Origin of the sequence: Acinetobacter geminorum, assembly GCF_013009345.1 — a bacterium.
GTDB lineage: Bacteria > Pseudomonadota > Gammaproteobacteria > Pseudomonadales > Moraxellaceae > Acinetobacter > Acinetobacter geminorum.
On the sequence record NZ_JABELE010000019.1, the window covers coordinates 1 to 55,585 of the forward strand.

Here is a 55,585-nt window from a genome sequence, read left to right on the forward strand (position 1 = left end):
ATGTGAAGTACCTTTTGTAATTATCCTCTGAAGGATAAATGAAAATTAAGTACTTACACAAAATTTAGAACAGTCCCTCAAGAATCACACTTTAAATCAATAAAACTTTTTACATTAGTATTTTTAGGGATTGGTATTCTTTGGTGCGGAATAGTGCACTCATTAGTTCAGCTAAAACCAACTTATATTTATTCTGAATATATATTTAAATACTGCTTACAGTTTATAGGCTATTTAATAGGAATATTATTTTCTATTTATGCAGCTTGTATAGTGAAGTTGAACTATGATAATGAAACGCATAAAAAAGTTGATGATAAATCTTTCCACAGTGCTACTGATCAATCAGTAAAAAAAATGGATCAAAAAAGTAAAACCATTACGAAAGATAGAAAAGGAAGAACATTATGAAAATCAATTTTTTTGAAGTCCAACAGCCAATTGGTACTTTCTATCTATCAGTAGTTAATGCAAAGAAATTAATAAAAGTTACAGAAACTAGGGCTAGAGAAATTGATTCGAAAGATGTACAAAGAGAATTCTCACCTGCTAGAGTTAACGAGATAGCTGATTATTGTAGAGACCCTGATGCTACTTTTCCTACATCTATTATTATTTCAATAAAACCAGAGGCTTTTAAAGGGATATTTGGTAACTCTTTAGAGTTTTTAGACGATACTGTGATTGGTGAAATTCTAGATGGTCAACATAGACTATTAGGACTGGAAAAGTCAGGGATTTCTGAAAGATTTGATTTACCAGTCGTTTTTATGTTTGATTTAGATAACTATCAAAAAGGTTATGTATTCTCAATCATTAATAGTAAGCAAACTAGAGTAAATCCATCCTTAATTTATGATCTATTTGCTCTTAGTCATCATAGAAGCCCATATAAAACTTGTCATGAAATTGTCAGAAATCTAAATAGAGATAAAGAATCGCCTTTTTTTGATAGGATAAAAATGCTAGGAAGGAAAGAGGAACATCAAGAGAAAGCTTCTCTTTCACAATCAGCATTTATTAATTATTTGGTACCGCTAATTAGTAAAAAACCTGAACAAGATGCGATTGATATAAAGAATGAGCAGCAAATTTTTGGTGATTCTAAATTAATATTTAGAGACTATTTTATACATAATGAAGATCATATTATCTTAAAGATCTTATTGAACTATTTTAATGCTATATCTAAAGTATTTCATTGTGAATGGAATGATCCTGATAAATATATATTATCTAAACCAATTGGATATGGAGCTTTATTAAAAGTATTACCTTTTATTTTCAACAAAGGTGATATGGAAGGTGATTTATCTGAAAGATATTTCACTAATATATATAATCAAGTTAAATATTATTTTTATGAAAATAATATTGAAATTACTTCTAACCAATTTGGTTCTAATGAACAAGCTAGAACTAAATTAGCAAAACTCATTCTAGAAGCATTAAGTTAAAATATAAAGGGCTGAATAATCAGCCCTTTATACATAAATTAGATTAAATTAACAACACCTTAAAGCGCAGCAATTTGCTCCATATTCGCTTTAACTTTCTCTAACTGAGCAGCAAACTCAGCAAGCTTCGCTTTTTCACCTTCAACAACTGCTGCTGGTGCTTTAGATACAAAGCCTTCATTTGCAAGTTTGCCTGCAATTTGGTCGTGTTGCTTTTGGATTTTATCCAAGTCTTTTTGCAAACGAGCAAGCTCAGCTTTAGGGTCAATTAAGCCTTTCATTGGTACAAATACCGATGCATGACTAACAACGCTAGAGCAAGACAATGGTGGTTCTTGGTCTTTATTTAAGAACTCAATGCTTTCAACTTTAGCCAATGCTTTGAACAATGCTTCAATGCGAATGATTTGTTCACGTTCAGCGTCAGATGTGTTTTGAAGTAATACTGGCAACAAGCGCGCATTACCTAAGCCCAACTCACCACGAATGTTACGTACCGCACCAATCAAACCTTGAAGCCATTGCATATCTGCTTCAGCTTGTTCGTTGATTTTTGCCTGCTCTGGAATAGGGTATTGAGCAGTCATAATCGTTGGACCACCTTGACCAAGCATTGGTGCAAGAGTCTGCCAGATTTCTTCTGTCAAATACGGCATGAGCGGATGAGCCAAGCGTAAAGAAGCTTCCATCACTGCAAGCAATACACGGCGTACTTCAGCTTTACGCTCTTCAGACACTTCTGCATCATTCAGAACTGGTTTAGTTAACTCAACGTACCAGTCACAGTATTCATTCCAGATAAAGTCATAAATCGCTTGAGCAGCAAGGTCTAAACGATACGTTGCAAATGCTTGGTGTACAGCAGCTTCAGCTTTTTGTAGACGGCTGATGATCCATTGTTCTGGAAGTTCCCAAAGATCAGGACGAGCTTGTTGACCAACAGTTTGACCTTCAACATTCATCAGAACGAAACGAGTTGCGTTCCAGATTTTGTTACAGAAATTACGGTAGCCTTCAACACGTTTTAAGTCGAACTTGATGTCACGACCAGTATTTGCAAGCGCACAGAATGTGAAACGAACTGCGTCAGTACCGTAAGCATTAATGCCTTCTGGGAACTCTTTGCGCGTTGATTTTTCAATCTTCGCTGCATCTTTCGGATTCATTAGGCCAGTCGTACGTTTTGCAACTAAGCTTTCTAAATCAATACCGTCAATCAAGTCTAATGGGTCAAGTACGTTACCTTTAGACTTCGACATTTTTTGACCTTCACCATCACGCACCAAGCCGTGAACGTAAACAGTCTTAAATGGAACTTGAGATGAACCATCTTCATTTTTCATGAAGTGTAGGGTCATCATGATCATGCGGGCAACCCAGAAGAAAATGATGTCAAAACCAGTCACCAACACATCTGTTGGGTGGAAGGTTTTTAAGAAATCATTTGCTGCATCTTTTTGTGCGTCGCCAGTCCAACCTAAAGTTGAGAATGTCCAAAGTGCAGATGAGAACCATGTATCAAGTACGTCTTCGTCTTGTTTAAGTTCAACGTCAGCAGCGATGTTGTTTTTCGCACGTACTTCTTCTTCGTTACGACCTACATAGATATTGCCATTTGCATCGTACCAAGCTGGAATACGATGACCCCACCAAAGCTGACGTGAAATACACCAGTCTTGAATGTCACGCATCCACGCCATGTACATGTTGCTGTACTGCTCTGGAACAAACTTAATACGGCCATCTTGAACTGCTTCAATTGCAGGCTCAGCAAGCGGAGCAATTTTTACGTACCATTGGTCAGTAAGTAACGGCTCAATGATCACGCCTGAACGGTCACCGCGTGGAGCTTTTAAGTCATACGGTTGGATTTGATCTAACCAGCCTTCAGCTTCAGCTTGGGCAACTAGTTTTTTACGTGCTTCAAAACGCTCTAAACCAGCATATTCCGCAGGTGCAGTAATGGTTTTAGAAATCTGTTCGCCAGCTTTTGCAATATATTCAAACTCACCTAAAACTTCGGCGTTTTTGTTGAAGATATTAATGATTGGCAAGCTATTGCGTTTACCTAGGTCATAGTCATTGAAGTCGTGAGCAGGCGTGATTTTTACACAGCCAGTACCGAAGTCTTTTTCAACGTAGTCGTCGGCAACGATTGGAATTAAACGACCCGTAATTGGCAATACGATGTTTTTACCAACAAGGTGTGCATAACGCTCGTCTTCAGGGTGAACAGCAACAGCAGTATCGCCCAGTAAAGTTTCAGGACGAGTTGTTGCAACAACTAAATAGTCTTTGCCGTCTTGAGTTTTAACTGATTTGTCTTCAAAGAAATATTTAAAGTGCCAAAGTGAGCCTTTTTCTTCTTTGCTTTCTACTTCAAGATCAGAAAGTGCTGTTTGCAGTTTAGGGTCCCAGTTTACAAGGCGCTTACCGCGGTAAATTAAACCGTCTTCGTGCAAACGAACGAATACTTCTTTAACTGCGTTTGATAAACCTTCGTCCATCGTGAAGCGTTCACGTGACCAGTCTACCGAAGAACCTAAGCGACGAATTTGTTTAGTGATCGTGCCGCCAGATTGTTCTTTCCATTCCCAAACTTTTTCAATGAACTTTTCACGGCCTAAGTCATGACGAGTTACGCCTTGTAAGCCAAGTTGACGCTCAACAACCATTTGAGTTGCGATACCAGCATGGTCTGTACCCGGTTGCCACAAAGTGTTTTTACCCATCATACGGTTATAACGGGTGAGGGCATCCATAATGGCATTGTTAAAACCATGGCCCATGTGCAAACTACCAGTGACGTTTGGTGGCGGAATCATGATACAGAATGATTCACCGTGACCAGAAGGTTTAAAGTAACCTTGTTCTTCCCACGTTTTGTACCACTTCTTTTCGATCTCGGTTGGATCGTATGTGGTTGCAATATTTTGAGCGGTTTGAGCGTCAGTCATAGTAGCTTAGATCGAATATGCATAAAAAATTGCATCTATTGTAGCAAAAAAATGCCTCGAAATTAATGTGCTGAAAACAGATAAACGGTTTTGTATTTTTTTCAAAAAACGGTAGATTTATGAAAGATGGATCACAATTTAATCGTGTGGCGACACGGCACAAAAATTACAAAAGAATTGAAAAAGGATGCTGCTGATGAGTTATGAAGTTTTTTTGAAAATTTCCGATTCGACTTATACCCAATTCGAGGCTATTCGGCAAAAACTACATGATGGAGTAAGTCAAAGTCAGGCAAAAGTTTTGGGGGGTGTTTTGTCTGACCTTTCCTGTGAAATTATTGAGCAGGTTTTTTCTGTGCTTTTACAGTCAGGAAATGCAAGCATGTCTCCAAAACAACAAGCTGAGTCTGAAAAAGTCATTCAGCAAGTTTTAGAGACTTTTCGAAAATACATGCCTTGGTCAGTTTCATTCTTTGGAAATGAACGTCTTTTACCCTTGGTTGACTACATGACATCACTCATGAAAGAGCAAGGGCAGCAAGTTTATATTACCTATCCAGTTACACTTCAACTGGTGCAACAAGCTGAAACCCTTACCCAGCAAATTCGTGACGGTAATATGCAAAGTATTACGGCTGCATTTGAAACGCTCATACAAATTGTGGATTTAGGCGTAACAAGCCTAGTACGTGAGCCTAAAAAGCGTTTAAAATTTAATTTGGTTGTCGATAAAACTCTTAACGGAGTCATCAACATGACGACGCATTTGGGCTATAAACGTTTGGAAAAGTTAGGGACACAGGTCGATCAGACCACAGCAACTCATTATATCAATCACTTTTTGGCCTTCATGCATCAAGCAGCATAATTTAAAAAGATAATAGGAACATCACATGGCCAAACTTGATACTTTGCAAAATAAAGTGGTATGGATTACGGGCGCATCTTCTGGTTTAGGTAAGGCCTTAGCAGGAGAGTTGGCTTTACAAGGCGCAAAGTTGATTTTAACCTCACGTCGTTTTGAAGAATTAGAAGAAGTTCGGGTTGGTTTATTAAATCCCGATCATCATTTGTCTGTCGTTGCAGATATTACTGATGAAAAGCAGGTTCAAGAGGCTTACAAGCAGATTTTAAAGGCGAAAGGCCGTATTGACTGGCTCATCAATAATGCAGGTTTAAGTCAACGTGCTTTAATTAAAGACACGACAATGGCAACTGAACGCGCCATTATGGAAGTCGATTATTTTTCACAAGTCGCGTTAACTAAAACCGTATTACCGACCATGCTAAAACAAAAGTCTGGCCGAGTTGTATTTGTGTCGAGTGTAGCGGGTTTATTAGGCACACAGTACCGTGCAAGCTACTCGGCTGCTAAAGCGGCAATTCACATGTGGGCAAATAGTTTACGTGCTGAGGTCTCAGATCAAGGTGTCGAAGTTTCAGTTATTTTCCCTGGTTTTGTAAAAACTAATGTTTCTTTTAATGCACTCAATGGTGCAGGGGAACCCCAAGGCCATCAAGACGAAGCAATTGAAAATGGTTTAGAGGCAGATGTTTTTGCAGAGCAGGCTGTCAAAGCGTTAGTACAGGGTCAAGAATATATTGTTGTGGGTGGGGCTAAAGAAAAACTAGGTGTAATGGTTTCTCGGATGTCACCAAAACTTCTTTATAAAATGATTCGGAAAACAAAAGTAAAATAAAAAAGTGATTTTGCCGTGCTAAATTGGTGAAAAACCCGTATAGAAGGTTCACCATGGATCAGGATTATCACCGTATTTTAGAAGTCGTCACGCGTTTTCAATTGGTCTTTGACCAGAAAAATTGGGACGCTTTTGATGAGTTGTTGGCAGATCAACTTGAGGTGGACTATTTCCAATTTAGAGGAGAGCCTTTATGTGTGGTGTCTTGTCATGAATATAAAGGTTCTCGGCAGCAAGCCTTGTCCCATTTGCGACTACAGCACAATTTGAGCAATCCTCTAATTCGGATTGAACAAGATCAAGCATGGCTAGAATGTAATTATCAAATTTATCGCTTTTCAGAAAATGATTATTTTCATTCTTTTGGTCGTTATTATTTTACTTTGGCGAAACAACAAGACCGTTGGAAAATTACCCGAATTTGCCAACATTTAACTAAAAATATTGGCAATCCACGTATTCATTTTTCTGAGGTTGGGCAGTATTAATCTTTAACTGCTGTTCCATAAGCAAAAACTTCGACCATTCCGCCTTGCATTCCGAGTTCGGTTGTACTCAGCCGAACTCCCATAATATGAGTAGCACCGACACTTTGAGCTTGTTGTTTTAAACGAACAATGGCTTCACGGCGAGCGCGTTCAACAATACTTTCATAACTGGTCAGTCTTCCGCCCAAAACGTTTTTTATAGTTGCCAATATATATTTAAAGTAATCATGAGAAATCACAACATTACTGCTAATAAAGTGGCCTAGTTGATCACTCGTTGCAAAACGATTGGTATCAATTCTGATATGGGCAAATTGTTGCTCTTTTTCTAGAAGTTCATTCAAATGTTTTCGTTCAATATGGCGGCCAAAAGCCCAACCAATGCTGAAAAGAATGAGAAAAATAACAAGCTGAAAAATAAGATTATCCATTTTCTACCTATGCATTAAATGGATCGGGTAGATGGGGTGCTTGAGGCTGCACAACCACAGCTGTGCCATATACGAATAATTCAGAAGCACCTTGGGCAATATTTGAAGTTGAAAAACGAATACCCACAATTGCATTCGCACCAAGTTGCTGAGCTTTGGCAATCATACGCTGCATGGCTTCTTGGCGAGATTCCTCTAATAATTCGGTATAACCCGTAAGTTCACCACCCACGATATTTTTTAAACTTGCCATCAAGTCACGGCCAACATGTTTACTACGAACGGTACTTCCGTAAACAACATCCAGCTGCTTTAAAATTTGGTGGCCTGGAACACTTTCTAAATTACTCAATAACATTGTTTTTTATCAATCTAAATTCTTAAGGTTTCAAGATAAAAAATATTCAGATGAGTTGCAATAAAAAAGCCCACCGAAGTGAGCTTTTGTGAATAAGTTATTTAAAACTTATTGCTTTTTAAGTTCAGCACTAGATGGTTGATTAACCACTGTATCTGAAGTATTTGCTTTTAAACCACCACCTAGAGTTTTGTATAACTCGATTTGGTTGTTTAAATTTGCTTGTTGAAGCAATAACAAACCTTGTTCTGCTGAATAAGATGAACGCTGTGCATCAAGAACCGTCAAGTAACTATCAATACCAGCACGGAAGCGGGCATTTGAAAGTGTGTAGTTGCGGTTAGTTGCTTCTACTAGACGTTGTTGAGCTGTTAAACGCTCACCAATGTTGGCACGAGTTGCAAGCGCGTCATTAACTTCGCGGAACGCAGACTGAACTGATTTTTCATAATCAGACAATGCAATTTTCTGATCAGTTTCAGAAATTTTTACATTGGCACGACGAGTGCCCCAGTCAAAGATTGGTAAGTCTAAGCTTGGTCCAATTGACCATACAAAACCACCTGACTTAAATAGATCACTTAAGTCAGTTGATGCATAACCTGCAGAACCCGTTAAGCTAATGGTTGGGAATAAACGTGCTTTTGCAGCACCGATATTCGCACCAGCAGCGCTTAAGTTATATTCAGCAGCTTTTACATCTGGACGGTTGTTAAGCAAGTCGCTTGGTAAACCCGCTGTAAATACATTTTGTTGCGTAATGCGTTTTACAGGTTGGGTTGGCAACAAGTTTTGTGGAACTGGTTGACCTACTAACAAGTTCAACAAGTTTTGTGCTTGAGCAATCTGTGTTTTGTAGTTCGCTACATCATTACGCGCAGTTTCTACAGAAATCTGTGCCTGACGTAGTGGAACTTCACTGTCGATGCCCACATCAAAACGTTTTTTGTTGAGATTGTAAGAGTCTTGCTGTGCTTTAAGTGTTTGCTCTGCAAGTCTTAAGTTGGCAGTTGCGAAAGAATAGTTCAACCAAGCTTGAGCCACTTGACTGATTAGACTGATTTGAGTCGAATCACGTGCGCTTTGCGTTGAAAGATAACTATCTAACGCAGCATCTTTTAAGCTACGTACGCGGCCCCAAAAATCAAGCTCATAGGCAGTTACACCCAGACCTACTTGATAAGTAGAGTAGGGGTTATTCGGATCACGGCTTTGAGAAACCTGACGAATTGCACTGCCACTTGCTCCGATTGTTGGAAGCTGATTGTTCTGTGTAATTCGATATTGCTGTTGAGCACGTTCGATATTGAGCGTTGCTGTACGTAAGTCGCGGTTGTTGGCAAGTGCCAAATCAATCACTCCGAGCAAACGAGGGTCAGCAAAGAACTGTTTGTAACCCTGTTCAGCAATAGACGTACCAGAAGCGCTATATGCATAGCTTTGTGGAATATCGGTTTTCACGACTGGTTCTGGGCCGCGCATGCTTTGACAAGCTGACAAAGCAAGCGCAAGTGCAGATACCGCAATGCTACGACCTGAAATAGACCATACGTTTTGCATCACGATTTATGCTCCTGAGTGTTTATGGTTTTTGGTTTGTACTTAAAGATACTACGAATCCACACATAGAATACAGGGATAAAGAAGATACCTAAGAACGTTGCACTGAGTACGCCACCGAGTACACCGTAACCAACAGAGTGCTGACTTCCAGCACCTGCACCTGTTGAAAGGGCAAGCGGAAGTACACCGAAACCGAAGGCAAGGGTAGTCATGATAATTGGGCGTAAACGCATTTTTGCAGCATGTAAAGTTGCATCAATGAGGTCTTCACCTTTTTCCTGCAACTCTTTTGCGAACTCAACAATCAAGATCGCATTTTTTGCAGAAAGACCGATGACCGCGATCATCGCTACCTGGAAGTAAATGTTATTTGAGAGATTTGGATCTCCTTTAATAATCATACCCAAGTAAGTTAATACGATTGCACCAATAATACCGAGTGGTACCACAAGTAAAACCGAGAACGGAATAGACCAGCTTTCATACAATGCAGCCAAGCAAAGGAAAACGATTAACAATGAAAGTGCATATAAGAATGGAGCTTGAGCACCAGACTCACGTTCTTCAAGTGATAAACCTGTCCATTCATAGTCGAAACCTTGTAAGCCCATAGATGGTAACTTAGCAATAATTTCTTCCATCGCTTTCATTGAGTCACCAGAGCTCACGCCAGGTGCAGGTGTACCTTGAATGTTAACCGATGACACGCCGTTATAACGTTCAAGACGTGGAGAACCATACGTCCATTCGCCAGTAGCAAATGCAGAGAACGGTACCATTTCGCCTTTGTTATTACGTACATACCACTTGTTTAAGTCTTCAGGCATCATACGGCTACCCGCATCACCTTGAACATAAACTTTTTTCACACGTCCACGGTCAACGAAATCGTTAATGTATGAGCCACCCCATGCAATACGCATCGTATTGTTAATGTCGGCAATGCTAACGCCCATGGCACCAGCTTGAGCCTGATCTACATTAATTTGATACTGAGGTGTATCTTCTTGTCCATTAGGACGTACCCCTACAAGACGTTTATCTTGTGAAGCCAAACCTAAAATTGCATTACGTGCGGCAATAAGTTTCTCATGACCTTGACCACTTGAATCTTTAAGTTGCAAGTTGAATCCGGCTGTTACACCGAGTTCAGGCATAGCTGGAAGCTGTAATGGCATGATGTAAGATGCGTCTTTAACGATCATGTTCAATGCCATACCACGCTGAATCAACGCGCCAATTTGAGTTTCTGGTGAAGTACGTTCACTCCAGTCTTTCAATTTAACGAAGCCAATACCAGCATTTTGACCAACACCTGTGAATGAGAAACCTGAAACTGTAAAAATAGATTCCACAGTATCTTTTTCATTCATGAAGAAGTTTGTCATGGTGTCAATCACTTTACCTGTACGGTCAAGCGTTGCATTTGGCGGTAATTGAACAAGGGTCATTACCACACCCTGATCTTCTTCTGGTAAGAATGAAGATGGGAGTTTCTGGAACAAGAACACTAATAAAGCAATAACTACAGCGTAAAGTACGCCAGAGAAGATTTTGCCCTTAAGCATGCGGCTAACACCATTTTGGTAGCTATGCGACATACGGTCAAAACCATTGTTAAAGCCTCTAAAGAAACGAGCAAAAATATTATTGCTTGGTGCTTTGTTAGGATCATGCTGTTTTAAAATGGTCGCACAAAGTGCCGGTGTAAATGTTAATGCAACAATTAACGATAGAACCATTGCTGTTACAAGGGTAATCGAGAATTGACGGTAAATTACACCAGTGGTACCACCAAAGAATGCCATTGGTACGAATACAGCTGTTAATACGCTCGTGATACCAATTAACGCGCCAGAAATCTGTTGCATTGATCGTGACGTCGCCGTGACCGGATCGGTATGCTCTTCACTCATAACACGTTCGACGTTTTCCACTACAACGATGGCGTCATCGACCAAAAGACCAATTGCCAATACCATGGCGAACATGGTTAAGGTGTTAATTGAAAAGCCAAAGATATTAATAACAGCGAATGTACCCAATACAACAACAGGTACAGCAAGTGTTGGAATAATCGTTGCACGCCAGTTCTGCAAGAACAAGAACATGACAATGAATACCAAAATTACTGCTTCAATTAATGTGTGTACGACACTTTCAATTGAAAGACGAATAAATGGGGTCGTGTCATAAGCCAGTTTGTCTTCAAGACCCGCTGGATAGTTCTTGCGTAGTTCAGATAAACGTTGCTCAACAGCTTCTGCTGTGTCAAGTGCGTTGGCACCAGTTGCAATTTTAATTGCAAGACCACCAGCAGGTTTACCATTAAACTTCGAATCGAACTGGTAGTTATCAGAACCTAACTCTACACGTGCAACATCTTTTAAACGAACCTCAGCACCAGATGCTGTGTTCTTTAAGAAGATATTTTTAAACTGTTCAGGTGTTTGCAACAAACTTTGAGCATTCACTGTTGCGTTAAGCACTTGACCTTGTACCGCTGGTGCACCACCTAACTGGCCTACAGCAACTTGTGAGTTTTGCGCTTGTAAAGCTGTCGCAATATCACTAGGAGTAAGCTGATAACTGGTTAACTTAGCTGGATCAAGCCAAATACGCATCGCGTATGAACCACCAAAGACTGTTACCTCACCCACACCAGCAACACGGCTCAGTGGTTCTTTAATTGATGAGTTTACATAGTCTTTAATGTCTGAGTCAGAAAGGCTGTTATCTGGAGAGTAAAATGCAATAACTTGCAAGAAGCTTGCACCAGATTTAGTTACTGTTACACCTTGACGTTGTACATCTTCAGGTAAAAGTGCAGTTGCAGATTGCAGTTTGTTTTGAACCTGAACCTGTGCAATATCTGGATCAATACCTTGTTGAAAGTTTAATTCAATAGAGGCCTGACCGTTACCAGCACTGTTAGAAGAGATATAACGTAAACCATCTAGACCATTCATTTGTTGTTCAATGATCTGGGTTACGGTATTTTCAACAGTTTCAGCCGATGCACCAGGGTAAGTTGCAGCAATAGTAACTGTCGGTGGTGCAATCGTCGGATACTGTGCAATAGGCATTTTTGTTAGCGTGAGAATACCCGCCAACATAATGACTAATGCAATCACCCACGCAAAAATGGGGCGATGAATAAAAAATTGTGCCATTCAATCTACCCCTTATGCATTAGATGCTTTCTGTTCTGCTTGAGGTTTACCTGATTGAGCCGGTTTTGTCGCATTTGGAGCTGCACCTTGTGGATTCGCTGGTTGAGCTTGGTAAGGTTTTGCTGAAACTTCTTGCCCTTCTTTCACTTTGGCAACACCATCAACAATCACTTTATCACCAGCTTTAAGACCGTTAGTCACAATCCAGTTTTGTCCTTGAACACCAGAGGTTTCAACAGGACGACTCTCAACAGCACCTTTGGCATTAACAAGCATTGCTACAGCTTGACCTGTAGGTAAACGCGTAATTGCAGCTTGAGGAATCAGGTAAGCATTAGGAACTACACCTTGAACAATCTGTGCAGTGGTATACATGCCTGGAAGTAACAGATGATTCGGGTTCGAGAATACGGCACGTAGAGTAATCGTTCCTGTATCCTGGTTCACAGAAGCATCAGAGAAAGCAAGTTGTCCTTCGATTGGGTAAGTTGAACCATCTTCGAGCTTCAATTTTACTTTCGTGTTGTTACTATTGTTTAAACTACCTTTGCTAAGTTGTTGACGTAAACGTAATAACTCGGCACTAGACTGGTTAATGTCAACATAGATTGGATCTAACTGTTGAATCGTCACTAACGGATCAGTTTGGTTTGCAGTGACTAAAGCACCGGCTGTTACAGAAGAACGTCCAGACTGACCAGAAATTGGTGAGCGAATTGTAGAGTAGCCAAGATCAACATTTGCATTCGTTACTTGAGCTTTTGCTGCAGAAACTTGTGCTTCGGCAACATTAACCTGACCAAGTAAGTCGTCATATTCTTGTTTAGACACAGCATTACTCGAAACAAGCTGTTTATAACGGTTTAACTTAGTACGTAGTGAAGCTAGATTTGCCTGTTGTTGTAAAAGGGTAGCCTTTGCATTTTCAAGCGTTGCACGGTTAGTTCGAGAATCGAGCTCATAAAGAGCTTGTCCTTCACGAACATAACTTCCTTCAGCAAACAAGCGCTTTAAAATCACACCACTTGTTTGAGGACGAACTTCAGAAATTTGATATGCTGAAGTACGGCCGGAAAGTTCAACGCTTTGTTCAACACTTTGTGGTTGAGCAACAATAACACCTACTTCTGCAGGCGGCATTTTCTGAGCAGCAGCAGCTTGCTGTTTCTCATCGGAGCCTTTGCTACAACCAACAAGTGCGATACTTGTTGCTAATGCGCAAGCAGTAAGGGCAGGAGCCCAAAGCTTAGCCGACATCATTGTTCCACCTCGTTTAGATAAAATCTAAAAATATATTTGTTTTCTACTTAACCTACTTTGTGTTTGTAATAACCAGAGCCAAAGCAGTGCAATCCAAATAAAACCTATGCCCCAACCGGCGAGTACATCTGTTGGAAAATGAACTCCAGCATATATTCTTGAAAGCCCCATACAGATAAACCAAAGACAGGAAATCAAAATGATATAAGGAGAGTTATTGTTGGGCTTATGGCATAACATTATCATTGCCATACAAGCCAGTGTTGATGCATAAACACTATGTGCACTTGGGAACGATGCACCATAACTTTCGACAATATGATACGCCAGTGGAGGTCTTGGACGGTCAACACACCACTTGAGTAGCCAACCCGTGATGATACTGCCAAGAACACCCACGCTAATGAAAATAACAGTAATGTATTTTTTATACCATGCTTGATATATACACACCAATAAGGATAAAAAACATACAAAAGGCATACCACCTACACGTGCTAGAAAGGTCGTAATAGAGTTAAGATAATCTGATCGATTTTCACTCAATATTTGAACGGTGAGAAGATCCAAAGATTGAAGTCTTGGTACAAAAAGACCAAGAACACCTAATCCTAAAAAAATACAACCAATAAAAAGCAATAAATAGGGCATGTATATACCTTTGCTTGTTCAAGCAGTGTCTACTACTGAAAGCCGTTAAAAGTGTACTTGCCAGTACACTTTTTTTCAAGCCTGATAGATCATCGTAAATTCATTTTGAAAAATTTTTAACATTTGGAAAAACAATCACAACAAAATTGACGAAAATCACATTTTGTGTACAAAGCAAAATTCTTAGTGGTCTGCTTTTTTTCCGTTATTTGTTGAAGTGTTTTCTTCAAGTTCTAATGGTTGTTTTGGTGGCCAGAAAAAATCGCTTGGGCGAGTTAGAAAATGAGTCATGACCAATTTGGCTAAAGGTTTCCATTGTTCAAAGCGAACTCGACGGGCCCGTAGTGCTACAATAATCGTTAAGGTAAAACTCACAAATAAGTTGGTGAGACCAATACATAGCACACCGAGAAACGACACGATAATCAGACCAATATCTGGACTGCCATTAATAGTCATTAAACCTTGTATAAAGTTAGCTGATGCAAAGGCAATATGGCGAATATCTAGAGGTAGGCCTAAAATAAAGCCAATAGTTCCCATACTTCCTAGCATTACACCAAACAGGAAATTACCTGCGAGAGCTCCTAAATTACGTTCAATATATTCTGCAAAACGGTTCAGACGCTCTTGTCCAAATAAATTCCGTAAACGTTGGTGTGCTTTTAGACGCGGGCCGACTTTTCGGTAAACAGCCATGTTGTCAAAGTATCCTGCAATGAGACCTGACAAAAACAGACATACTCCAGCAATTGCTGCATGTGGAACTGCTAGTGAAGTAAAGGGGTTTAGACTGTGTAGAAGATAAGTTGCTTTAGTATGGGTTAATAACGGTTCATCAAGGTAAAATTGCCAAGCAAAAGTAATGAGTGCAGCAGTAGGAATCGCAATTGAAATATTACCCAAAATAGCAATAAATTGCGTTCGGATGATATTAATAATAAGCGCCGCTAACTCCGCAATTTGAGCTGTTTTAGAGCCTTTACGTTGCTGTACTGTTGCAGCAAGAGCCGCCGCTGTCATAGCTGGTTGCTTAGTCGCAACTGTAAAATGCAGAACATGAATCAGAATGAAACCTAGCGAATAGTTCATACTGAACGTAAAGGCTTGCATGAGCGGTGCCATTGTCATTCTTGCAGCAAGAATTTTTAAAGATGCCATAAAGGCAATAATGACACCTGCACCAGCAGCAGCTTTATACATTCCCCAAAAGCCTTTGGTATCTGTACTTACGTAATGTTCACCTGTTCGGCTAGCATTTTCAGTCACTTGAAAGGCAATGAGTTCACTAGTCGTACTGAGTAATGAGCGAACACTTTTTTCGCTGTAATGTGCCTTGGTTAAATCGGAAATAAGATGTCCTAAAGAAACATATTTTCCTTTAGTGTTATCTACGACTAGATAAAGTAATAATTCAATTCGATCAAGACATTGTTCAAGTAATGACAATAAATAAGTCAAACTTAAACTAACACCAATTCTTTTGGTCGCACGACGAATCTTTAAAACGACATCCCGACATTGTTCCAACATAACAAATGCTTGTGATGCATCAGGAGGAGCAATAACTGCAATCTCATGATCAGAATGTTCTTGTTTCTTATATTTTTCTATGAACTCAATAATTTCACGGTTCTGAACTAAAAATGGCGACTCATATTCTGTTAATTCTGGCTGAGCGTTAATAAATTCGGGATAAAGACCAATTCCACTAATTCGATAAGATAAAACTGTAATGGCTTTAATCATTTCACTTTGAATGACTAACTTATCTTCGACATTACTCTGGCTTTGCCCAATAAGACTAAATAAATTTGCCCAATCTTCATCATCAATATTATTGAGCCAGATTTTGTCACTCTCTAGATAGAAAATTTTTCCAATTAATATTTTGAGTTGGCTAGAGTCTTCGATTAACGGTAAAAAATGTGCTCCGAGTCTTTGCCCAAGCTGGTTCCAGAAACCATCTAAAGACAAGATTCCGCTATCGGCATATAAACTAACTTGTTTATAGCGATTAATTAAACGTAATAAAAAAGTTTGTAGTAAAAAGGGCGCTGTAGGTGTGCGTAAAAGGCTTTCAATTAAAGCCTGTATTTTTTTCTTAATTTCATCCGTATCTTGTGGGTTGGATGGTCGGATGGCATTGACGAGTTCAATCAGTAGATTTTCATCAATGACAGCTTGAGGATCCTCAAGCTGCTTCTCTATTTTTAAAAAATGATCTGAAAAATTTATATGCATAGGCAAAATAATATCTATTGTATTCGATGTAACGCAAGCTGAGTTAAGTTAATCAAAGCCTGACGATACGGTGTATCGGGTAGGTTTGATAAAGCTTGCAGTGCTGCTTCTGTTTCTTCTTGGGCACGTTGGTTGCAATAATCTAAAGCACCAGACTTCTGTACAATTTCGATGACCTGAGATAGTTGGTCTACTCCACCAGTTGCGATACTGCGACGAATTATCACATGCTCTTCACCTGTTGAGCGTGCTAATGCAGAAATTAACGGTAAAGTTGGCTTACCTTCCATTAAATCATCCCCAATATTTTTACCTAATGTTTCAGCATCAGATGTGTAGTCTAAAATATCATCAATAATTTGGAATGCATTACCAAAATGACCGGCAAACAATCTTAATGGTTCACGGTACGCTTCTTGCCCCGCCAAAATAGCAGCACCTTCTGTAGCCAGCTCAAACAGGCGAGACGTTTTACCATGAATAATTTTTAAATAAGTTTCTTCAGTTGTATCTGGTTGATGCTGCGATTGAAGTTGTAATACTTCACCTTCAGCAATTTCACATGTACCTGTTGAAAAGTCTTTTAATAAAGTCATGTTGTTTAAATCGACCAGTAAATCAAATGCACGAGCAATCAGGAAGTCACCGACTAAAACGGCTGTCTGATTGTTCCATGTTGCATTTGCTGTAGGACGACCACGACGAAGCCCAGATTCATCTACCACATCATCATGGACTAGTGTCGCGGTATGCAGCATTTCAATGATTGCAGCTAAACGCTGTGCATTTGCCATGTTATCTAAACCACAAGCACGTGCTGCAAGTAAACACATGATTGGGCGCATACGTTTTCCGCCAGCTTCAACTACATGTTTGCTGACAGACATGACTAAACCGACTTTTGAGCTAATTCCTTCATTAATCAAGTGATCCATCGCAGCAAAGTCTGAGGCAACAGGCGCAAGAATGTCTTGCTTGAAATCGATGACCATATGAAGAAAAACCCCGTATTGGTAGATAAGTGGCGTTAGTGTATCAATTAAAGATGTGTTGCATAGGTTAACAAGTGGCTGATATTAATCATTTCTATTGTCTTTTAGCGTTCTTTGTTCTTTATTTAAGCAAAATACGATATTTCCGGCAAAACAATAAATTTAATGACATCAGCATTAATACAACTTGTTCTTGACGCAATTTGTGTCTGGAACTGTATTTTAATTTTCATTCAGAATCAATGAAAACTGCTAAATTCGAGTCCAAGCTGTTTGATTTTGTAAGAATAGGGGAGCATGCTTTGCTGATATATAGAAAATACTTGTCGTTTGATCAAATTTCACTTAAAATCTGTCGCCTTGTATAACCCCAGTGGCGTTCGTTTTAAGATCGATATATCCCTTTATCGACACGACGACACGGGCTGATTGGAGTACATTATGTACGCAGTAATCCAAAGCGGTGGTAAACAGCACCGTGTAGTTGAGGGTGAAACCCTTAAAGTTGAATTATTGAAAGCTGAATCTGGTGCGACTATTACATTTGATGATGTATTAATGGTTGTAAACGGTGACAACATTCAAATCGGTGCTCCAGTTGTAGCTGGCGCTAAAGTAACTGCAGAAGTGATTGGTCATGGTCGTCACGACAAAATCCGCATTATCAAAATGCGTCGTCGTAAACACTACCGTAAACAACAAGGTCACCGTCAATGGTTCACTGAGTTGAAAATTACTGGTATTTCAGGCTAATCACGAGGAGTAAGAGACATGGCAACTAAAAAAGCCGGTGGATCGACGAAGAACGGTCGTGATTCAAACCCAAAAATGTTAGGTGTTAAAGTTTACGGCGGTCAAGCTGTAACTGCTGGTAACATCATCGTTCGTCAACGTGGTACAGAGTTCCACGCTGGTGCAAATGTTGGTATGGGCCGTGACCATACTTTATTTGCTACTGCTGACGGCGTAGTAAAATTCGAAGTGAAAGGTCAATTTGGCCGTCGCTACGTAAAAGTTGAAACTGTATAAGTTTTAGCTCGAAAAAAGCCCACATTTTGTGGGCTTTTTTTATGGCATTTATTTTTATTCATCTTCATCATGATGAATGAAATTCTACAAACAACATGAATAACATAACAAAATATCTTATTTTCTCAATGATTAGCACAGAGTTTGTCGGTTAATATGAGTCTTGAATTAAGAGCTTACTCAGTTTCATAACTTTATAACTTTGAAAGAGAGTAAGTTGTCTTACAGCAACTAAAAAGGTGATGACATGAATATGCTTCGTAAAACTATGTGTGCTATTACACTTAGCGCGTCAGTGCTTGCTCCTGTAATGAGTACTACAGTGTTTGCTGCGCCTGTAGCAGCACCGGAGCAACAGGCAATTGGGAACCTGGTTAATCAGTTATCAGGTTTACAGCGTTTGACTGCCGACTTTGAACAAACAACTAAAGCCAATACAAAAACTGTGGCACAGAAAAAGAGTTTAAGTGCACAGCATATGAACCAGACATTTAAAGGTTCAATGAAAGTTGAACGTCCGGGGAAATTTTATTGGGAAACAATAAGTCCTGCTAAACAAATAATTGTAACGAGCGGAAAAACAGTTTGGATCTATGATCCAGATTTACAACAAGCGGTCCGCCAAAGCTTAGATGATCAGGTTGCAGATACACCAGCATTATTACTCTCTGGTAATACCAACCAAATCATGAAGTCTTATCGTGTAACACAACCCGATAAATCTAAACTCTATTTCACATTATTCCCTAAAAAAGAAGATGGGGCATTCCAAAGCTTAACGATTAGCTTCGGAGCAAATAAAGCGCCTACACTTATGGTATTACAAGACTCATTAGGTCAAACCACCTATGTACGCTTTAAGAACGTTAAAGTAAATGCTTCAATTCCGGCATCAGTCTTTAACTTTACGCCGCCAAAAGGTACAGATGTTATTGACCAATAATTAAAGCCTCTTAAAAAAGCTACCTTCACGGTAGCTTTTTTATATAAGAGAGACAGATACATTTTTTAACCCCGTCTTATTCTTGCGCTTTGTATAGTGTTATAGGTAAATTCATGGGGATTATTATGCGACTTTACGATAAGAAAATTATTTGTATTCTTCCATTAATGGCTGCAATGGCAATTGTGACTGGTTGTCAACCAAAGTCGGCAGCCAAAGAAGAGCAGGCTGCTTCGACTGCAAAAGTTAAAGAAACGAAAGAGGCTGGTGTTCCTGTAATTCAAGCAAAAGTAATCCCAGTAAAATTGCCAAAATCAAAAGTTTGCTTAGAAGATGGTTGTACTGAGTATGACTTTCAAACGGTACAAACCAATCAGAAGTGGATTAATGATTACTTCACCAATCGTATAAAGAAAGCAGATCCGAACGCTTTTGCAAATCTGGCAGATCAACCAGTCGAAGTACCTGAAGGCGAGCCTCGTTCGAGCCAAAGTGCAATTTATGTTCGCTATTTAGGACAAAATTATAATCTTGCAACTTTTGCATTCCAGACCTATTCCTATTCTGCAGGTGCTGCACATGGCATGTCTCATCAAGAATTTGTAAATTTTGATTTGTTAAATAAAAAGCACATTACTGTTGAAGAGCTTATTAAGCCAGATGTTGAAAAACAGTTGGTTGATGCACTTTTTGAAGCAAATACCAACTGGCTTCAAGAGCACAATATTACTCGTGAAAAACTGCAATTAAGTGATAATTTCTACTATGGTGCTAATGGCATTGTATTTGTCTATCCAATTTATGAGCTAGCTTCATATGCAGAGGGAATGTCTGAATTAACCCTGCCGTATTTTGAGGCGAATAAGTTCATTAAACCTGAGTACTTACCAAGTGTGCCAAACTATAACTTGTAAAACTGGTGATCTATTCTAACAATTGTGTGAAAGCTATTCGTTATGAAGATGATCACTATATTTTTTAGTGTTAAGGCCTTACACTATAGCCAGTTTTTTACCCATATTATGATTGATTATGATCGACCCTAAGTTACTCAGAAATAATATTGAAGCCGTTAATGCGGCTTTGGCAAAACGCGGTGTTCAATTAGATGTTCAAGAATGGGCTTCTTTAGAAACTCGCCGTAAAGACTTGCAATCAAAAACTGAAAAATTGCAGGCAGAACGTAATGCCGGTGCAAAACAAGTGGGTCAGATTAAAAAATCCGGTGGTGATGCTTCTGAAATCATGGCGCGTATGCAAGCCATTGGTGATGAAATCAAAGCTGCTGAAGTTGCTTTGTCAGAGCTCCAAAACGAGATTGAACAAAAAGCGTTGAGTATTCCTAACTTACCAGATGAGTCTGTTCCTGCTGGTAAAGATGAAGATGATAACGTTGAAATCTCAAAGTGGGGTACGCCTCGTCAGTTTGATTTTGAAATCAAAGATCATACTGATTTAGGTGAGTGGATGGGCGGTTTAGAGTTTGAAACTGCGACTAAATTGACTGGTTCACGTTTTAGCGTATTGAAAGGTCCTTTAGCACGCCTACAACGTGCATTAACTCAGTTCATGCTTGACACTCATACTTTAAAGAATGGCTATACAGAAGCGTATGTGCCTTATTTGGTCAATGCTGATTCACTTCGTGGTACTGGGCAGTTACCAAAATTTGAAGAAGATTTATTCAAACTTCAAGGTGAAAAAGAATATTACCTCATCCCTACAGCAGAAGTTCCAGTTACTAACTTCGTTCGTGATGAGATTATTGATACTGAACGCTTGCCATTAAAATATGCAGCGCACACGCCATGTTTCCGTAGTGAAGCTGGTTCTTATGGTCGAGATACACGCGGTTTAATTCGTCAGCACCAATTTGATAAAGTTGAGATGGTGCAAATCGTTAAACCTGAAACATCTATGCAGGCGCTTGAAGAACTTACGGCACATGCTGAGGGCATTTTGCAGGCACTTGGTTTGCCATATCGCAAAATTTTACTTTGTGGTGGTGACATGGGCTTTGGTGCAACTAAGACTTACGATTTGGAAGTTTGGGTTCCAAGCCAAAATACTTATCGTGAAATCTCTAGTTGCTCTAATATGGGTGATTTTCAGGCCCGCCGCATGAAAGCACGCTACAGAATGGATCAAAAGAAGACCGAATTAGTGCACACACTAAATGGTTCAGGTCTGGCAGTTGGACGTACTTTGCTTGCTGTGATGGAAAATTACCAACGTGAAGACGGTTCTATCGAGATTCCAGAAGTATTACGCCCATATATGGGTGGTGCAACGTTTATTGACTAAGCTTTGCATCTAAATTGTGCATGGTTTTTGCTTAACCCAAATCAGATGATTAATGCAGAGGTTTAAGGTGGATATTTTTCCAATCTCTTTAAAGTTGCAACAGCAACGTTGTCTGATTGTCGGTGGGGGGCATATTGCGCTGCGCAAAGCAAATCTTTTAGCCAAAGCAGGAGCAGTAATTGATATTATTGCTCCTGTAATTGAAGAGCAGCTTTTACAGTTAGTCAAAACGACAGGCGGAGAGTATTTTGCTGAGTCCTTTGCTGAAAAAATATTAAATACACCATATCGGTTAGTGATTGCTGCCACTAATGATACGCAAGTGAATAAAGCTGTTTTTGAACAATGTGAAGTGCGTAATTTACTGGTAAACAGTGTTGATGATATTCCACATTGCCGCTTTATGGTTCCAGCTATTATTGATCGTTCCCCGTTAATTATTTCTGTCGCTTCAAATGGTGCATCACCAGTTTTATCGAGACAACTTCGTACTCAAATAGAAACAATTGTTCCACATGGCATGGGTAAGTTGGCTGAATTTTCTGGTCAGTGGCGTAAGCAGGTAAAAGAAAAAATTCCCAATCCGGATGAACGTCGGATTTTTTGGGAAAACCTCTATGCTAGCCCATTAAAAGAACAAGTTTTTAATGACAATTTAGACGTTGCTAATGGTTTGATTCAGCAAGCCCTGACAGAATGGACTACCCCTAAAGGTGAAGTTTATTTAGTCGGCGCTGGACCGGGTGATCCAGAGTTACTGACACTAAAAGCATTACGTCTTATGCAACAAGCCGACGTTGTGATTTATGATCGTCTTGTTTCTGCACCCATTTTAGAGCTTTGTCGCCGTGATGCGACTAAAATTTATGTCGGTAAAGCCCGTTCAAATCACTCTGTTCCCCAAGATAGCATCAATGCCTTATTGGTTGAATATGCTCAAAAAGGAAAGCGTGTTTGTCGTTTAAAGGGTGGTGATCCATTTATTTTTGGGCGTGGTGGTGAAGAGATACAAGAGCTAGTTGAGGCGAATGTCACTTTTCAGGTTGTACCGGGTATAACTGCAGCATCAGGCTGTTCAGCTTATGCGGGCATTCCATTAACACATCGTGACTATGCACAAAGTGTTCGTTTCTTAACTGGGCATTTAAAGGAAGGTTCACCTGAACTCCCTTGGAATGAACTGGTTTATGAAAATCAAACTTTAGTTTTATATATGGGGTTAGTTGGTTTGGAGCGTATTTGTGAGCAACTTATTGCTCATGGTCAACGTGCCGATATGCCTGTAGCCTTAATATCTAAAGGAACCACACCAGAACAGAAAGTTATTGTTGGAACATTAGCTGATATTGCAACTAAAGTGTCTGAACATCATATTGTAGCACCGACTTTAACCATTATTGGTGAAGTGGTGAATTTACGTGAACAGTTAAAATGGCAATAAGTTCATTTGGGTTTATTGCTGGTTATTAAAGTCGAGAAAATTTGTGATTCATGTTGTCCTATATGAGCCTGAAATTCCTGCCAATACAGGCAATATCATTCGTTTATGTGCTAATACGGGCGCACAGCTACATTTAGTCAAACCACTAGGTTTTGAATTAGATGATAAAAAGCTTAAGCGTGCAGGCCTTGATTATCATGAATGGGCTCGTATGCAAATTTGGGACAACATAGAACTTTGCCTTGCTGACTTGAAAGCTAAAGGTGTAGAGCATGTTTTTCCACTCACCACAAAAGGATCTGCAACTCCACATACAGTTGATTTGAATCGACCTGTAGCTTTACTGATGGGGCCGGAAACACGGGGCTTGCCTGAGCATGTTCGCTTGATGTTTCCACAAGAACAGTGGATTCGTTTGCCAATGGCTGAAAACTCAAGAAGTTTAAATTTATCTAATGCAACGGCTGTGATTGTTTATGAAGCATGGCGTCAGCAGGGTTTTAAAAACTTAGGATAAGTTAATAGTTTTTCAATGAGAATAAGGCCACAGTTGTGGCCTTATTTTTATTTATGCTTGTTCTAATGTTTTTTCGTCATAAATGATTTGAGCTGCTAAAACCTGTTCAATATTGGTTTCGGCCCATTCCTTTAATTGGAACGCCATTGAAGCGACATTTTGTCCCAGAGAAGTGAGTGAGTAATCAACACGAATAGGAGAAGTATTCTGAATTTTACGCTCAATGAAACCATCTCTTTCCAGCATTTTTAATTTCTGTGATAAGACTTTAGGTGAAATACCTTGAATATTCTTTTTGAGCAAGTTGAAGTGCTGAGTTTCCTCTTCAAGCACATTTAAAATTAATAAAACCCACTTATCTGCAATTTTTTCAAAAAATAAACGAGCAGGGCAATGTTGTTGAAAAACATTATATTTTAGACATTCATTCATATTATTTACCTGCTAATTTCTTAAAAAATTACCATAGTTACCAATTAGTAACTAATTGACACCTAGTTTCTAAAATATATCATAAAGTGGAATTTAATAAAACAAAGGTTTGCTCCCATGTCTAACTCTAATATCGCAGTTGTATATTTCTCTGGTTATGGCCACACTAAAGTCGTGGCTGAAACGTTTGCAAACGAAATTAATGCTCAGCTCATCCAGATTGATCAAGAAGGTAATATTACTGAGCAAGATTGGCAGACATTAAATGATGCGAAGGGGATTGTTTTTGGTGCTCCGACTTATATGGGTACAGCACCATGGCAATTTAAAAAGTTTGCTGATGCAACTTCAAAAGTTTGGTTTACACGTGGGTGGCAAGATAAAGTATTTGCAGGCTTCACAAACAGCGCGAGCTTAAATGGGGATAAGCAGGTTACCCTTATTCAATTACAGACTTTAGCATCGCAACATGGTGGAATTTGGGTAAGCCTTGGTTTATTACCAGCGAATACAAAAGATGCAACACGTGAAGATGTAAATAACTTAGGTGGTTCAGTTGGACTTTTAGTTCAATCACCTTCTGATGCAAGTGTAGAGGAAGTCCCTGCTGGAGACCTTGAAACAGCGAAACTCTATGCTCAACGTGTACAAAATATTGTGAACAAAATTTTTGGTTAATTTGACAATAAAAAAGGCGCTTTAAGCGCCTTTTTTATTATTCGTGTTCATTATGTTGAGGTGCTTGATATTTAAAACCTTTAGTTTTATAACCTAGGTATAAAATACCGAACATTGCCCACCATAATCCATATTTCAAGGCTGTCTCTTCAATCTCAAGCCATAGAGCGAAAATACTGAAGAAGCCAAGAAGTGGAATAATTACAAAGTTAAAAATATCTTTGAAATTCTTTGTGCGGCCATCACGTAAAGCATAGCGTGAAATCACTGATAAATTAACAAATGTGAATGCAGTTAACGCACCAAAGCTAATCATTGAAATGACAATATCTAAGCTCATGAAACCTGCTGCTAGTGCTACAACACCAACAATAAGAATATTGTATGAAGGCGTATAGTTCTTTGGACTAACATGACCAAAGATTTTTTTATTGATTACACCATCACGTCCCATTGCATACATTAAGCGCGATACACCTGCATGAGCTGAAATACCAGATGCCATGACAGTAATAATTGCAAAAGCAAGAACGTATGACTGAAATAATGAACCACCTACAAGTAATAAAATGTCTGGCTGTGTTGCTGCAACATCTTCAAAGTAGTTTTTAGGATCATGTGGGAAGTAAATTTGCATGAAGTAAGTACTGATGACAAAGATTACACCAGCGATAAGTGCTGTTAAGAAAATCGCTTTAGGTAATGTTTTCTCAGTGTCTTTTGTTTCTTCTGCTAAAGAACTTAAAGAGTCGAATCCAGTAAACGAGAAGCAAAGTAATGTTGCACCAGTGACTAATGCCCCTACGGATGTCAACTCATTCCAGAAAGGCTCTAAGCTCCATAACTGATAACGGGTTGCTTCTGTAATTGGACCTTCTGCATTATAGCCCATTTGTAATTTGCTATAGACTAGATAAGTAAATATGCCGATCACGAGTAACTGTACAAATACAATCAGGCTATTAAAATTAGCAACAAAGCGTGCGCCACGTAAGTTAATACCAGTCATGAAAGCGGTTAATACAATTACCCATACCCAATGATTGACTGTAGGAAATAATGCATCAAGATAAATACCAGCCAAAATAATATTGACCATTGGTGAAAGCAAATAATCTAACCAAGATGACCAACCCACCATAAAACCAACATTAGGGTGAATTGATTTTTGTGCATAGGTATAAGCTGAACCTGAAGATGGATAGCGCTTAATCATATGTCCATAACTAATCGATGTTAGCAAAATGGCAATTAATGCAAAAATGTACGAAGTTGGAACATGGTAATGACTTTCTTCGGAAACTAGACCGAATGTGTCAAATAATGTCATTGGCTGAATATAGGCTAAACCAATAATAATAATATGCCAAAGACCTAGCGTTTTTCGTAGCTTAACTACAGACGGAGTCCCAGAGATAGTTGTCAACGGCGTTATCCTCATAATCGTTGATCAAGGATCAGCTTGGTGTTAAGGATCGTTTGAGACGAACGATCCCCCCTACAGAAAAAGATAAAGTGCGCCAATCTATCCTAAATTGATGCAAATTGTCAGTACTTTCATCGATTTTTTAGCAAATTTTTTGCCATATTTACAAATAAAATGATGAATATAGATTCACATCTATAAAAAAGATCCTGATTTTATATAAAAATCAGGATCTTATGGGGGATTTTTGATTTAACTTATCGAATTACCATGCCTTTTGTAAGATCTCTCGAATATCTTTTAGGCTTGCTTCTTTAGGATTGTAAATAATTGAGCCGTCATTTAGTGCTTTTTCTGCAACTTCATCGAGCTGTGCTTCAGTTACTTTGCCAGTTTCACGTAAAGTACGTGGTAACTTGGTTAAGGTAAATAAACGATCACGCATCGCTAAAATTGTTGCAATCGCTCTGTCTGCACGTTGAGTTGCTGGAGTTTGTGCATAGATATCAGCACCAGCTAATGGCAATAGTAATTCACCAATTTTCTGGCCATTTACCTGCTTATTATATTCAAGCACATATGGTAAGAATAAATTCATACATAAACCGTGGGGCAGGTGAGCAACAGCACCTAAAGCATGACCTAAAGAATGTACAAGGCCTACCATTGAGTTAGAGAATGCAATACCTGCCATTGTAGAGGCTTGTGCTAGTTCTAAACGACCTTGTGAGTCATTTGGGTTTTCTAGGACATTAAATAGGTTTTCACTAATCTTTTTAATTCCAGCACTTGCATAAGCATCGCTAAGTGGATTGGCAGCCATACATGTATAGGCTTCAACACAATGTGTTAAGGCATCCATACCTGTCATTGCAGTTAAATGAGGTGGCAATGTAAGTGTCATGCGTGGATCTAAAATCGCTGCATGTGGCATTAAGTAATAAGAGGCAAATGCCAATTTAACATTCTTTTGCGTATCTGAAACCACGGCAACCATAGTCACTTCAGATCCCGTACCTGATGTAGTTGGGATTACGAAAAATGGTTTTAATGGTTTTGGTAAGTTGTGTGCACCAGAATACTGAAGTAAGTCATCTCCGCCTTCAGACACTAAAATGTTAGTTGCTTTTGAGGTATCAATAACTGAACCACCACCTACCGCAATAATCGCGTCACATTTATTCTTGCGATAAGCTTCTGCGGCAAGACGAACGACTTCTAAACTTGAGTCTGGTGGAACATCATCAAACACATGACCAATGACAGCATCGGTCGTACTGAATGCAGCTTCAATCGGGTTGAGTAAGCCATTTGCGCGCACACCTTTATCTGTAATGATGAGCGGGCGTTTTGCGCCTAAAGTCGCAAGTTCAAACGGAATATGTTCTAACGCAGCATTACCAGCAATGACTTTTACAGGACAAAAGAATTCGTAATAGGGTTTAGCCATGTTATGCGCTCCGCTTGAAATAGGACTTAGCTACTTTTAAGTAAATATTTGCAGCTTCGTTGAATTTTTCTTTTAGGGTGAGTTCGGTTGGGTATTCTTTGACTGCAAGAGACGCAACCAATTTAGGTAAAATAAGAGATTCCATTTTATTTAGACAGCGTACTAAGCGAATGGCAGCAGATACATCACCATCAGCAATCATTCGGTCATTAGCAAATGCTTGGGCAGTACTTTCTTGAAAAGAAAATACTAAAAATGCATGAGTTACATGTTTGAATGTAATCGTTAAGTCTGGCTTTCTTTCAGCTCTTTTGAGTAGCTCTAACTGTTTGTCTTCTGTGACTCGAGCAAAAAATGCTGGTCCATTTGGGAAAACATTCATTGAAAGTACAAAGTGAACAGGAAATTTAGATACTTCCTCTTGTATTTCAGTGTCCACTTGACTTGCCATGACTAAGCCACGACCAACAACATCCATCATGAGCTTAACGTAGGCAAGTTGCAGAGTAGGCTTTACAGCTTTTGTCGAAATCACTCGCGTATCCCTTGTTAAAATTGTGCAAAAGCAAATTTAGAGTAATTACTCTAATCCATTTTTATTTCATCGCAAAGCGATTTATTCGGTTTTGACTTCTGGGTCATTAAAGTACCCAGTATTTTTAATATACTCAATAAAGTCTTGGCAAAGTTGAGTGAATGATGGATAAGGAGTCACCAAATCTTGTATACGCACCATTTCTAAACCTGCGTAGCCACAAGGATTGATCGTCTGGAACCCTTCTAAGGCACAGTCCAAGTTTAATGCTAATCCATGATAACTACGGCCACGACGAATTTTAAAACCTAAAGAACCAATCTTACGACCATCCACATAAACTCCTGGTGCATCTGGCTTTGCATACGCTTCAATTCCGTATTTTTTTAAAACATCTATCATGAATTGTTCAGCAAAACTGACCAATGTGCGTACGTTCCACTTTAGACGATTAAGATCAAACATGAAGTAAGCCACAAGTTGACCAGGTCCATGCCAAGTTACTTGTCCGCCACGGTCAGTCTGCACTACAGGAATATCTGATGAAATTAGGATGTGTTCAGGTTTACCAGCTTGACCTTGAGTTAAAACATTATGATGTTGAAGTAACCATAACTCATCGGGCGTATCTTGATCTCGCTCATTTGTTAAGAGTTTCATGGTTTCAAATTTGCTTTGATAATCTTGTAAATCGTTCCATTGCCGAATGATTAAGTTAGGTTTATCAAGGCTCATCACAATATCTTCCTATAATTAGTTTATGCGGCACCCAGATCATATCTACTAGATAAAAGCCGAAAACCTTGTAATTTTAAAGGATTTTATAAAAGGAATTCTAAATATTTGTAAGGTTTTTCGTGGTCGTTAGGTTGTAAAATTTCCAAAAAAATACCACAGTAAGAATGCCTGACTGTGGTATTTATTGAAGAACTTAAAATTAAAGCGCAGTTCTAATCTGCGGACAAGCAGCCAAGTCAGCATAAAGTGCATGAACTTGTTCCAATTCTTCAAAGCGCAATTGTGCTGTTAAAGAATGATACTTGCCGGTGCGAGATTCTTGAACTTTTAATGTTGAGTGGTCGAAGTCTGGAAAATGTTTTACCAAAATATCGACTACAGCAACACGTAATTCTTCACCCGCATCGCCAATAAGTTTAATTGGATAATCCATCGGAAATACCCAAAGATGTTCTTGTAGTTCGCGAGATGGAGTGCGGTCTAACATAAGTTACCTCATGATTTGAAACGCCTGCATTATCGCAGGCGTTTATAGCTCTTTCTATTAAATGGGGCTTGGTTTTGAAATTTCAAGCTTTCAAAACTTAGTCATTTTCCAAGAAAGAGCGTAAATGTTCAGAACGAGAAGGGTGACGTAATTTACGCAATGCTTTCGCTTCAATCTGACGGATACGTTCACGTGTTACATCAAATTGTTTACCTACTTCTTCAAGTGTGTGATCGGTTGGCATATCAATACCAAAACGCATCTTCAATACTTTTGCTTCACGTTCAGTTAAGTTTTCCAATACTTCACGAGTTGCTTCTTTTAAGCCTTCTGAAGTCGCAGCATCAATTGGAGAAGTGATGTTTTGATCTTCAATGAAATCCCCAAGATGTGAATCTTCATCATCACCAATAGGTGTTTCCATCGAAATCGGCTCTTTAGCAATTTTAAGTACTTTACGAACCTTAACTTCATCCATTTCTAAACGTTCACCTAATTCTTCAGGTGTTGGTTCACGGCCCATTTCTTGTAACAATTGACGAGATACACGGTTGATCTTGTTAATCGTTTCAATCATGTGTACTGGAATACGAATCGTACGAGCCTGGTCGGCAATCGAACGGGTAATCGCCTGACGAATCCACCAAGTTGCATAAGTCGAGAATTTATAACCACGACGGTATTCAAACTTGTCTACAGCTTTCATCAAACCAATGTTCCCTTCTTGAATCAAGTCAAGGAACTGTAAACCACGGTTAGTATATTTCTTCGCAATAGAAATTACCAAACGGAGGTTGGCTTCTACCATTTCTTTCTTGGCACGACGTGCTTTCGCTTCACCAATTGCCATACGTTTAGAGATATCTTTAATCTCAGCAACGCTTAAACTAAGCTCTTTCTCAATATCTGCAATCTTTTGCTGGAATGCTAAAACATCTGGACGAACTTTTTCTAAATGCGCCTTAATTTCAGCAGGTGCTTTAGCAATTTGTTCATCTAACCAAGCTGGATTAGATTCTTGTTTAGGGAAAGATGTACGGAATTGAGTACGGTCCATACGGCCACGACGTACTGCATAACGCATGATTTCACGTTCATTGGCACGAATTTGCTCATGTGTACCGCGAATCATTTCAGAGATGATGTCAAATAAACGTGGTGTAAATTTAAACATCATGAACACAGTAGCTAAAGCTTCTAAAGCTTCTTCAGCCTCTGGACTGTTACGACCATGCTTTTCAACAACAGCTTTTGTTTTAGCCCAAGCAGCTTCAAGTTCAGTAAAACGAACTTTTGCAACTTCTGGGTCTGGTCCTGAATCGCCTTCAGAGTCATCATCACCTTCAGACTCTTCTTCTTCATCGTCATCATCAAGCTTAACTTCTTTGGTTGATTTTGAAGATGATTCGTCTTCTTCCTCAAGCTCTTCAACTTCTTCTAAAACTTCAGGGATATCTTCATCGGTTTCAGGATCGAGGTAGCCAGATAAAATATCTGCAAGACGGCGTTCGCCAGTTAAAAAATCATTATATTCTTTTAATACAACTTCAACAGCATTTGGCCAGTAAGCAATTGAATTAAGGACATCACGAATACCTTCTTCAATACGTTTGGCAATGCTGATTTCACCTTCACGGGTTAACAGCTCAACTGTACCCATTTCACGCATGTACATACGTACAGGGTCTGTCGTACGTCCAGGCTCATTTTCAACCGATGCAAGTACGGCAGCAGCTTCTTCTTCAGCAACCTCATCAGTTGCGTCAGCCGACTCACCGAACATGGTATCGTCAGATTCAGGTGCACGCTCGTGTACAGGAATACCAACGTCTTGAAGCATTTGGATGATGTCTTCAATCTGTTCGCTTTCAGTAATCGAGTCCGGCAGATGATCGTTAACCTCAGCGTAAGTTAAGTAACCTTGTTCTTTGCCTCGGCTAATCAGAGCCGCTACTTGAGAAGTAGGGGAATGCATATCGCTCATCTTTGCTTACTCTTTGTTGAATCTGTGGCAGTGAAAAACCGTGCATGATAGCACAATTTGCTTGAAATGTTTTGGCTTTGATCAGTAACCGTTAAATAAAAAATATCTTTGAATTCACGTCTGTTTTTTGAATATTGGGCTAAAATCATTTTTTTCAAGCTTAAATCATCGAAAAGATCATAGAATTTTTTTTTGATCAAAAAAATAGTTCAGCTTTATAAATACACAATTTTTTGGGTGAAAAAAAGCACAAATATGCAGTTTAATGAAAAAAATATAAATAAAACTTGACACAGTTAAATAAGAAAGATAAATAGCGGCTAGACCCATTCACATTTTTTCATTAGAGGTAGTTTTAGTGTCTTCTACAGATTTTGAACTAGATGATAACTACGGTGATGATGATGATGTCGGTTTTGATGAGTCATCAGGCAAAATCACTGCGAAAGAATCATTAGAAAAACGTAGATTAATTGATGATCTATTAGCCCAACGCCGTTTAGAGCGTGAGTTAAAAGATTTTGATTATGATTTAGACGATGATGATCTTGATGATGAAGACTAATCAAATCTGAATAGGGCATCGTCAGCTTAGATGCTATGCTATCGTAGATTTCTTTTTTATAGTCAGGTAACACAATGAGTGCGTTAGATTTAGACCAATTAAGTGAATATCTAGATGGAGACCACAATGAGTATGGTCTGGATTTCGCTGCAACTCATGGTTTTCTGTGTGCAATTGCAGTAGGCCCTCAGTTTGATCGTTGGTTAGATGAATTATTTGATAATAACCATAAAAAAGTTCCTGCCGAAATTATTCAGCAGATCAAAGCGTGGTTAGAGTCAATTCGACAAGACTTAGCAAATGAAAATGGAATTGAATTTCCGTTTGAAATTGAAGAAGCCGATGTTGAGTCTAGCTTAGGCGATTGGAGTGTTGGATTTGTTGATGCGATGTTCTTAAATGAAGATGCATGGTTTGCACCTGAATATGAAGAACAATTAATTGATTTAACTTTACCAATGATGGTATTTAGTGGAATTGATGAAGAAGATCCACAGATGGAATCTTTCCGTCGTAATGGACAGTTAATGGATGAACTGGCAGAAGAAATCCCAGATAATTTGAATGAATTATACTTGATGTATCATACGCCAAATTAATTTATTAGAAGAAATAATAAATAACGTCCTTTCTAGGGCGTTTTTTATTGTAAAAAATTAATTTGTACAAATAAAAAAGGGCAGTTAGAAATCTAAATGCCCTTTAAAAACTATAGTATGGTGTTATAGGCGTTTACGTTTTGCAGCAGCAATTTGTGATTGGCGCATACGGAAACCAGCTTTTTGCTTTTCGGTGGTCTTGTCGATGCAATAAACGCAAGAAACACCATGTTCGTAACTTGGTAGAGCAGACTCTTCAGGAGTTAAAGGCCAACCGCAAGCATGACATTTAATATTCACGCCTTCCTCTACACCATGAGTTACAGCAGTACGTCCGTCAAATACAAAGCATTCGCCTTCCCATAAGCTTTCATCAGCAGGGGTTTCTTCTAAGTACTTAAGAATACCGCCTTTAAGATGGTAAACCTCTTTAAATCCTTCTTGAAGAAGTAAAGAAGTTGATTTTTCACAGCGAATACCACCAGTACAGAACATCGCAATTTTTTTGTCTTTATGTTGCTCTAACTCTTTCTTAACGTATTCTGGAAACTCACGGAATGTTTCTGTTTTAGGGTCAATTGCACCCTTAAATGTACCCGCTTTATATTCGTAATCATTACGTGTGTCGATTAAAATTACATCATCACGTGCGATTAAATCATTCCATTCTTTAGGATCAAGATAGTGACCGACTAAGTCACGAGGTTTAACTTCAACACCTAAAGTCACAATTTCTTCTTTAAGTTTAATTTTCATTTTGCGGAAAGGTTTGTCAGAACTATGGGATTCTTTGTATTCCATAGCACCAAAGCCTTCATTGAGCAAAAATTGATGTAGTGTATCAATTGCTAAGCGATCACCAGCAACAGTACCATTAATTCCTTCACCTGCTACAATCAGAGTTCCACAAAGGTTAATTGTTTTCACTAAGTCTAATAAACGTTGTTGAAGATCGGCAGGATCTTGAACTTCTTTAAATTGATATAGTGCTGCAACAACCCAACCTGCGGTCGCTTGCTGTTCTACAGGTGCAAGCTGTTCTACAGTAGCGTTCATGGAAAACTCCAAATGTATTAATATAGAAATTTAAGGCGCATATTTTAGCGCGAAAATTAGTAATAAGCGAGAAAACCATAAAAAGTATATGGTTTATTTAAGGAGTTTGTTTTGAGTAATGATCATCGAACGCTCTCTCTCACCCCATGTGCAGGGCGTTGTTCAACAGTTTTTGGTGATCAGGTTTGTCGTGGTTGTCGCCGTTTTAACCACGAGGTGATTCAATGGAACACTTATACGGCAGAGCAGCGTTTGGCTGTATGGAAGCGTTTAGATGATCAATTGAATCAAATCTTAGTACCGATGTTGCCTCATGCAGACTTGCAGCATGTTGAAGGCTTTATTTTAAGTAAGCGTGTTCGGTTAATGGAAGGGGCGAGCCAGGGGCGTAAGCTTTACCATGCCTTAAAAATATGTGAAAAGAATAAACATCTAGCACACGAGAGTGGTTTGGGTATTTCGGAGTCTCAAGTCAAAACGATATGGGTTGAGTTTGAAAGACGTGTTTTAGCGTTGGCTAAAGCGAGCTATGAGCTGGCTTGGTTGCGAGCAGATGGAATTAGTCATCACTTGTTAACTATGTATGAAGAAGAATAAGTCTAGAGTAGAAAAAGACGTAAATAAAAAAGCTGCCTTTTGGCAGCTTTTTTTCATTAATTTTCTTTCGAATATTAACGTTTGATGTCGCGTTGAGTTTCACCAGTATAAAGCTGACGAGGACGACCGATTTTGTAAGGGCCGCTGTGCATTTCTAACCAGTGGCTGATCCAACCAACTGTACGAGCAAGAGCGAAGATTACAGTAAACATTTCTGTTGGGATACCAATCGCTTTAAGGATGATACCTGAGTAGAAGTCTACGTTAGGGTAAAGTTTACGCTCAACGAAGTACGGGTCGTTCAATGCGATACGCTCAAGTTCCATAGCAAGTGCTAATTGAGGATCGTTGATACCTAAAGCTTCAAGAACTTCGTCACAAGTTTGCTTCATTACTTTAGCGCGTGGATCGAAGTTTTTGTAAACGCGGTGACCGAAGCCCATAAGCTTAACTTCTTTGCGTTTAACTTTTTCCATGAACTCTGCAACGTTTTCAACGCTACCGATTTCATCAAGCATCTTAAGAACTGCTTCGTTTGCACCACCGTGAGCAGGGCCCCAAAGTGCAGAGATACCAGCAGAGATACATGCATACGGGTTTGCACCAGTAGAACCAGCAAGACGTACTGTAGATGTAGAAGCATTTTGCTCATGGTCAGCATGAAGCGTGAAAATACGATCCATTGCGCGAGCAAGAACAGGATTAACTTTGTAATCACGGTCAGCAGGAGTAGCAAACATCATGTGCAAGAAGTTTTCCGCATAACTTAAATCGTTACGTGGATAGATGAATGGTTGACCTACTGTGTATTTGTAACTCCAAGCAGCAAGTGTTGGAATTTTTGCAATTAAGCGAATTGCAGTGATTTCACGGTGGTTGATGTCTTCAATATCTAGGTTGTTGTGATAGAACGCAGATAATGCACCTACAACACCAACCATGATTGCCATTGGGTGAGCATCACGACGGAAACCATTGAAGAAACGGCTAACTTGATCGTGAACCATAGTGTGAGCACGTACTTTCGTATCAAACTCAACTTTTTGTTCAGCAGTTGGGAGCTCGCCATTTAATAATAAATAACAAGTTTCAAGGTAGTCTGCTTGAGTTGCTAACTGATCAATTGGGTAGCCGCGGTGTAATAAAATACCTTTGTCACCATCAATGAAAGTAATTTTAGATTCGCATGCGGCTGTCGCCATAAAACCAGGATCGAAAGTAAAATGACCTTCTTTCAGTATGCTGCTGACATCAATTACATCTGGACCTAAAGTGCCACTGTAGATTGGTAATCCAATTTCTTTGCCATCAAGATGTAATACGGCTTTTTTGCCATTTGCTTCAGACATTCAATAGATCTCCTGTCCTGGTGAATGTTGATCTGACTCGAAATCCTAATGTTCTCATGTGCGAATCAGACGGTGTCAAAATTTGCTATAAGATTAGTGAGTACTGAAATTTTGTCAATTATACTTATGGATAAAAAATGACGTTCCCACAGAGAGTTAGTCATCAAGACCCGAGCAAAAAAGTCAGTAAAATCACTGCATCGGGATGGTATAATAAGTCAATTCAACAAGAACGTGCAGAAAAAAAATGAAGGATGAGTACAATTGTAAGCAAATTTATAAATTGCAATTCAAAATAATAAGACGGTAGAAAATGCCAATCCCCTTAAAAAAATCATAAAACTCATGATGTAATTTCAAATTTATACTCAAAAAAAATTGTATTTCTATTTAGTTGTAACAAAGAATATTGTTCTTTTTTTAAGTTTAATTGTATAAAAAATAGCTTATCAGATGAGTTTAAAATCATAAGAACTGTTTTTAATGAAATTCACTTTCGAAAAACTAGTGTAGATCGCTTAATATCTATCTGAAATATAAGTCTGTTCACTTATTTGAAATGTGGCTCACATTGAAAATAGGAGAGTATTGCGATCATTTTTCTATTGATATGAGGAATTTATAACTTTATCTTTAGTCTAAAATCGGCTTATTTAAAAGAAATTTCAGAAAAAATGAAATTAAATAAAAAGTTATTTTAAACAAGGACATGATGTATATAGGTATAGTTTTTTTATTGACTTAATAATGTAATATTGTTTTGAATGATTCTTATTTAATGGTTTTTTGCTGAAATGGCAAAGTGGATTGTTTGTATTTTGATACTTCGCGTTTTATAATTCAGTGTCGTTTATAGGTTAGGCATGAGCTGTGCTTGCCTAACAATGCCAGCTTTCCTTGGAATTAATTCAACAAACTCCGGTCGGAGTTTCTACCTACAGGATGCCCGCTGTGAAAAGCAACAGACCTGTCAATTTGTCCATGGGTCAGGTGTTAGCGGTAAATTTACGCTCACCCGTGGCTATTGCATCAATTTTACACCGTTTATCAGGTGTCATCGTTTTCTTATTAGTACCAGTTCTCTTATGGATTCTAGATAAATCATTATCTTCACCAGAAGGATTTGACTACGTTAAAAATGTCGTTTTTGGAAATATCCTTGTACGTTTTGTTGTTTGGGTATTTGCAGCCGGCTTAATATTCCACTTCATTGCTGGAGTTAAGCACTTACTTGCAGATTTAGGTTTTGCTGAAGAACTGCAAAGTGGTCGTATTGCAGCGACAATTTCATTGATCTTATCTGTGGTAGCCATTATCGCAGCCTTTGTATGGATTATGTTCTAATGAAAAGTGCTACAGGTTTAACTGGTTCAGGTTCTCGTGATTGGTTTATCCAGCGTGTAAGTGCGGTTGTATTAGCAGCTTATACTGTTGTTCTTTTTGGTTGGATTCTCTGCAAAGGTGGATTTGACTATCAACAGTGGGCTGGTTTCATGATGACATTACCAATGAAGATTTTTTCTTTATTGGCAATTTTATCGCTTATCGCACACGCATGGATTGGTATGTGGCAAGTTTTCACTGACTATGTCACTACTCGTCAAATGGGTCCTTCAGCGAAAGGTTTACGCCTTGTACTGACGACGGCTGTCATTATTGCAGTGTTTGTGTACGCAATCTGGGGTATCCAGATTTTCTGGGCGAATTGATAGGAAGATATCATGGGCGCGATAACCCCTAAAGAAGATTATTCAAATATTCAAAACCTCACTTTCGATGCAGTTATCGTTGGTGGTGGTGGTTCTGGTATGCGTGCTTCTTACCAACTTGCTCAAGCAGGTTTGAAAGTTGCAGTACTTACTAAAGTTTTCCCAACACGTTCACATACAGTTGCTGCTCAGGGCGGTATTGGTGCGTCGTTAGGTAACATGCAAGAAGATAACTGGCACTTCCACTTTTACGATACGGTAAAAGGATCTGACTGGTTAGGTGACCAAGACGCAATTGAATTTATGTGTCGTGAAGCACCAAAAGTTGTGTATGAACTTGAACACATGGGTATGCCGTTTGACCGTAACGCTGATGGTACAATTTACCAACGTCCGTTCGGTGGTCACTCTGCGAACTATGGTGATAAACCAGTTCCACGTGCTTGTGCTGCTGCTGACCGTACTGGTCACGCATTATTACACACGCTTTATCAAAGCAACGTGAAAATGGGTACTCAGTTCTTCGTTGAATGGATCGCGCTTGATTTGATCCGTAACGAAGCAGGTGATGTTCTTGGTGTAACAGCGATTGACCAAGAAACTGGTAATATCGCAGTATTCCAAGCAAAAGCGACATTGTTTGCGACAGGTGGTGCTGGTCGTGTTTACCGTGCATCAACAAATGCTTATATCAACACTGGTGACGGTCTTGGTATGGCTGCTCGTGCTGGTATTCCATTACAAGATATGGAATTCTGGCAATTCCACCCTACGGGTGTTGCGGGCGCAGGCGTATTGTTAACTGAAGGTTGTCGTGGTGAAGGTGCAATCCTTCGTAACAAAGACGGCGAACCGTTCATGGAACGTTATGCACCAACTTTAAAAGACTTGGCTCCACGTGACTTCGTATCACGTTCTATGGACCAAGAAATTAAAGAAGGTCGTGGTTGTGGTCCAAAAGGTGATTATATCTTACTAGATATGACTCACTTGGGCGCTGACACAATCATGAAGCGTTTACCATCTGTATTTGAGATTGGTAAAAAATTCGCGAACGTTGACATCACTAAAGAACCAATTCCTGTAGTACCAACAATCCATTATCAAATGGGCGGTATTCCTACAAATATGCATGGTCAAGTGTGCTTACCTGAAGCAGGTACAGATAACTACACTAAACCTGTAAAAGGTTTCTATGCAATTGGTGAATGTTCTTGTGTATCAGTACATGGTGCAAACCGTTTAGGTACTAACTCACTTCTTGACTTGGTTGTATTTGGTAAAGCTGCTGGTGAGCACATTATCGACTACGTAACTAAGCATCATGGTGATGAATATGCACCACTTCCAACAAACGTATTAGAGCAAACTTTAGATCGCGTACGTAAATTGGATGAATCAACTTCTGGCGAAAATGCACAAGAAGTTGCTGATGCGATTCGTGATATCGTTCAAGACCACGCTGGTGTATTCCGTACTCAAGCTTTGCTTGATAAAGGTGTTAAAGAGATTCTTGCTCTTGAACCACGTGTGCGCAACATTCACTTGAAAGATAAATCTAAAGTATTTAACACTGCACGTGTTGAAGCGCTTGAAGTTGAAAACTTATATGAAGTTGCAAAAGCTACATTAATTTCAGCTGCTGCGCGTAAAGAGTGTCGTGGTGCGCATACTGTAGTTGATTATGAATTGCCAGCTGATCACCCAACTTATTCATACGGTCGCCGTGATGATGAGTGGATGAAGCATACTTTATGGTATTCATCAGATAACCGTTTGGAATATAAGCCAGTGCGCTTCAAACCGTTGACTGTTGATGCAATTCCACCAGCACCACGTACATTCTAATCGGGAGTATAAAGATGAGTAGAGGTACTCGTACATTCGAAATCTACCGCTATGATCCTGATAAGGATAAAGCGCCGTACATGCAAACTTTCAAGCTTGAATTGACTGATAAGCACCGTATGTTGCTTGATGCATTACTTGCTTTGAAGGTTCAAGATGAATCATTAACGTTCCGTCGTTCATGCCGTGAAGGTATTTGTGGTTCGGATGGTGTAAACATTAATGGTAAAAATGGTTTGGCTTGTTTATGGAATTTAAACGACCTGCCTGAGAAAATTGTAATTCGTCCATTACCAGGTTTGCCGGTTGTTAAAGATTTGGTTGTTGATATGAACCAATTCTATGATCAATATGACAAAATTCAGCCATTCTTGATCAATAACCAACCAGCTCCACCTAAAGAGCGTTTACAGTCTCCTGAAGAGCGTGAACACTTAAATGGTTTGTATGAATGTATTCTTTGTGCATGTTGTTCAACTTCATGCCCATCATTCTGGTGGAACCCTGATAAATTCTTGGGTCCTTCAGCATTGTTGAATGCATACCGTTTTATTATCGACTCTCGTGATACTGCTACTGCAGACCGTTTGGCTCGTCTTGACGATCCATTCAGTTTGTTCCGTTGTAAAGGTATTATGAACTGTGTGTCAGTATGTCCTAAAGGTCTAAACCCTACTAAAGCAATCGGTCACATCCGTAACATGCTATTAGATCAAGCGGGTTAATTCTGCACAAATAGAAAACGCGCATCCTTGATGTGCGTTTTTTTTTAATTTTATAATGTAAACTTTAGACTTTGGTCGAAAAGAGCGAGGATTTTATATATTGCACCATATATTAAAAGATAAAATCGCTTGTGTATTTCGCCAATTTATAGGTGGTATGTGTCAAAAAAATCAATCGTTGTTTAAGAACATGATACGATTTGCCACAAAGTTATAGGTGAAAAAAGCGTATACTAGTGAAATTAATTTAAGTAGCACGATCTTAGATCTGTGCTTAATTTTTATGGTTAAAGTCATTTTAGAAAAGTTAATTTTAAAGTTAATTTTTCTAAAAAGATTTGCAAAAAATTGCTCGGTTTTAATCGAGTATAAGGTGAGTGATGATGCCATTGAGGGCGTTGTGATTCATTAATTACCTATGGAGTTTTCTCTCTAGGTAGTATGACGCCCCATGGTCTTAGAGACCTGTTGGGTAAGTAATGCCTTTTTTACCAATTTGGCATTATGCATCATGGGTGTGCTTAAAAGGCAGCCTGTAATATTTTTTGCAATAGGAAATGGGTCCACAAATGCAAGAAGTTGCTGACGCATTGCGTCTTGACACTGAACTTTCCGCTGATAGTGCAGCGTATATTGAAGAACTTTACGAGCAGTACCTGACTTCCCCAACCTCTGTAGCTGAGGACTGGCGCCAATATTTCGATAAATATCCAAAGGGTGACCAACCACACAGCGCTGTGCGTGAGCAATTCCTATTACTAGGACGTAATGCTAACCGTGTTCAACCTGTTGTACAAAGTACTGTAAGTACTGAGCATGAGCGTCGTCAAATTGGCGTTTTACAACTTATTGCTGCTTATCGTAATCGCGGACATCAAAAAGCTAAATTAGATCCATTAGGTCTTGCTAAGCGTGAAGAGATTCCAGATTTAGATCTTTCAGCTCACGGTTTAACCAAATCAGATTTAGACACTGTATTTAATACCGGCAATCTTGAAATCGGCAAAAGCGAAGCAACGCTTGCTGAAATGATTGAAGCAATGGAAGCAATCTATTGTGGTTCGATCGGTGTTGAATACATGCATATCGTGGACACAAAAGAAAAACGTTGGATTCAACAACGTCTTGAAAGTGCCCGTGGTAAATTCAATTACACAAATGATCAAAAGAAAGGCTTCTTAGAGCGTTTAACTGCTGCTGAAGGTCTTGAAAAATATCTTGGTAATAAATACGTTGGTGCTAAACGCTTTGGTGTTGAGGGCGGCGAATCATTTATTCCTATGGTAAACGAGATTATTCAGCGTGCTGGTGCTGTAGGTTGTAAAGAAGTTGTTATCGGTATGCCACACCGTGGCCGTTTAAACCTTCTTGTGAATATTATGGGTAAAAACCCTGCGGACTTATTTGGTGAGTTCGAAGGTAAATCAATTCATAAAAAAGGTTCTGGCGACGTTAAATACCACCAAGGTTTCTCAAGTAATGTAATGACTCCAGGTGGCGAAGTTCACTTGGCATTAGCATTTAACCCATCTCACTTGGAAATTGTTGGTCCTGTAGTTGAAGGTTCTGTACGTGCACGTCAAGTACGTCGTAGAGACATTGGCGGTGATGACGTTTTACCAGTTATTGTTCATGGTGATGCGGCATTTGCAGGTCAGGGCGTGAATATGGAAACCTTCCAAATGTCACAAACTCGTGGCTATACGGTTGGTGGTACAGTTCATATTATTGTGAACAACCAAGTAGGTTTCACAACTTCTGATCCTCGTGATGCGCGTTCTACAGAATACTGTACAGACGTTGCTAAAATGATTCAGGCGCCAATTTTCCATGTAAATGGCGATGATCCTGAAGCTGTTATCTTTGCTACTCAATTAGCACATGATTTCCGCCACGAATTCCGTAAAGATGTTGTTATCGATTTGTTCTGTTATCGTCGTCGTGGCCATAACGAAGCAGATGAGCCATCTGGTACACAACCATTGATGTATCAAGTAATTGCGAAGAAAGCGACTACTCGTACACTTTATGCTGATCAACTTGTTCAAGAGAAAGTACTTGATCGTGCTGAAGCAGACCAAATGGTCGAAGATTACCGTTCTGATTTAGAAGCGGGTAATCATGTAGCAAATGCATTGATTCTTGAACCAAATACCAAAATGTTTGTTGATTGGACTCCATATTTGGGTCATGACTACACAGACGATTGGGATACTTCATTTGACTTAAATCGCTTAAAAGAATTAGGCGAGGGCATGAGCAAACTTCCTGAAGGGTTTGTAATGCAGCGTCAGGTTCAAAAAGTAATTGAAGATCGCGTAAAAATGCAAACTGGTGAAACTCCATTAAACTGGGGTGCAGCAGAAACTTTAGCTTATGCAACTTTATTAGATGAAGATTATCTAGTTCGTATTACTGGTGAAGACGTGGGTCGTGGTACCTTCTCACACCGTCATGCGAAATTGCATAATCAAGCTGATGGTTCAACTTACATTCCACTTTGTCATGTGAAAGAGAACCAACCACGTTTTGCGATTTATGACTCTCTTTTATCTGAAGAAGCAGTTCTTGCATTCGAATATGGTTACGCAACTACAATTCCTAAGAGCTTGATTATTTGGGAAGCACAATTTGGTGACTTCGTAAACTGTGCTCAAGTTGTGATTGACCAGTTTATTGCTTCTGGTGAGACTAAGTGGGAACGTGTTTGTGGTTTAACAATGTTGTTACCACACGGTTTTGAAGGTCAAGGCCCAGAACACTCATCAGCTCGTTTAGAACGTTTCTTACAGTTATGTGCTGAAGACAACATGCAAGTGATCACTCCAACGACACCTGCACAGATTTTCCATGCATTACGTCGTCAAGCTGTACGCCCAATTCGTAAGCCATTGATTGTAATGTCACCGAAATCTTTACTTCGTCATAAACTTGCTACTTCTACTTTAGAAGAGCTTGCAAATGGTTCATTCCAAACTGTAATTGACGAAATCGATCAAATTAACAAGTCAGATGTAACTCGTCTTGTACTTTGTGGCGGTAAAGTTTATTACGACTTACTTGAAAAACGTCGTGAACAAAACTTAACTAATGTCGCAATTGTACGTATTGAACAGTTGTATCCATATCCAGAGCAACGTCTTGCGGAAATCTTGGCTGCATATCCAAACGTGAAAGAACTTGTTTGGGCACAAGAGGAGCCGAAGAACCAAGGCGCATGGTTATTTATCGCACCGCGTTTATATGACGATATCTTAAAATCTGGCAAACAAATCCGTATCAGTTTTGCAGGTCGTGAAGCTTCTGCTGCACCAGCTTGTGGCTCACCGTACTTGCATGCAAAACAACAAGCTCAGCTAATTAATGATGCATTGGCAATCGAAGCTGAACAATCAGGAGATTCTCAATAATGGCAACCGAAATTAAAGCACCGGTATTCCCAGAGTCTGTTGCAGATGGAACCATCGCAACTTGGCACAAAAAGGTGGGTGAACCTGTATCACGCGATGAAGTAATCTGTGATATTGAAACCGACAAAGTTGTTTTAGAAGTTGTTGCTCCTGCAGATGGTAGCTTGGTTGCAATCATTAAAGATGAAGGCGATACAGTTCTTTCTGACGAAGTTATTGCTCAATTTGAAGCTGGTGCTGGCGCAGCTGCTGCTCCTGCAGCAGTAGAACAAGCAGTTGCTCAAACTCAAGCTGGTGCAGCTCCTGTTGTTGAACGTACAGAAACTGTTTCTGATCAAGCTCCTGCGGTTCGTAAAGCGTTAACTGAATCTGGTATTGCTGCTGCTGACGTACAAGGTACTGGTCGTGGTGGTCGTATCACTAAAGAAGATGTTGCAAACCATCAAGCTAAACCAGCTGCTAACGTTACTCCATTGAGCGTAGCTGTTGGTGAGCGTATCGAAAAACGTGTTCCAATGACTCGTTTACGTAAGCGTGTAGCTGAACGTCTTCTTGCTGCAACTCAAGAAACTGCAATGTTAACTACATTTAACGAAGTTAACATGAAGCCAATCATGGAATTGCGTAAGCAATATAAAGATGCTTTTGAAAAACGCCATGGTGCTCGTTTAGGCTTCATGTCATTCTTCGTTAAAGCAGCAACTGAAGCGCTTAAACGCTACCCAGCTGTAAACGCTTCAATTGATGGCGATGATATCGTTTATCACGGTTACTATGACATCGGTGTTGCAGTATCTTCTGATCGTGGTCTTGTTGTACCAGTATTGCGTGATACTGATCGTATGAGCTATGCAGAAGTTGAAGCAGGTATTGCTGCTTACGCTGGTAAAGCACGTGATGGTAAATTATCTATCGAAGAAATGACTGGTGGTACTTTCACAATCACTAATGGTGGTACTTTCGGTTCATTACTTTCAACTCCTATTTTGAACCAACCGCAAACTGGTATCTTGGGTATGCACAAAATCCAAGAGCGTCCTATGGCGGTAAATGGTCAAGTTGAAATCTTGCCAATGATGTATTTAGCACTTTCTTATGACCACCGTATGATCGATGGTAAAGAAGCTGTAGGTTTCTTGGTAGCAATCAAAGAATTGTTAGAAGAACCAGCTAAACTCATCCTTGATCTTTAATTTCTTCGAATAATATTACCGAGGTAGAGTGATCCTCTATCTCGGACCATGGAGATAAACAATGTCTCAACAATTTGATCTTGTTGTTATTGGCGGTGGTCCTGGTGGTTATGAAGCTGCGATTCGTGCTGCTCAACTAGGTTTTAAAGTCGCTTGTATCGAAAAACGTATTCACAACGGTAAGCCATCTTTAGGTGGTACATGCTTAAACGTAGGTTGTATTCCTTCTAAAGCATTACTTGATTCTTCTCACCGTTATGAAGATACAGTACATCACTTAGCTGATCACGGTATCACTACAGGTGAAGTGAATTTTGATCTTGCTAAGCTTCTTGCTCGTAAAGACAAAATTGTTGACCAATTAACTGGTGGTATCGATCAATTGCTTAAAGGCAATGGCATTGAATGGTTAAAAGGTACAGGTAAATTACTTGCTGGTAAAAAAGTTGAGTTCGTTTCTCATGAGGGTGAAACTCAAGTTTTAGAACCTAAATACGTTATTCTTGCGTCTGGTTCTGTACCTGTAAATATTCCAGTAGCTCCTGTAGATCAAGATATTATTGTTGATTCAACTGGTGCATTGAACTTCCCAGAAGTACCTAAGCGTTTAGGTGTAATTGGTGCAGGTGTAATCGGTTTAGAGCTTGGTTCAGTTTGGCGTCGTCTTGGTGCTGAAGTTGTTGTTTTTGAAGCAATGGATGCATTCCTACCAATGGCTGATAAAGCTTTGGCAAAAGACTACCAAAAACTTTTAACTAAGCAAGGTCTTGATATTCGTATCGGTGCTAAAGTTTCTGGTACTGAAATTAATGGTCGTGAAGTGACTGTTAAATACACTCAAGGCGGCGAAGAAAAAACTCAAACTTTTGACAAGTTAATCGTTTGTGTTGGCCGTAAAGCTTATGCTGAAGGTTTATTGGCTGAAGATTCAGGCATTAAATTGACTGAACGTGGTCTAGTAGAAGTAAACGATCACTGTGCAACTTCTGTAGAAGGTGTATATGCGATTGGTGACTTGGTTCGCGGTCCAATGCTTGCTCATAAAGCAATGGAAGAAGGTGTAATGGCTGTTGAGCGTATCCACGGTCATGCAGCTCAAGTGAACTATGACACAATCATTTCAGTTATCTATACACATCCGGAAGCGGCGTGGGTTGGTTTAACTGAAGAACAAGCTAAAGAAAAAGGTCATGAAGTTAAAACTGGTCAATTCGGTTTTGCTGTAAATGGTCGTGCTTTAGCAGCGGGTGAAGGTGCTGGTTTTGTTAAGTTTGTTGCTGATGCAAAAACTGACCGTTTATTAGGTATGCATGTTATTGGACCTGCTGCATCTGATATTGTACACCAAGGTATGATCGCTCTTGAATTTGTATCTTCAGTTGAAGATCTTCAGTTGATGACTTTTGGTCATCCAACATTCTCTGAAGTTGTTCATGAAGCTGCACTTGCTGTAGATGGTCGTGCAATTCACGCGATTCAACGTAAGCGTAAATAAAATAAAGAGCGGGTTCTCCGCTCTTTTTCACATTCGATGGTGTGATTAAAAAAGCATCAAGGTGAAAGACGTAGACAGCAATTTGTATATGTAACATGAGAATGTTGCGCAAATTGAAGACAACAAACAAAGTTAAGTAGGTAACTAAATGAACTTACATGAGTATCAAGCTAAAGCGTTATTGAAAGAATATGGTATGCCAGTACAAGAAGGTATCTTGGCTACCAATGCAGACGAAGCAGTTGCTGCATTTGAACAGCTTGGTGGTAAATTCGCGGTAATGAAAGCGCAAGTTCATGCTGGTGGTCGTGGTAAGGCTGGTGGCGTTAAAGTTGCAAAATCTAAAGAAGACGTTATCGAATTTGCAAACAATATCATTGGTACTCGTCTTGTAACGTATCAAACTGATGCAAATGGTCAACCAGTAAACAGCATCATTGTTGCTGAAGACGTATATCCAGTTGAGCGTGAGCTTTATTTGGGCGCGGTTGTAGACCGTTCTAGCCGTCGTATTACTTTCATGGCTTCTACAGAAGGTGGTGTAGAAATCGAGAAAGTTGCAGAAGAAACTCCAGAGAAAATTATCAAAGTTGAAGTTGATCCATTAGTTGGCTTACAACCATTCCAAGCACGTGAAGTTGCGTTTGCTTTAGGTTTGAAAGACAAGCAAATCGGTCAATTTGTAAAAATCATGACAGCTGCTTACCAAGCATTTGTTGAAAATGACTTTGCATTATTTGAAATTAACCCACTTTCAGTTCGTGAAAATGGCGAAATTTTATGTGTAGACGCGAAAGTAGGTATCGATTCTAACGCGCTTTACCGTTTACCTAAAGTTGCTGCTTTACGTGACAAATCTCAAGAGAATGAGCGTGAATTAAAAGCATCTGAATTTGATCTTAACTATGTTGCTTTAGAAGGTAACATCGGTTGTATGGTTAACGGTGCTGGTCTTGCAATGGCAACTATGGACATCATTAAACTTTATGGTGGTCAGCCTGCAAACTTCCTTGACGTTGGTGGCGGCGCAACTAAAGAGCGCGTAATCGAAGCGTTCAAAATCATCCTTGCTGATACATCTGTACAAGGTGTTTTAATCAACATCTTCGGTGGTATCGTACGTTGTGACATGATTGCTGAAGCGATTATTGCAGCGGTTCAAGAAGTAAATGTAACTGTTCCAGTTGTTGTTCGTTTAGAAGGTAACAACGCTGAGTTAGGTGCTAAATTACTTGATGAATCTGGTTTGAAATTAATTTCTGCAAACGGCTTGTCTGATGCCGCAGAAAAAGTTGTAGCTGCAGTTAAAGCGTAAGGGGAGTATCAATCATGAGCGTATTAATTAATAAAGACACTAAAGTATTGGTACAAGGTTTTACTGGTAAAAACGGTACTTTCCACTCTGCACAAGCTTTAGACTACGGTACAAAAGTTGTTGGTGGTGTTACTCCAGGTAAAGGTGGTACAACTCACCTTGACTTACCAGTATTCAACACAATGAAAGAAGCTGTACGTGAAACAAATGCAGATGCATCTGTAATTTATGTACCAGCTCCATTCGTTTTAGACTCAATCGTTGAGGCGGTTGATTCGGGTGTTGGCTTAATCGTTGTGATCACTGAAGGTGTTCCAACAATCGACATGCTTAAAGCAAAACGCTATTTAGAAACTAACGGTAACGGTACTCGTTTAGTTGGTCCTAACTGTCCAGGCGTGATCACTCCGGGCGAATGTAAGATTGGTATTATGCCTGGTCACATTCACCAACCAGGTCGTATTGGTATCATCTCACGTTCAGGTACATTGACTTATGAAGCTGTTGCTCAAACAACTAAGCTTGGTTTAGGTCAATCTACTTGTATCGGTATCGGTGGTGACCCAATCCCAGGTATGAACCAAATCGAAGCGCTTCAATTGTTCCAAGACGATCCAGATACTGATGCAATCATCATGATCGGTGAGATCGGTGGTACAGCGGAAGAAGAAGCTGCTGAATTCATCAAATCTAACGTGACTAAGCCTGTAGTAGGTTACATTGCTGGTGTAACTGCTCCTAAAGGTAAGCGTATGGGTCACGCTGGTGCGATCATTTCTGGTGGTCAAGGTACTGCTGAAGAGAAATTTGCTGCATTTGAAAAAGCAGGTATGGCTTACACTCGTAGCCCAGCTGAGCTTGGTTCAACTATGTTGCAAGTTTTAAAAGAGAAAGGTTTAGCTTAATCGCTTTACCCTGAATCTTAAAAAGCACCGCATCTGAAAAATGATGCGGTGCTTTTTTTATTTAAAAATAAGAGTTTTTATAAGTATAGCTAATTCATAAATAAAATTTTTAGGCAAAAAAATACGCAATGATTGGGGTGATCATTGCGTAGAACAACGAATCTGTAAAAACAGTTTCGGTTTAAGGAGAAATGTCGTGAGGCTCATATGATGTAACCTACATAGAGGATAATAGATAAAGTTAAGATATTCTTCATCGCTATTAGCGTTAATAAGTGTTACTTCACGTTAATAGGGTAAAAGCCTGTGAATGGCTATCAATACATTAGTAATTCTAAAAAATGAATATTATTGAATCTAATAAATAAAAAAAGCCCCGAAGGGCTTTTAGTTTCTAAAGAGAATTAAAATTTAAATAAACCTAAACCATCTTTAACTTCGTCTAAAGTCTGTTGAGTAATAAGACGGCACTTATCTGTACCTTGACGTAAAACATCCATAATATAGTCAGGATCTTTAGCAAGCTCTTCGCGACGTTCACGAATAGGTGTAATTAATTCTTTTAACACACCTTCAAGGCGTTTTTTAACCGTACCATCACCAAGACCACCGCGACGATAGTGAGCTTTTAATTCTTCAACTTCTTCTTTATTTGGGTCAAATGCATCTAAATATGTAAATACAATATTGCCTTCAACTTGACCTGGATCTTCAATACGAAGGTGATTTGGATCAGTGTACATCGCATTTACAGCTTTTTTAATGTCTTTATCAGAAGCATTTAAAACGATGGTATTGCCTAATGATTTAGACATTTTCGCTTTACCATCAAAACCAGGTAAGCGAGCCATATTAGAAAGCAAAGCTTTACATTCAGGCAAAAGATCTTGACCGATTTGGCGATTTACCCGACGTACGATTTCATTCGTTTGTTCAATCATTGGAATCTGATCTTCACCTACTGGAACCACAGTTGCTTTGAAAGCAGTAATGTCAGCCGCTTGTGCAACAGGGTAGCAGAGGAAACCAGCTGGAATGTCACGCTCGAAACCACGCATTTGAATTTCAGATTTAATGGTCGGGTTACGTTCTAAACGCGCAACTGTCACAAAGTTAAGATAGAGCATTGTAAGTTCATTGAGTGCTGGCAAGCAAGATTGAACACAAATAGTAGTTTTTGTTGGATCAATGCCTACAGCTAAATAATCTAGAGCAACTTCTAAAATATTACGACGAACTTTATCTGGATTATCTGCATTATCTGTTAATGCTTGTGCATCTGCTAATAAGAGGTGTTGATGATGGCTATCCTGTAAACCTACACGAGAACGCAAAGAACCGACAAAGTGCCCAAGATGAAGTTGTCCGGTTGGGCGGTCGCCTGTCAAAATAATTGGACGCTGATCAACATTACTCATTATTTATTCCACTATCGTATTAACTTAATCAGGGGTAGTAAGCCCTGTAATATAAAAGATTGGCATTATTGTACGGGAAATAAATTTTTTTCGTCAGCGATTGGGGAAACTTTTCTTAAAATAATATTGTGAATTTATTCAGTAAAATTACAGAAATTCAAAAAAATCATCTTACAATAGCCTTAATAAATACAAACTTGGATAAGAAATGGCGAGTGGCTTACTTTTATTACTAGATGATATAGCAGCAATTTTAGATGATGTTGCTTTAATGAGCAAAATGGCAGCCAAGAAAACTGCCGGAGTTTTAGGTGACGATTTGGCCTTGAATGCTCAGCAAGTAACAGGTGTGCGTGCAGATCGTGAACTACCTATTGTTTGGAAGGTGGCCAAAGGTTCATTTGTTAATAAGCTTATTTTAGTTCCTTTAGCATTGTTAATTAGTGTGATTGCACCTTGGCTTATTAATCCGCTATTAATGCTCGGAGGCTTATTTTTATGTTATGAGGGAGTAGAGAAAGTTCTTCATACCATTATGCATAAAAAAGCTTCTACATCAGAGGAAGCAAAAGCAGAGCTTGAAAATGAAGAATTAGACTTAGCAACTTTTGAAAAAGAAAAAATAAAAGGGGCAGTAAGAACTGATTTTATTTTATCGGCTGAGATCGTGGTGATTACGCTCGGTACAGTTGCTACTGCTACTTTAATGACCAAAGTAAGCGTTTTAAGTGTTATTGCAGTTGTGATGACGATTGGCGTTTATGGCCTAGTTGGTATGATTGTTAAGATTGATGATTTGGGATTATATTTAACAGAACAGTCGACCTCATTTAAACAAACTATAGGTCGAGGCCTATTAGCTTTTGCTCCTATTTTGATGAAATTACTTTCAATCGTGGGCACTATTGCAATGTTTTTAGTGGGGGGCGGGATTATTAATCATACGATTCCGTTGCTTCATCACTTAACTGAAGACACAGTGGATCATGTGGAAACAATACCAGCGGTAGGTAATATCATTGGTGCTTTAACACCAACATTAATTAACTTTGGAATAGGACTGGTTGCTGGTGCAATTGTTTTATTAATTGTGAGCTTAATAAAAAAAATGTGGCCTAAAAAAGCATCGGGTTCATGATGCCATTCTAAAAAGAAGAGGGAAATTATGCGCTGGAAAGGTCGACGAATTAGTAGCAATGTTGAGGACCGTCGAGGTGGTGGCGGTGTTAGAGCTGGCGGTATTAGTATTATTGGTCTGGTTGTTGCATTTGTTGCGTGGAAGTTCTTTGGTGTTGATCCACAGCAGGCTTATCAAGCAACTCAGCAGGTTACTGCTTCACAACAATCAAATGCAACTGCGCCAGAAAGTTTAACAGCCGAGCAAAAAGAAGCCTCCGATTTTGTTGGAACGGTTTTGGCTGATACAGAGGACGTCTGGACTCCTATATTTAAACAGTTAGGTAAAAGCTATACACCACCTAAATTAGTTTTATTTAGTGGAATGATTCAGTCAGGATGTGGCACAGCTCAATCTGCGATGGGGCCATTTTATTGTCCTGCAGATCAAAAGGTTTATATCGATACAGAATTCTTTAAAGATATGCGTCAGCAAATGGGAATTTCTGGTGAACAAAACCAAACTGAACTTTCAAGACAAGATCAAGCTGGAGATTTTGCTCAAGCTTATGTTGTCGCACATGAGGTAGGGCATCATGTTCAAACTTTGCTTGGTATCTCATCGCAAGTACAGCAAGCTCGTGCACAAGTCAGTCAAAGAGAAGGTAATCAATTATCTGTTCGTCAAGAATTACAAGCTGACTGTTTAGCGGGCATTTGGGCGAGTCATAATCAACAGCGAACTCAATTTTTAGAGCAAGGTGACATTGAAGAGGCTATGGATGCTGCTCAAAAAATTGGAGATGATTATTTACAAAAGCGTTCTACAGGTCAGGTCGTTCCGGATAGCTTTACTCATGGTAGTAGTGAACAGCGAATGCACTGGTTCCAAGTGGGTTTAAAAACTGGTGATATTAACCAATGCGATACTTTTAACAATCCAGTTTAAAAAATTATAGGATGAGTCTTGTTAAACATATTTAATAAGCTCATCTTTTTCTTTAGATTAAAACTATAAATAATGTTAAGAAATTTAACTGATTGATAGATTGTTCTATCAATTCGGTAAACTTGTGTCCTAATTTCTATTTTTTATGATTATGGCATTGTTTATGTCAGCTTTTTATTGAGTTAGGTCGATTTAGCAAAGTTTTTATTTGGTCGTTGACCCAGAAGAAGGGTATTCATGGGTAATTTTTTTCTACTACAAGCATTCACTGTGGTTTTTGCATTATCAATAGCAACCACTATCTTTAATAAGCGTATTTTAGGCTTTCCACAGGCGATTGGCGTACCTCTGGTTTCAGCAATTTTTGTCTTTATTCTACAGTGGGGTGCCAGCCTACTAAATGGTAACCAGTTTATTACCATTAACATTCATAATATTGAGGAAGCTGTACGCCATATCGATTTTTATGATTTTTTAATTAATGGTGTTATTTGCTTTATTCTAACTTCTTCTGCACTTAAATTTAAAATTTCAGATCTAAAAAGTTATTGGAAACAAATTAGTATTTTGGCAACAATTGCCTTAGTGCTTTGCGCCGTATTATTTGGCAGTTTACTCTACGGATTCCAATTACTGGTTGGATATCATGTGCCAATTCTGGTGCTGTTACTTTTAGGTGCAGCTTTAGGGGCAACAGACCCAATTGGTATTAAAGGTGTGCTTAGTTCTATTCGCGCACCACATCATTTAATTGTTAAATTAGAAGGTGAATCATTATTTAATGATGCAATGTGTATTGCATTGTTTATGACTTTACTTAATGTTTTACAGGGTGAACATTTTTCATTAGTAGCGACATTAGAAGCTCTACTTTATGAAATTGTTGTCGCCGTCGGGATTGGTTGGGCATTTGGGGTAGGGGTGTTGCGTCTATTACGTGGTAAACACGAAATGGAGTCCCTGATTTTAACAACAGCTTTACTTGCAAGTGGAGCATATTTGGTTGCTTTGTTTGCACATGCATCAGCACCGATTGCTTGTGTAATTGGCGGTTTAATTGTTGGAAACAAATGGAAGGAAATACGAGAAGAGCGAGAGATTCAAGAAGTTAATCATTTCTGGCACACTGTAGAAGGAATCATTAACTCATTCTTATTTACTTTAATTGGCTTAGAGTTATTTATTCTTGATCTAAACTTTAGCCTGATTTTAGGCGGTATTGTTGCATTCTTTATTCTTCATATTTCTCGTTTTGCTGCCAACTTTATGTCTTTTGCTTTCTTCCCAACAATGCGTAAGACCAAAAGTTACAATGGTAGTTTAACTATTTTATCTTGGGGTGGGGTACGAGGAGGAATTTCACTTGCATTGATTTTGGCAGTAGCCAATATCCCTGCCTTAAGTCCCTATAGTAGTATCCTGATTGGATATACATTTATTAGTGTATTGTTATCAGGTATTGTTTGCGGCCTAGGCTTACCAGCTGTGATGAATGCTTTTTATTACAACCCCAACGAAGAAACTGAAGGCTTAAAAGGCTTCTATCAAAGGTTGTGCCATAAGATGAACCGAAGAGGTTTTCAGTATATTGTGGGGGAGGATGCGCTGGGTAGAGAAACAATCACCGTTTATAATCCAGATATTCTTGTAGACCAAAAAACTGAGGACGGAATTGCGACAATGCATGACCCGAATAAGTTACAAGAAGTAAAAAGATTTGAGAGTCCTGATAATTTCTAAATATAAACAGTTTTAAATTTTATAAGATATTTAAAAATGAGGTTTTAGTGTAATAGTAAAATATTACCTAGAGCCTTTTTTTTCTATATATATCATTAATAATATATTTTATTTTATTAAGATATTAATAATTGTTATATGAATATTTTAATTAAATTATTTTTCAACAAATGGTAAATAGAAAAATAATAAATTTGTTTTATATATAAAACGTTTAACGTGATTTTTCATTAAATTGACATAAGAAAAACTTAACAAAGACTTATATATAATTTCTATTAATTAAAATTTTTCCTTTAGGTACTTTAGTATTTGTTTTTTTTATTTTAAAGTGTTTAATGTAAAAATGATCACATTACTTAATGTTTTTAAGTTGTAGGTCAAAAACTTAGAAAGATTAAGTAAAAAGAATTATACATAAAATCATTTAAATCAATAATATAAAAGGAATATAGATATGCCTGAAATACAAATTATTGCTAAGGACAATCATAAAACCTTAGCAACAACAGAGGGAACTTCTGCAAAACTTTCAGAAGCATCGGTCGTATTGGTAAAAGTAGCTGCCAGTGATGTGTTGGTAGTAAATAGGGAGGGTACCAATGCAGTTGTTCGGCTAAAAAATGGCCAAACCATTGTTATTGAAGACTTCTTTAGTGGAACAGCTGAGCCTAAAGATAACAGCCTAGTTTTTCAAGATGAAAATGGACAGTTGATTTGGGCAAAATTCAAAGATGCTGAAAATGATGCGGACGCCGATGCTGATGCAGACGCTGATGCTGATGCTGACAGTGATGTGGAACCACAAGCACTGGTAGCTGAGGATTTACCTGCTGCTTTACCGGCAGAAGCACCACAAGAGTTGGTATCTGACGTTATTTACCAGCCTATTTCCTCAATAGAACCATTACTTTATCACGATGCAGGTGTAAACCCATGGTTGTGGGCAGCTATTCCTTTAGTTGCGGGCGGTATTATCGCTGCAGCATCGAATAGTGATAATGATGATGACTCAACACCTGCTGACACCACTCCACCAAATACAGATGGAGTCACTTTCTCGGTTGATCCTGTTACTTCAGATAACGTAATTAATGCATCAGAAGCAGCAGGTAATGTCACGATTACTGGTGTTCTGAAAAACGTTCCTTCAGATGCGGCTACTACAGCCGTTACAGTTGTTATTAATGGGGTAACTTATAATGCAACTGTAAATAGTGCAGCAGGTACATGGACAGTAAGTGTACCGGGCAGCGGGTTGATTGCTGATACAGATAAAACGATTGATGCCAAAGTAACCTTTACTGATGCAGCAGGTAATAGTAGCACTGTTAACGATACTCAAACTTATACGATTGATACGGCTGCACCGAATGCACCGGTGATTGACCCAGTTAACGGGACAGACCCGATTACAGGTACAGCAGAACCTGGTTCAACAGTAACTGTGACATATCCAGACGGTAGTACAGCAAGTGTTGTAGCAGGACCGGACGGTACGTGGACTGTGCCAAACCCTGGTCTGAATGATGGCGATGAAGTTGAGGCGATTGCTACAGATCCAGCAGGCAATCCATCAGGCCCAACAACAGCTGTTGTTGACGCAGTTGGTCCAAATACGGATGGTGTTAACTTTGCTGTTGATTCGGTAACAGCTGATAATGTGATTAATGCATCAGAAGCAGCAGGTAATGTCACGATTACTGGTGTTCTGAAAAACGTTCCTTCAGATGCGGCTACTACAGCCGTTACAGTTGTTATTAATGGGGTAACTTATAATGCAACTGTAAATAGTGCAGCAGGTACATGGACAGTAAGTGTACCGGGCAGCGGGTTGGTTGCTGATACAGATAAAACGATTGATGCCAAAGTAACCTTTACTGATGCAGCAGGTAATAGTAGCACTGTTAACGATACTCAAATTTATACACTGGATACGGCAGCTCCTGCAGCACCAGTGATTGACCCGGTTAACGGGACAGATCCAATTACAGGTACAGCAGAACCTGGTTCAACAGTGACTGTGACATATCCAGATGGTAGTACGGCAAGTGTTGTAGCAGGACCGGATGGTACTTGGACTGTGCCAAACCCAGGCTTAAATGATGGTGATACGGTAACAGCAGTAACAGAAGATCCTGCGGGCAATACCTCAGGCCCGGCAACAGCAGTGGTTGATGCAGTTGCGCCGACAGTCGCACTGGATGATGTACTCACGAACGACAGCACACCTGCGTTAACCGGTACAGTCAATGATCCGACAGCCACTGTAGTTGTCAATGTGGATGGTGTTGACTATCCGGCAGTGAACAATGGTGACGGCACCTGGACGCTTGCAGACAATACACTGCCTGCGTT

General features: G+C 39.2%; 50 protein-coding genes. 30 read left to right on the plus strand and 20 right to left on the minus strand.

Annotation, left to right across the window (positions count from 1 at the left end):
* Positions 1-153 precede the first annotated feature (153 nt).
* Positions 154-411: a hypothetical protein gene (locus HJG58_RS15905; protein ID WP_170249626.1), complete on the plus strand. Its 258-nt coding sequence runs from the start codon at positions 154-156 to the stop codon at positions 409-411.
* Complete coding sequence (locus HJG58_RS15910) at positions 408-1,457, plus strand: DGQHR domain-containing protein (RefSeq protein ID WP_170249627.1); 1,050 nt, start codon at positions 408-410, stop codon at positions 1,455-1,457. The genes HJG58_RS15905 and HJG58_RS15910 overlap by 4 nt, the downstream gene beginning before the upstream one ends.
* A gap of 59 nt (positions 1,458-1,516) precedes the next feature.
* Here HJG58_RS15910 and HJG58_RS15915 read toward each other — a convergent pair whose 3' ends face one another.
* Entirely contained in the window at positions 1,517-4,414 is a 2,898-nt protein-coding gene (locus tag HJG58_RS15915) for a valine--tRNA ligase (RefSeq protein WP_032006531.1), read from the minus strand.
* A gap of 196 nt (positions 4,415-4,610) precedes the next feature.
* Here HJG58_RS15915 and HJG58_RS15920 point away from each other — a divergent pair, with 196 nt between their 5' ends.
* The 3 genes from HJG58_RS15920 to HJG58_RS15930 are packed head-to-tail and all read left to right on the plus strand — an operon-like array spanning position 4,611 to position 6,602.
* Positions 4,611-5,282: a hypothetical protein gene (locus tag HJG58_RS15920; protein WP_032052717.1), complete on the plus strand. Its 672-nt coding sequence runs from the start codon at positions 4,611-4,613 to the stop codon at positions 5,280-5,282.
* Between the two features lie 25 nt (positions 5,283-5,307).
* On the plus strand, positions 5,308-6,114 hold the full coding sequence (locus HJG58_RS15925; protein WP_005064503.1) for an SDR family NAD(P)-dependent oxidoreductase: 807 nt from the start codon (positions 5,308-5,310) through the stop codon (positions 6,112-6,114).
* Positions 6,115-6,167: 53 nt separating this feature from the next.
* Positions 6,168-6,602 carry a nuclear transport factor 2 family protein gene (locus HJG58_RS15930; protein WP_017402613.1) on the plus strand — a complete coding sequence of 145 codons (435 nt, stop codon included), beginning with the start codon at positions 6,168-6,170 and terminating at the stop codon, positions 6,600-6,602.
* Here HJG58_RS15930 and HJG58_RS15935 read toward each other — a convergent pair.
* The 8 genes from HJG58_RS15935 to sdsA all read right to left on the minus strand — a co-directional run bounded on the left by HJG58_RS15935 (position 6,599) and on the right by sdsA (position 17,274).
* Complete coding sequence (locus HJG58_RS15935) at positions 6,599-7,033, minus strand: YbjQ family protein (RefSeq protein WP_170249628.1); 435 nt, start codon at positions 7,031-7,033, stop codon at positions 6,599-6,601. The two genes, HJG58_RS15930 and HJG58_RS15935, sit on opposite strands and share 4 nt — an antisense overlap.
* 7 nt (positions 7,034-7,040) lie before the next feature.
* On the minus strand, positions 7,041-7,391 hold the full coding sequence (locus tag HJG58_RS15940; protein ID WP_005109514.1) for a YbjQ family protein: 351 nt from the start codon (positions 7,389-7,391) through the stop codon (positions 7,041-7,043).
* Between the two features lie 108 nt (positions 7,392-7,499).
* On the minus strand, positions 7,500-8,951 hold the full coding sequence (gene adeK, locus HJG58_RS15945; RefSeq protein WP_170249640.1) for a multidrug efflux RND transporter outer membrane channel subunit AdeK: 1,452 nt from the start codon (positions 8,949-8,951) through the stop codon (positions 7,500-7,502).
* Positions 8,951-12,127 (minus strand): multidrug efflux RND transporter permease subunit AdeJ, encoded by a 3,177-nt coding sequence (adeJ, locus tag HJG58_RS15950; RefSeq protein ID WP_170249629.1) that lies wholly within the window; start codon positions 12,125-12,127, stop codon positions 8,951-8,953. The genes adeK and adeJ overlap by 1 nt, the downstream gene beginning before the upstream one ends.
* 12 nt (positions 12,128-12,139) lie before the next feature.
* A complete protein-coding gene (adeI, locus tag HJG58_RS15955; RefSeq protein WP_002116482.1) occupies positions 12,140-13,387 on the minus strand; it encodes a multidrug efflux RND transporter periplasmic adaptor subunit AdeI in 1,248 nt (415 codons plus the stop codon).
* A 24-nt stretch (positions 13,388-13,411) separates the two neighbouring features.
* A complete protein-coding gene (locus HJG58_RS15960; protein ID WP_170249630.1) occupies positions 13,412-14,038 on the minus strand; it encodes a phosphatase PAP2 family protein in 627 nt (208 codons plus the stop codon).
* A 183-nt stretch (positions 14,039-14,221) separates the two neighbouring features.
* Positions 14,222-16,282: a site-specific recombinase gene (locus tag HJG58_RS15965; protein ID WP_170249631.1), complete on the minus strand. Its 2,061-nt coding sequence runs from the start codon at positions 16,280-16,282 to the stop codon at positions 14,222-14,224.
* A gap of 14 nt (positions 16,283-16,296) precedes the next feature.
* Entirely contained in the window at positions 16,297-17,274 is a 978-nt protein-coding gene (sdsA, locus tag HJG58_RS15970) for an All-trans-nonaprenyl-diphosphate synthase (protein ID WP_170249632.1), read from the minus strand.
* Positions 17,275-17,715: 441 nt separating this feature from the next.
* Here sdsA and rplU point away from each other — a divergent pair, with 441 nt between their 5' ends.
* The 7 genes from rplU to HJG58_RS16005 all read left to right on the plus strand — a co-directional run bounded on the left by rplU (position 17,716) and on the right by HJG58_RS16005 (position 23,508).
* Positions 17,716-18,027: a 50S ribosomal protein L21 gene (gene rplU / locus HJG58_RS15975; RefSeq protein WP_000271409.1), complete on the plus strand. Its 312-nt coding sequence runs from the start codon at positions 17,716-17,718 to the stop codon at positions 18,025-18,027.
* Between the two features lie 18 nt (positions 18,028-18,045).
* Positions 18,046-18,303: a 50S ribosomal protein L27 gene (gene rpmA / locus HJG58_RS15980; RefSeq protein ID WP_002116037.1), complete on the plus strand. Its 258-nt coding sequence runs from the start codon at positions 18,046-18,048 to the stop codon at positions 18,301-18,303.
* 247 nt (positions 18,304-18,550) lie between these two features.
* Positions 18,551-19,246: an outer membrane lipoprotein periplasmic chaperone LolA gene (lolA, locus tag HJG58_RS15985; protein ID WP_171545323.1), complete on the plus strand. Its 696-nt coding sequence runs from the start codon at positions 18,551-18,553 to the stop codon at positions 19,244-19,246.
* A gap of 113 nt (positions 19,247-19,359) precedes the next feature.
* The gene (locus HJG58_RS15990; protein WP_141315993.1) at positions 19,360-20,160 is read left to right on the plus strand and encodes an RsiV family protein; all 801 of its coding nucleotides are present in this window, start codon (positions 19,360-19,362) and stop codon (positions 20,158-20,160) included.
* Between the two features lie 118 nt (positions 20,161-20,278).
* A complete protein-coding gene (gene serS / locus HJG58_RS15995; protein ID WP_005064524.1) occupies positions 20,279-21,550 on the plus strand; it encodes a serine--tRNA ligase in 1,272 nt (423 codons plus the stop codon).
* A 67-nt stretch (positions 21,551-21,617) separates the two neighbouring features.
* Positions 21,618-22,991, plus strand: a complete 1,374-nt coding sequence (gene cysG, locus HJG58_RS16000) for a siroheme synthase CysG (RefSeq protein ID WP_170249633.1) — start codon at positions 21,618-21,620, stop codon at positions 22,989-22,991.
* A gap of 43 nt (positions 22,992-23,034) precedes the next feature.
* A complete protein-coding gene (locus HJG58_RS16005) occupies positions 23,035-23,508 on the plus strand; it encodes a tRNA (cytidine(34)-2'-O)-methyltransferase (protein ID WP_002116042.1) in 474 nt (157 codons plus the stop codon).
* A gap of 51 nt (positions 23,509-23,559) precedes the next feature.
* Here the strand turns inward: HJG58_RS16005 and HJG58_RS16010 are convergent, their stop codons facing one another.
* Positions 23,560-23,940: a winged helix-turn-helix transcriptional regulator gene (locus HJG58_RS16010; protein ID WP_170249634.1), complete on the minus strand. Its 381-nt coding sequence runs from the start codon at positions 23,938-23,940 to the stop codon at positions 23,560-23,562.
* A gap of 117 nt (positions 23,941-24,057) precedes the next feature.
* On the opposite strand from HJG58_RS16010, the gene HJG58_RS16015 reads away from it, so the two are divergent.
* Positions 24,058-24,618: a flavodoxin family protein gene (locus HJG58_RS16015; protein ID WP_005064539.1), complete on the plus strand. Its 561-nt coding sequence runs from the start codon at positions 24,058-24,060 to the stop codon at positions 24,616-24,618.
* 37 nt (positions 24,619-24,655) lie between these two features.
* On the opposite strand, the gene HJG58_RS16020 is transcribed toward HJG58_RS16015, so the two are convergent.
* The 6 genes from HJG58_RS16020 to rpoD form a co-directional block, all read right to left on the minus strand.
* A complete protein-coding gene (locus tag HJG58_RS16020; protein ID WP_005064540.1) occupies positions 24,656-26,059 on the minus strand; it encodes an APC family permease in 1,404 nt (467 codons plus the stop codon).
* A gap of 250 nt (positions 26,060-26,309) precedes the next feature.
* A complete protein-coding gene (locus HJG58_RS16025; RefSeq protein ID WP_017386748.1) occupies positions 26,310-27,494 on the minus strand; it encodes an iron-containing alcohol dehydrogenase in 1,185 nt (394 codons plus the stop codon).
* 1 nt (position 27,495) lies between these two features.
* Entirely contained in the window at positions 27,496-28,029 is a 534-nt protein-coding gene (locus tag HJG58_RS16030; RefSeq protein ID WP_005072911.1) for a hypothetical protein, read from the minus strand.
* An 81-nt stretch (positions 28,030-28,110) separates the two neighbouring features.
* On the minus strand, positions 28,111-28,764 hold the full coding sequence (lipB, locus tag HJG58_RS16035; RefSeq protein WP_057077040.1) for a lipoyl(octanoyl) transferase LipB: 654 nt from the start codon (positions 28,762-28,764) through the stop codon (positions 28,111-28,113).
* 202 nt (positions 28,765-28,966) lie between these two features.
* The gene (locus tag HJG58_RS16040) at positions 28,967-29,254 is read right to left on the minus strand and encodes a YbeD family protein (protein WP_002116017.1); all 288 of its coding nucleotides are present in this window, start codon (positions 29,252-29,254) and stop codon (positions 28,967-28,969) included.
* A 97-nt stretch (positions 29,255-29,351) separates the two neighbouring features.
* Complete coding sequence (gene rpoD, locus HJG58_RS16045) at positions 29,352-31,238, minus strand: RNA polymerase sigma factor RpoD (RefSeq protein WP_002116414.1); 1,887 nt, start codon at positions 31,236-31,238, stop codon at positions 29,352-29,354.
* Positions 31,239-31,596: 358 nt separating this feature from the next.
* Here rpoD and HJG58_RS16050 point away from each other — a divergent pair, with 358 nt between their 5' ends.
* The gene (locus HJG58_RS16050) at positions 31,597-31,803 is read left to right on the plus strand and encodes a PA3496 family putative envelope integrity protein (protein WP_002116495.1); all 207 of its coding nucleotides are present in this window, start codon (positions 31,597-31,599) and stop codon (positions 31,801-31,803) included.
* Between the two features lie 74 nt (positions 31,804-31,877).
* Positions 31,878-32,402: a YecA/YgfB family protein gene (locus tag HJG58_RS16055; protein ID WP_002116105.1), complete on the plus strand. Its 525-nt coding sequence runs from the start codon at positions 31,878-31,880 to the stop codon at positions 32,400-32,402.
* A gap of 123 nt (positions 32,403-32,525) precedes the next feature.
* Here HJG58_RS16055 and trhO read toward each other — a convergent pair whose 3' ends face one another.
* Positions 32,526-33,458, minus strand: coding sequence for an oxygen-dependent tRNA uridine(34) hydroxylase TrhO (trhO, locus tag HJG58_RS16060; RefSeq protein WP_002116523.1), 933 nt, complete (start codon positions 33,456-33,458; stop codon positions 32,526-32,528).
* Positions 33,459-33,569: 111 nt separating this feature from the next.
* Between trhO and HJG58_RS16065 the strand changes: the two genes are divergently transcribed.
* Positions 33,570-34,055 carry a DUF1289 domain-containing protein gene (locus HJG58_RS16065; RefSeq protein ID WP_005064555.1) on the plus strand — a complete coding sequence of 162 codons (486 nt, stop codon included), beginning with the start codon at positions 33,570-33,572 and terminating at the stop codon, positions 34,053-34,055.
* Between the two features lie 74 nt (positions 34,056-34,129).
* Here HJG58_RS16065 and gltA read toward each other — a convergent pair whose 3' ends face one another.
* Positions 34,130-35,404, minus strand: a complete 1,275-nt coding sequence (gene gltA / locus HJG58_RS16070) for a citrate synthase (RefSeq protein ID WP_002116327.1) — start codon at positions 35,402-35,404, stop codon at positions 34,130-34,132.
* A gap of 343 nt (positions 35,405-35,747) precedes the next feature.
* Positions 35,748-35,873, minus strand: coding sequence for a hypothetical protein (locus tag HJG58_RS16075; protein WP_081038229.1), 126 nt, complete (start codon positions 35,871-35,873; stop codon positions 35,748-35,750).
* 473 nt (positions 35,874-36,346) lie between these two features.
* On the opposite strand from HJG58_RS16075, the gene sdhC reads away from it, so the two are divergent.
* The 10 genes from sdhC to sucD all read left to right on the plus strand — a co-directional run bounded on the left by sdhC (position 36,347) and on the right by sucD (position 48,004).
* Positions 36,347-36,748, plus strand: a complete 402-nt coding sequence (gene sdhC / locus HJG58_RS16080) for a succinate dehydrogenase, cytochrome b556 subunit (protein WP_075384165.1) — start codon at positions 36,347-36,349, stop codon at positions 36,746-36,748.
* Positions 36,748-37,113 (plus strand): succinate dehydrogenase, hydrophobic membrane anchor protein, encoded by a 366-nt coding sequence (gene sdhD, locus HJG58_RS16085; RefSeq protein WP_000833672.1) that lies wholly within the window; start codon positions 36,748-36,750, stop codon positions 37,111-37,113. The genes sdhC and sdhD overlap by 1 nt, the downstream gene beginning before the upstream one ends.
* Positions 37,114-37,125: 12 nt before the next feature.
* The gene (sdhA, locus tag HJG58_RS16090) at positions 37,126-38,961 is read left to right on the plus strand and encodes a succinate dehydrogenase flavoprotein subunit (RefSeq protein ID WP_002116225.1); all 1,836 of its coding nucleotides are present in this window, start codon (positions 37,126-37,128) and stop codon (positions 38,959-38,961) included.
* A 14-nt stretch (positions 38,962-38,975) separates the two neighbouring features.
* Positions 38,976-39,686 carry a succinate dehydrogenase iron-sulfur subunit gene (locus tag HJG58_RS16095; RefSeq protein WP_002116292.1) on the plus strand — a complete coding sequence of 237 codons (711 nt, stop codon included), beginning with the start codon at positions 38,976-38,978 and terminating at the stop codon, positions 39,684-39,686.
* Between the two features lie 283 nt (positions 39,687-39,969).
* The gene (locus HJG58_RS16100) at positions 39,970-40,098 is read left to right on the plus strand and encodes a hypothetical protein (RefSeq protein WP_002116082.1); all 129 of its coding nucleotides are present in this window, start codon (positions 39,970-39,972) and stop codon (positions 40,096-40,098) included.
* Positions 40,099-40,255: 157 nt separating this feature from the next.
* Complete coding sequence (locus HJG58_RS16110) at positions 40,256-43,096, plus strand: 2-oxoglutarate dehydrogenase E1 component (protein ID WP_039763331.1); 2,841 nt, start codon at positions 40,256-40,258, stop codon at positions 43,094-43,096.
* Positions 43,096-44,289, plus strand: coding sequence for a 2-oxoglutarate dehydrogenase complex dihydrolipoyllysine-residue succinyltransferase (gene odhB, locus HJG58_RS16115; RefSeq protein ID WP_016143315.1), 1,194 nt, complete (start codon positions 43,096-43,098; stop codon positions 44,287-44,289). Before HJG58_RS16110 ends, odhB begins: the two co-directional genes overlap by 1 nt.
* Before the next feature lie 61 nt (positions 44,290-44,350).
* Entirely contained in the window at positions 44,351-45,784 is a 1,434-nt protein-coding gene (gene lpdA, locus HJG58_RS16120; protein WP_017386755.1) for a dihydrolipoyl dehydrogenase, read from the plus strand.
* Between the two features lie 148 nt (positions 45,785-45,932).
* Complete coding sequence (sucC, locus tag HJG58_RS16125; protein ID WP_001048573.1) at positions 45,933-47,099, plus strand: ADP-forming succinate--CoA ligase subunit beta; 1,167 nt, start codon at positions 45,933-45,935, stop codon at positions 47,097-47,099.
* Between the two features lie 14 nt (positions 47,100-47,113).
* The gene (gene sucD / locus HJG58_RS16130) at positions 47,114-48,004 is read left to right on the plus strand and encodes a succinate--CoA ligase subunit alpha (protein WP_000114637.1); all 891 of its coding nucleotides are present in this window, start codon (positions 47,114-47,116) and stop codon (positions 48,002-48,004) included.
* A gap of 404 nt (positions 48,005-48,408) precedes the next feature.
* Here sucD and trpS read toward each other — a convergent pair whose 3' ends face one another.
* Positions 48,409-49,422, minus strand: coding sequence for a tryptophan--tRNA ligase (trpS, locus tag HJG58_RS16135; protein WP_002116097.1), 1,014 nt, complete (start codon positions 49,420-49,422; stop codon positions 48,409-48,411).
* Positions 49,423-49,630: 208 nt separating this feature from the next.
* Between trpS and HJG58_RS16140 the strand changes: the two genes are divergently transcribed.
* The 4 genes from HJG58_RS16140 to HJG58_RS16155 form a co-directional block, all read left to right on the plus strand.
* Entirely contained in the window at positions 49,631-50,560 is a 930-nt protein-coding gene (locus HJG58_RS16140) for a DUF808 domain-containing protein (protein WP_170249636.1), read from the plus strand.
* A gap of 27 nt (positions 50,561-50,587) precedes the next feature.
* A complete protein-coding gene (gene ypfJ, locus HJG58_RS16145; protein WP_170249637.1) occupies positions 50,588-51,487 on the plus strand; it encodes a KPN_02809 family neutral zinc metallopeptidase in 900 nt (299 codons plus the stop codon).
* A gap of 237 nt (positions 51,488-51,724) precedes the next feature.
* On the plus strand, positions 51,725-53,227 hold the full coding sequence (locus HJG58_RS16150) for a cation:proton antiporter (RefSeq protein WP_170249638.1): 1,503 nt from the start codon (positions 51,725-51,727) through the stop codon (positions 53,225-53,227).
* 457 nt (positions 53,228-53,684) lie between these two features.
* The coding region (locus HJG58_RS16155; RefSeq protein WP_170249639.1) for a BapA/Bap/LapF family prefix-like domain-containing protein at positions 53,685-55,585 on the plus strand (1,901 nt) is incomplete at its 3' end.

Coding starts and splice junctions, on each gene's coding strand:
- HJG58_RS15990 (WP_141315993.1), top strand. CDS start 19,360: ATGGGGATTATTATGCGACTTTACGATAAGAAAATTATTTGTATTCTT.
- HJG58_RS15930 (WP_017402613.1), top strand. CDS start 6,168: ATGGATCAGGATTATCACCGTATTTTAGAAGTCGTCACGCGTTTTCAA.
- sucD (WP_000114637.1), top strand. CDS start 47,114: ATGAGCGTATTAATTAATAAAGACACTAAAGTATTGGTACAAGGTTTT.
- rpoD (WP_002116414.1), bottom strand. CDS start 31,238: ATGAGCGATATGCATTCCCCTACTTCTCAAGTAGCGGCTCTGATTAGC.
- rpmA (WP_002116037.1), top strand. CDS start 18,046: ATGGCAACTAAAAAAGCCGGTGGATCGACGAAGAACGGTCGTGATTCA.
- lpdA (WP_017386755.1), top strand. CDS start 44,351: ATGTCTCAACAATTTGATCTTGTTGTTATTGGCGGTGGTCCTGGTGGT.
- HJG58_RS15910 (WP_170249627.1), top strand. CDS start 408: ATGAAAATCAATTTTTTTGAAGTCCAACAGCCAATTGGTACTTTCTAT.
- sdhC (WP_075384165.1), top strand. CDS start 36,347: ATGCCCGCTGTGAAAAGCAACAGACCTGTCAATTTGTCCATGGGTCAG.
- adeJ (WP_170249629.1), bottom strand. CDS start 12,127: ATGGCACAATTTTTTATTCATCGCCCCATTTTTGCGTGGGTGATTGCA.
- HJG58_RS16075 (WP_081038229.1), bottom strand. CDS start 35,873: ATGATTTTAAACTCATCTGATAAGCTATTTTTTATACAATTAAACTTA.
- sucC (WP_001048573.1), top strand. CDS start 45,933: ATGAACTTACATGAGTATCAAGCTAAAGCGTTATTGAAAGAATATGGT.
- adeK (WP_170249640.1), bottom strand. CDS start 8,951: ATGCAAAACGTATGGTCTATTTCAGGTCGTAGCATTGCGGTATCTGCA.
- sdsA (WP_170249632.1), bottom strand. CDS start 17,274: ATGGTCATCGATTTCAAGCAAGACATTCTTGCGCCTGTTGCCTCAGAC.
- gltA (WP_002116327.1), bottom strand. CDS start 35,404: ATGTCTGAAGCAAATGGCAAAAAAGCCGTATTACATCTTGATGGCAAA.
- lipB (WP_057077040.1), bottom strand. CDS start 28,764: ATGAGCCTTGATAAACCTAACTTAATCATTCGGCAATGGAACGATTTA.
- trpS (WP_002116097.1), bottom strand. CDS start 49,422: ATGAGTAATGTTGATCAGCGTCCAATTATTTTGACAGGCGACCGCCCA.
- HJG58_RS15935 (WP_170249628.1), bottom strand. CDS start 7,033: ATGGATAATCTTATTTTTCAGCTTGTTATTTTTCTCATTCTTTTCAGC.
- HJG58_RS16020 (WP_005064540.1), bottom strand. CDS start 26,059: ATGAGGATAACGCCGTTGACAACTATCTCTGGGACTCCGTCTGTAGTT.
- adeI (WP_002116482.1), bottom strand. CDS start 13,387: ATGATGTCGGCTAAGCTTTGGGCTCCTGCCCTTACTGCTTGCGCATTA.
- HJG58_RS16015 (WP_005064539.1), top strand. CDS start 24,058: ATGTCTAACTCTAATATCGCAGTTGTATATTTCTCTGGTTATGGCCAC.
- trhO (WP_002116523.1), bottom strand. CDS start 33,458: ATGAACGCTACTGTAGAACAGCTTGCACCTGTAGAACAGCAAGCGACC.
- ypfJ (WP_170249637.1), top strand. CDS start 50,588: ATGCGCTGGAAAGGTCGACGAATTAGTAGCAATGTTGAGGACCGTCGA.
- sdhD (WP_000833672.1), top strand. CDS start 36,748: ATGAAAAGTGCTACAGGTTTAACTGGTTCAGGTTCTCGTGATTGGTTT.
- HJG58_RS15925 (WP_005064503.1), top strand. CDS start 5,308: ATGGCCAAACTTGATACTTTGCAAAATAAAGTGGTATGGATTACGGGC.
- HJG58_RS15960 (WP_170249630.1), bottom strand. CDS start 14,038: ATGCCCTATTTATTGCTTTTTATTGGTTGTATTTTTTTAGGATTAGGT.
- HJG58_RS15940 (WP_005109514.1), bottom strand. CDS start 7,391: ATGTTATTGAGTAATTTAGAAAGTGTTCCAGGCCACCAAATTTTAAAG.
- HJG58_RS15915 (WP_032006531.1), bottom strand. CDS start 4,414: ATGACTGACGCTCAAACCGCTCAAAATATTGCAACCACATACGATCCA.
- HJG58_RS16010 (WP_170249634.1), bottom strand. CDS start 23,940: ATGAATGAATGTCTAAAATATAATGTTTTTCAACAACATTGCCCTGCT.
- HJG58_RS16150 (WP_170249638.1), top strand. CDS start 51,725: ATGGGTAATTTTTTTCTACTACAAGCATTCACTGTGGTTTTTGCATTA.
- HJG58_RS16055 (WP_002116105.1), top strand. CDS start 31,878: ATGAGTGCGTTAGATTTAGACCAATTAAGTGAATATCTAGATGGAGAC.
- serS (WP_005064524.1), top strand. CDS start 20,279: ATGATCGACCCTAAGTTACTCAGAAATAATATTGAAGCCGTTAATGCG.
- HJG58_RS16110 (WP_039763331.1), top strand. CDS start 40,256: ATGCAAGAAGTTGCTGACGCATTGCGTCTTGACACTGAACTTTCCGCT.
- rplU (WP_000271409.1), top strand. CDS start 17,716: ATGTACGCAGTAATCCAAAGCGGTGGTAAACAGCACCGTGTAGTTGAG.
- HJG58_RS16025 (WP_017386748.1), bottom strand. CDS start 27,494: ATGGCTAAACCCTATTACGAATTCTTTTGTCCTGTAAAAGTCATTGCT.
- lolA (WP_171545323.1), top strand. CDS start 18,551: ATGAATATGCTTCGTAAAACTATGTGTGCTATTACACTTAGCGCGTCA.
- sdhA (WP_002116225.1), top strand. CDS start 37,126: ATGGGCGCGATAACCCCTAAAGAAGATTATTCAAATATTCAAAACCTC.
- HJG58_RS16100 (WP_002116082.1), top strand. CDS start 39,970: ATGGTTAAAGTCATTTTAGAAAAGTTAATTTTAAAGTTAATTTTTCTA.
- odhB (WP_016143315.1), top strand. CDS start 43,096: ATGGCAACCGAAATTAAAGCACCGGTATTCCCAGAGTCTGTTGCAGAT.
- HJG58_RS16140 (WP_170249636.1), top strand. CDS start 49,631: ATGGCGAGTGGCTTACTTTTATTACTAGATGATATAGCAGCAATTTTA.
- HJG58_RS16095 (WP_002116292.1), top strand. CDS start 38,976: ATGAGTAGAGGTACTCGTACATTCGAAATCTACCGCTATGATCCTGAT.
- HJG58_RS15965 (WP_170249631.1), bottom strand. CDS start 16,282: ATGCATATAAATTTTTCAGATCATTTTTTAAAAATAGAGAAGCAGCTT.
- HJG58_RS15920 (WP_032052717.1), top strand. CDS start 4,611: ATGAGTTATGAAGTTTTTTTGAAAATTTCCGATTCGACTTATACCCAA.
- HJG58_RS16040 (WP_002116017.1), bottom strand. CDS start 29,254: ATGTTAGACCGCACTCCATCTCGCGAACTACAAGAACATCTTTGGGTA.